Consider the following 55,026-nt stretch of genomic DNA (forward strand, 5'->3'; position numbering starts at 1 on the left):
GCCCCCGGTGCGCGAACCCCGCGACGTGCACGGCGGTCAGCGCGGTCAGCATGCCCACCGCGACGCGCTCCAGCGCGTCACCGCTCAGCGGCCCGTCCGCCGCGACGGCCTCGGCCAGCGAGCGGCCCTCGACGTACTCCCTGACCACGTACGGCCGGCCGTCCTCGACGCCGGCGGCGATCGCGCGGGCCACGTAGGAGCTGGACACCCGGGTGACGTTCCGCAGCCGCTCGGCGAAGCCGGGGTCGGCCGCCGGGTCGGTGCTCAGCGTCTTGACCACGACCTGGGGCGCGTCCTCGGATTCCCGGCCCAGATGGACGGCACCGCGCGGGCCCTCGCCCAGGCGGCCGACGATCTCGTGGCCGCCGATCCGTTCAGGCTTCTGGGAGTCCTTCTCCGCCATGACCATCCTTCCGGCATTACGTCATGATCGGAGGACATTTAATCAAATATGCCCCATACGCATCAGGGGTTTCGGTTAGGCGCTCTGACTATTAACCGTCAATTAGCGCTGGAGCCGCCCGAGGAGCCCGCCCGCCAGCCGCGCCGCCGTCCCATCGGCACGAAGATCCAGGCCATGATCGTCACTCCGGCCAGCGACAGCCCTCCCGCCGCGACCGCGGTGGCCACCTCGATGGAGCGCTGGTCGGGCGGCACGACCTTGCGCACCGCCGAGGCGGGCAGCGGCTCCGGCACCGGCGGGGCCACCGCCACCTGCTCCGACGGCAGCACCGCGGTGACCGCCAGCAGCGGGTTGACCATGCCCGCGCCCGTGCCCTTGCCGGAGGCGCCGTCCGCGGTCAGCGTGATGCGGCGGCGTACCCGGAGCTGGTCGAGCTGGGGGTGGCGGGAGCGGACGAGCGCGGCCACGCCCGCCACGTACGGCGCCGCGTAGCTCGTGCCCTCCAGGTTGCTCCGGTAGCCCTTGCCCGTCCACGTGGAGCTGAGGCCCTCGCCGGGGCCGAGCACCGCGACGGCGTTCGGGTTGGAGAACGTCGAGCGCCCGCCGTTCGGGGTCGCCGAGCCCACCGACAGCACGCCGTCGTAGGCCGCCGGGTAGGCCGGGCCGGTGGAGCCGTCGTTCTTCTCCACGTTGCCCGCCGCGGCGACGATCACGATGTCCCGGCCCAGGGCGTAGTCGACGGCGGACTTGAGCTCCGGCTGGTCGTGCGCCTGGATGGAGACGTTGATGACGTCGGCGTTCTCGTCCGCGGCCGTCCTGATGGCCTTGGCCAGCAGCGCCACGTCGCCCAGCGAGGTGGTCGTCTGCTTGATCGACAGCAGCCTGACGGCCGGGGCGACGCCGTGGAAGGGGAGGTCGGAGCGGGGCTGACCGGCGATGATGCCGGCCACCGCGGTGCCGTGGCCGACGCAGTCGCGGAAGCTGGTGTTGGTCAGGTCGGCCTTGCCCGCCAGGCGGATCTGAGGGTGCGTCTCGTCCACGCCGCTGTCGATGACGGCGACCGTCACGCCCTGCCCCATGGTCAGGGGCCAGACGCGCTTGACGTCCAGCCGCCGCTGGGCCCAGCTCTCCGCCACGGACGGGCTGGCCTTCTCGGGCTCGCACCGCTCGGGGGCCGCCTGCGCGGATACGGTTGCGAACTGCAGGGCGAGCGCGCCGGCCAGGAGAACGCGACCAATCATGACGAAAGAGCGTATCCCGCCCGCGTGAAGGCGCGGACAGGCCCCTCAACGGGAAGAAGCCCCAGCAGCCTTCCCGCCAGGGCCTCTCCCGTTGCTCATTGCGTGGCGGTGTCGATGTTCTGGCGGTACGTCGTGATGACCCGCGAAGCCTCACCCAGTTCCTCGGCCATCCGCTGGAACGCCGTCCGGTAGTTCTGCCACGACTGCTGGAAGCGCTGCGCGCCCTGCCCCGTCCACGCGGTGCCGACCTTGGCGGCCTCGCGGTCGAGAGCGGTCATCGTGGCGCGGACCGCCTCGGCCTGCTGCGTGAACTGGTTGGACATCTGCTGCATTTCCTGCAGGTTTCCGCCGACCATGCTGTGGCTCATGCATACCTCCTGGCACCTGTCAAAGCGCCATCACCCTAAGGAAGCACGCACGGACATCGCCGCCGTTATGCCGAGCGGCTATGGTCTACCCGAGGAATGTTCGGATCGCGTGGGGGGCTCATGCGCGAGGTCGTGGTCACCGGGGGCGGCACCGGAATCGGATACGCGATCGCCGCCGCCTTCGCCTCGCTGGGCGACCGCGTCACCATCACCGGCCGCCGCGAGGACGTGCTCGGCAAGGCCGCCGGCAGCATCGGGGCGCGGTTCCTGCCGTTCGACGCCTCCAGCCCCGCCGAGGTGCAGGCCGCGCTCGCCGACCTGCCCGAGCGGGTGGACGTCCTGGTCAACAACGCCGGCGGCAACACCAACCTGGGCCGCAGGCAGCCGCGCGAGCTGATCGACGTGGCCGAGGCGTGGTGGGCCAACCTCAACGCCAACCTCATGTCCGCCGTGCTCGTCACGACCGCGCTCGCCCCGCGCATGGCCGAGGGCGGCCGGATCGTCTCGATCGGCTCGATCGCCGCCAGGGGCACCGGCTCCGGCTCGTACGGCGCCGCCAAGGCCGCCATGGAGTCGTGGACCGCCGACCTGGCCGCCGAGCTGGGCCCCCGGGGCATCACCGCGAACGTCGTCTCCCCCGGCCTCGTCCTCGACACCGAGTTCTTCAGGGGCCGCCTGACGGAGGAAGGCATCAAGGCCCGGGTGGAGAACACCCGCAACGGCCGCCCTGGCAGCCCCGCCGACGTGGCCGATACCGTGCTCTTCCTGGCCTCCCCGGGTGCCCGGCACGTCACGGGGCAGGTGCTTCACGTGAACGGCGGCGCGTACCTGGGCCGCTGACCCTAGGAGGAAGGACAACGCAGGTGCGGAAGGTTCTGATCGCCAACCGCGGCGAGATAGCCGTACGTGTGGCCCGGGCTTGTGCGGACTCCGGGATCGGCAGCGTCGCGGTCTACGCCGACCAGGACCTCGACGCCCTGCACGTCAAGGTCGCCGACGAGGCGTACGCGCTGGGCGGGCAGACCCCGGCCGAGACCTATCTCGACATCGGCAAGCTGATCGACGTCGCGCGCCGCTCCGGCGCGGACGCCGTGCACCCCGGCTACGGCTTCCTGGCCGAGAACGCCGGCTTCGCCCAGGCCGTCATCGACGCGGGCCTGACCTGGATCGGCCCGCCGCCCGCCGCCATCGCCGCGCTCGGCGACAAGGTGCAGGCCAGGCACATCGCCCAGAAGGTCGGCGCGCCGCTGGTCGCGGGCACCAAGGACCCGGTGGCCGACGTGGCCGAGGTGGTGGCGTTCGCCGAGGAGCACGGGCTGCCGATCGCGATCAAGGCCGCGTACGGCGGTGGCGGGCGCGGCATCAAGGTGGCGCGCCGCATCGAGGAGGTCGCCGAGCTGTACGAGTCGGCCGTACGCGAGGCGGTCGTCTCCTTCGGGCGCGGCGAATGCTTCGTCGAGCGCTACCTCGACCGGCCCCGCCACGTCGAGACCCAGTGCCTGGCCGACCGGACGGGCAACGTCGTCGTGGTCAGCACCCGCGACTGCTCCCTCCAGCGCCGCCACCAGAAGCTGGTGGAGGAGGCGCCGGCGCCGTTCCTGACCCCCGCGCAGGTGGAGATCCTCTACTCCAGCTCCAAGGCCATCCTCAAGGAGGCCGGCTACGTCGGGGCCGGCACCTGCGAGTTCCTCGTCGGGCAGGACGGCACGATCTCCTTCCTGGAGGTCAACACCCGCCTGCAGGTCGAGCACCCCGTCTCCGAGGAGGTGTCGGGCATCGACCTGGTGCGCGAGATGTTCAGGATCGCCGACGGCGAGCCGCTGGGCTACGACGACCCCGCCCTGCGCGGCCACTCGATCGAGTTCCGGATCAACGCCGAGGACGCCGGCCGCAACTTCCTGCCCGCCCCCGGCACGCTGACCACCATGCGCGCCCCCTCCGGGCCCGGGGTGCGCCTCGACTCCGGCTACGAGGCGGGCATGACGGTGCCCGGGACGTTCGACTCGCTGGTGGCCAAGCTGATCGTGACCGGGCGGACCCGGCAGGAGGCGCTGGAGCGGGCGCGGCGGGCGCTGGCGGAGTTCGAGATCACCGGCATGCCGACCGTGCTGCCCTTCCACCGGGCCGTCGTCGCCGATCCGGCGTTCACGTCCGCGCCGTTCTCCGTCCACACGCGGTGGATCGAGACGGAGTGGGACAACCCCGTGGCGCCGTACGACGGGGAGGTGGCCTCCTCCGGTGAGGCGCCCGGGCGGGAGACGGTGACGGTCGAGGTCGGCGGCAAGCGGCTGGAGGTCGTCCTGCCCGCCGGCCTGGGCGCCGCGCCCGCGCCCGCCGCGGCCGCGAAGACGGCGCGGCGGACGGGGAGCAAGGCCAGGAAGGGCTCGATGGCGGGCGGCGACGCGCTGGTCAGCCCGATGCAGGGGACGATCGTGAAGATCGTGGCGTCCGACGGCGACGTGGTGAACGAAGGGGACACGGTCGTCGTACTGGAGGCCATGAAGATGGAGCAGCCGCTGGCGGCGCACAAGTCCGGCACCGTCACGGGCCTGACGGCGGCGATCGGCCAGACGGTCACGGCGGGCGCCACGATCTGCGAGATCAAGAACACCTGAGAAGGGCGTGCGCGCCCGGGGGCGACGTCCCCTTGACCGTGAATCTCCCGCTCCTGCGCACAACCGGTGCCCGGCACTTCGGCCACGATGTGCGCCTGCATGTCCCCGGACGGGTAGCGTGCCATTGAGGAACTTTGCCGACCGCCCATTCGTCCTCAAGGGCGAAGGAGGCTTGCTGCCAATGACCCACTCGCTGCGCCGAGCAGGGGCCGCGATCGCGGCTCTGATCGCCGGTCTCATCGTCGTTCTTGCGCTGTCCCCTGCCGCCAACGCGGCGGCCCCTCCGGACGCGAACTCCGTGGTGTCCAACTGGAAGAAGGACCCGCTCTACGCGGTGTCCGGCTCCTCGTTGTCGTCTGACCAGCAGAGCGAGATCAGTGACGCGCTCAAGGGCGCCGACACCAAGATCTACGCCGTTGCGCTGCCCGACGGCACGGTGGACGGCACCACCGTTGCGCCCTACATGTCCCAGCTCAACACCGCGCTGAGCGCCGCCGGCCGCCCCAGCGCGACGTTCGTCGTGCTCGACGGCCAGACGATGTTCGCCGCCTCGAGCGCCCTTAAGCGGCAGGGTCTGGCAGCCCAGCTGTCCGACCTCTCGGTCACCGCCAACTCGGGCGACATCGTGGCCGGCATGAAGGACTTCGCCAACCGCGTGGACATGGCCGCCAAGGGTGACCGTTCGGCCCTGTCCTCCGGCAGCCAGGCCAACCCGGGCGCCGGCGGCACCGCCGCCCTGATCGGCCTGGGCGCGCTGGCGCTGGTCGGCGGTGGCGGCTACTTCCTCTACTCCAGCAACAAGAAGAAGAAGCGCGCCATCCAGGAGGCCAAGGACCTCGCCGCGGTCAAGCAGACCGTCGAGGAGGACGTCACGAAGCTCGGCGAGGAGATCACCGCCCTCGACACCGACGTCACGCTGGCCGGCCAGGGCGGCGCGCACATCGACGAGTGGCAGACGGCGCTCGACTCCTACGAGAAGGCCAAGACCCAGCTCAACACGGTCCAGCGGCCCGACCAGGTCCGTGAGGTCACCCAGACCCTCGAGGACGGCCGCTACGCGCTGGCCGTGGTGAAGGCCAAGGTCAACAACGAGCCGGTGCCCGAGCGCCGCGCCCCCTGCTTCTTCAACCCGCAGCACGGCCCGTCCGCCCGCGACGTGCGCTGGGCCCCGCCCGGCGGCGCGGTGCGCGACGTGCCCGCCTGCCGGATGGACGCGGAGGCCGTGGAGCGCGGCTTCGACCCGCAGATGCGCGAGGTCATGGTCGACGGCCAGCGCAGGCCGTACTACGACGCGGGCCCGGCGTACCAGCCGTACGCGTACGGCTACTACGGCGGCTTCGGCGACATCATGACCGGCATGTTCATCGGCACCATGATGGGCAGCATGCTCAGCGGCGGCTTCGGCTACGGCGGCTACGGCGCCGGCTACGCCGAGGGCTACTCCGACGCGGGCGCCGGAGACATGGGCGGCGGAGACGCCGGCGGCTGGGGCGACTTCGGCGGCGGCGGAGGCGACTTCGGCGGCGGAGACTTCGGCGGCGGCGACTGGTGACAGCCGCGGGCCTCCCGGCAGCCTGACCGGTTTCCGCAATCGGCAAGGCAGAGCCTCAGATCCCTTCGTGATCTGAGGCTCTTCGCTTGCCGTGCAGCGCGCAGACCGGGAGGAACGTGAGGTCGCCGAAGTTCGCAGGCCAGGCCGGGCAGCTTGCCGGCCCGCCCAGCCCCGGCAGCGTGCGCTAGCCGTGGAAGCTTCCTCCCAGGTCCCTGTCGACCTCGGCCCGGCGTTCGTGCACCCACGTGCCGTCGACGCACTTGTATCCGGCGTGGTCGACGTACCCCTCGGGGTAGAGACCCCCTCCGCCCTGCCCCGACGCGGGGTACTCCTCGTAGTCGGACCTGGTGACGCAGTCGGCCGCGGCCGGGGAGCCGATGGCCACGACGACGGCGGTGGCGGCGAGGACCGTGGCCGTGGCCGCGCGGGCTCGTTGCATGGTGTGATCGAGAATGGACACACCGTGATGATAGACGTGCGGCGCGGCCGGGTCCGGGTTACCCGCTTGCCCGTCCGGCCTGCCGTACACGCGCCAGGAGGGTCGCGAGCGACGCCTCCGGTGTCTGGCCCGCGGTGTCCACGGTGATGTGGTCACGGTCCCACGGCTCGTACGCGCGCTCCACCACCTCCCCCCACCCCGGCAGCCGCAGGTCCGGGATGTCGGTGGTGCGCGAGGTCACGCGGTGCCGGTGCTCGTCCTGGTCGGAGCAGGTCACCTCCACCTCGGCGACCGGCACCCCGGCCCGGACCCCCACCTCGCGCCAGGCGTCGCGGGTGACCGGCAGCGGGTTCACCGACTCCGCGATCACCGTGAGGCCCTGGCGGAGGTGGTCCTCGGCGAGGGCGTAGCCGACGGTGTACCCGGCCGGACCGAGGGGGTGGCGGGCCAGGCCCGAGCGGACGATCGCCTGTTCGATGGTGTCGATGCGGACGTGGACCGCGCCGGCCAGGTGCTTGGCGAGGAGGCGGGACAGCGTCGTCTTGCCCGTGCCCGGAAGGCCGCCGATGACGATGAGCATGCCTCTCATGCTGCCGCAATCCGGCCTGCGGATCCTGCGGCTGCGGGAGGGGCTCGTCGCGGCCCTGCTCGGCCGGTGAGCCGTGCCACCAGAATGGCTGGTGTGATCTACCTTGCCGAAGGGCCCAGAGTGGCCATCCGCTACATCAGCCTGCGGGACTTCGAGGAGCTCGCGGTCCTGCACGAGGAGAGCGCGCAGATGCTCGCCCGGTGGATGCCCGGCGGCCCCATCGTCACGTACGCGGACTTCGAGCGGTACATGGCCAGATTCGACGGGCCGCTGCACGAAGGTTTCCTGATCTGCCTGCGTGACACCGGCGCGATCGTGGGCCGGGTCAACGTCAACAACATCATCCGCGGCACCCAGCAGAGCGCGACCATCGGCTACTCCGCCTATGCCACCACCACCGGCCGCGGGTACATGACGGAGGGCCTCGGGCTGCTGGTCGGGCACGCGTTCGGCGAGATGGAGCTGCACCGCCTGGAGGCCAACATCCAGCCCGACAACGGCCCCTCCCTCAACCTGATCAAGCGCGTCGGCTTCCAGCGCGAGGGGTACTCGCCGAACTTCCAGTTCGTCGACGGCGCCTGGCGGGATCACGAGCGCTGGGCCATCACCGTCGAGATGACCCGCGCGTGACGTCCGCAGGCGCCCCTCAGGGGGTGAGGCCGGGCCGGTCCACGACCCCCGAGGCCAGCTCGGCGGTCGCGTAGTAGGTGCCCTTGCCGGCCGGCACCTCGCCGCCGAGCACGTCGTCCTGGAGGTTCTCCACGCGTCTGCCGAGCAACTCGAAGGTGGTGGGGTCGAGCACCAGGTACGAGCGGGAGACGAGCCGGCCCTCCGCGTCGCGCTGGGCGTCGAGGCCGTAGGCGATGCCGAGGCCCTGCCGGCCCACCGCGTCCGGCACGCCGTGGTGGATCCGGATGCCCGGGATCTCGGCGAGGGCGCGGTAGATCGCCGCCTCCAGCTCGGGCGGCATGGGCACCTGCTGTTCGAGGTAGACCGACAGCACGCGGAACGCCAGCGCGTCCGGGCGTTCCTCGCCCTTCTCCGCGGGCCTGGTCTGCCAGTGCCGGTCCGCCTGCACGTGGGCCAGCAGCTTGCCGGGATCGGTGGGCAGGGCGGCCAGCTTGGCGGCGATGCCGTACAGCCAGGGCCTGGCGTCGCGGTGTGCGGTGTCGTAGCGGCCCAGCCGCCGGAACGCGGCCAGGAACGTCTCGGCCACCACGTCGTCGGCCAGCTCGTCCCCCAGCCGCCGCGTCGCGTACCGGTGGAGGGCGGGGGCGAGTTCTCGCCGGAGCCGGCCGCCCGCCCGCCCGGAACACTTGACCTCAAGGAAGGTCGAGGTAGCACTCTGGAGGACATGACGAAGAACAGAGTGATCATCTACGAGGAGGCCGGGGCAGATCCCCAGGCCGACGTCCTGTCAGTGGAGAACCACCACGGGCGTACGCGAGTGCGTGCCGTGGCCGAGCCGGCCCAGCTGGTGCAGCTGGTGACGGAGCTGACCGGCAAGGGGGTCGATCGCATCGAGCTGTGCGGCGGGTTCGGCGCGGTGTGGCACGCGCGGGCGCGGCAGGCCGCGGGCGGGCAGGCGGAGGTCGGCGCGATCTACTACGGGTTCGAGTCGCTGCCGGGCGTGGCGTCGTACAAGGAACGCTTCGAGGCCGGGGAGACGCTGTCGGAGGCGTTCCTCATCGTGCACGAAGGGGCCGACCCCGAGGTGAACCGGGTCGTGCGGGAAAGGGACACGGGCAGCACGACGTTCGTGGCGGTGCCCGACGAGGCGTCGGCGGCCGCGGTGGCCGGGAAGATGGCCGGTGACCTGCAGCTCATCGAGCTGTACGGCGCTCCGGGGCCCGATTCGGCCGCGCCCGTCATCGCGGCCGTGGACGCGGGCGTGCCCGTGGGGGTCACTGCGTGGGCAGGAGCGTCCCCAGCGGGCCGAGGTCGAGGTTGAGGTCCTCGGGGGCGAGGTCGAACCGCTCGCACAGGTCGGTCATCGCCCCCTCCAGCCGCATCAGGGTGACGCCGAGCACCTCGATCTGCTCGTCCGTCAGGTTGCCCTGCTCCATCCGGCGCACGCACTGGCGCTCCACGAGCTGCCGTACCAGCTCGACGAGCGTGAGCACGAGGCGGCTCAGGTCACGCTCGACCGTGTCGGGGTCGGCGGTGACGCGCCAGCGCGGCGTGTCCATCTACAGGCTCCCTTCGAGCTCGTCGGCCGACACGAGCAGGGTGCGCAGCGAGATGTGCACGAGGTCGATGTCGGCGATCGACAGCACCAGGTCGCCGGTCACCACGACGCCGCCTGCCAGCAGCCGGTCCAGGAGGTCCACGAGGGCCACGCGCTCGGGCGGCAGCTGCTCGCAGGCGACCACGTCGCGTCTCATGCCGGCTCCATGACCGTGAACGAGTACGGTGCCCAGGGGCCGGTCAGCCTGATCTCCACCCCGTCGCCGCCGAGCTCGCCGGCCCGCGCGGCGAACTCCTCCTCCCTGGCCTCGTCCACCAGGTAGGCGCCGTTCAACAGCATCACGTCGTCGCGGCCCGACAGGCGCGGGTCCTGGGCGCGGTGCCGGTGCCCGGCGGCGGCGAGCGCGGTCAGCGCCCGGTGGATGTGGTCGGCACGCTGCAGCGCCTGCCTGCGGGCCTGCTCGCGCCCGCGCAGGGTGGCCCTGCGGTGCTGCAGGTACGCGGTCCCCGGCCGAGACGCCTGCCTGTCGCCCTCGCATGCCCGGCCGCCGCCGTGCCCCTCACCGGCGTTCACCGGCTCCTCCTGCGGGCTCGAGTACGCCTTGACACCCCACTCGCGGCGCCCCGTGACGTGCGCGAGCACCTCGGCGAAGGCGGCCGCGCGCCGCTCCAGCAGCTCCGCCACCTGGGCGTCGTCGCCGTACACCGTGACGAGCCTGACCGGTGCCGTCGTCGTGGCCGCCGCCACCGCGTCCACGACGCGGTGGTGCGCGCGGGCCGTCTCCGCCAGCCAGTCCAGGTCCTCCAGGGAGCGCCGCAGCGGCTCCTCGCCGAACTGCTCGAGCGGCACCGAGCTCACGTACGCCACCAGCCCGGAGCAGGTGACGGTCCGCACGGGAGCGCCGGCCACGCCGGGAGGGCAGGGCAGCGGCTCGCGGGCGACCGCGTACAGGTACGTCAGGTCAGGCATCGGCTTCCCCTCGGCCCTCGACGGCGGCCAGGCGGCGGCGCAGGCGGCGGTTCTCCGCCACCAGCTCCCGGTCCCGCCCCGACAGGTAAGGGTCGTGCTCCCACCAGTCGATGCCCAGTTCCCTGGCCGTGTCGACGGAGGCGATCAGGAGCCGTAGTTTGATCGTGAGCAGCTCGATGTCCAGCAGGTTCACCCGGATGTCCCCGGCGATCACCACGCCGCGGTCGAGCACGCGCTCCAGGATGTCTCCGAGGTTGGCCGGCTCCCGGTTCGCGGGGCCCGCGCCGTACGTGGGGCGGACCACTGGACCAGACGGTGAAATTCTGTCCATCTCACAACGCCTCGCCCGAGTCAGCGTTCGACCGCTTATATCGTCGTAGTCTCCGATAGGACAGCAATCTTCCCTCCTCATCGATCTGAGCCTGGTAAATGGCGAGAATGTCGCCAGACGAGGGGATACGCCGGTCCTCGACGATCTCGACGTTGACCAACCAGCCTTCTTCGGCCGGTTGCACCGAGGTGATGCCCTCGACCTCTTTCTCGGTGAGGTCGGCGATGTGCCGCAGACCGACCCCACCGGCCGTCACGGCGTTCAGCTCCTCCGTGGCGGTCTCTTCCCTGGTGGCCATGCTCACCTCCCTGTCGCCTGACGCAGAATGCTCTCGACTGCTTCGCGTTCTTCCTCTTCGGTGATCGTCCCGGCCTGTCTGGCCGCCTCGATCTCCTCCAGCCGCCTCCGCACGGCGGCGGGGTTTCTCAGCTCTCGGTCGATCTGCTCCTGGATCAGCTCGCCCAGCCGCATCAGACCGCGCACCGGTGCCAGCGGCCAGGTGAAGATGTTGCTCACCAGGCCCACGAGTGCTCACCTCCCTACGCCTGAGCGATGACGAAGTCGTACGGCGCCATCGGGCCGAGCAACCGCAGGTCCACGCGGCCCGTCCAGCGCTCGCCGAACTCCTGCAACGCCCGTTCCAGGCCCTTCTGGTCCTCGACCTCGGCGAGCAGGGCCACGTGCACGGCGTCCCACTCGTGGGTCGGCTCCCGCAGCGACGCCTGGGCGTAGTGCCCGGACAGGCCGTCGAGCAGCATGCGGGTGTCCATGTCGCGCTTGGCCTCGATCGAGGCCGTGATGATCTCGCCGAGCCTGATGCGCTCGTTCCTCGTGGCGTCCTCCGGCCGGCCCCTGAGGGTCTCGCGCAGGCTCTGCGCCTCCGGGCTCTCGGCGAGAATCTCGGTGAGCACGGCCTGCTCGGCGTAGCGGCCCTTGACGACGTACTCGGCCATGCCCCTGAGCTCGCCGAGGGCGGCGTGGAAGTCGTCGTGGTGCGGCTCGAGCAGCTCCTGCACCACGGCGTCGGCGTTGGTGAGCACCGCGCCGAACCGGAACGGGAGCACCGGCCCCCTGGCCACCACGGTGTCGAGCACCCCTTCGTGCGCCAGGAAGTCGCCGGGCCGGCCCAGGGGCTCCTCCACGTTGACGTCGCTCACGACGGCCGCGATCTCGCCGTGCTTGACGAGCTTGACCTTGCCTGCCGGGTCGCCCAGCCCTTGCTGGTCGGAGGCCAACCGGGTGTCGGCGGGCACGATGCCGTAGACGTAGCAACCCAGGTTCTGGCTCTTGCGCGTGCTCTGCTTGGGCACGGAGGCTCCGGAGACCTTCGTCGAGCGTCCCATGCTCACCCTTCCTCTCGCTTCGGCCGGATCTTCCGCTTGGGCGGCCCGGACTCGCGCTCCACCGTCATCTCGGGCTCGTCCGCGGCGCTCTCCGCCTCGGCCGCTGGATCACGCTGCTTCTGCGTGAGCTCCTGCAGCGCGTCGCCCGCGGTCTCGACCACGCCCTGGATGACGTCCTTGGTGGTGTCCTGGCTCGGGACGCCCTTCGTCTCCTTGAGGACGTCGGGCAGGCCCTTCTCGCTCTTGGACATGTCGAGCCGGTTGGCGGCCTCGGCGAAACGCAGGTAGGTGTCGACGCTGGCCACGACGACGCGGGCGTCGATGGTCAGGATCTCGATCCCGACGAGCGACACCCGGACGTAGGCGTCGATCACGAGGCCCTTGTCCAGGATCGAGTCGATCACATCGGCCAGGCCCGTGGGGCCGCCTCGGCCGCCCACTTGCCCGGCTGCTGCCGCCGGTTGCACAGATGTCATGTGGTTTTCCCCCTTACCCCAGCGAGCGTGCCCGGGAAAAAGGACAGGGAACCACATAGAGCTAAAAACCCGACAGATTTGACATACGTTGAGACACCGGTCGATGACGAGCCGTAATCTTGAGGCGCCGGAGGGTTTGGCTCAGGTGCTGGCGCGGACGGCCAGAAGGGGTGTCAGGAGGGTGGAGTCGGGCACCGTACGGCCCTCCAGCTTCTCCATCACCAGCCGGACCGCCTCCCTGCCCACCTCCTCGGCCGGGATCAGCACGGACGTGAGCGGCGGGCCGGCCCGCTCGGCCACGTCGTCGGGGCAGATCGCCACCACGGCCATGTCGTCCGGCACCCGGCGGCCGAGCTGGCGCAGCGCGGCCAGCACGTGGCTCACCGCGGCCTCGTTGTGCACGACGAGGCCGGACAGCCCCGGGCGGTCGAGCAGCAGGTCGCGCACGGTCTCGTACACCTCGTCGAACGTCTCCTCGCAGGGCAGCGCGACCCCCTTGAGCCCGTGGTCGTCCAGCGCCTCCACGAACCCCTCCCGGGTGCGGGTGGCGAAGCCGGTGCCCCGGTCGTACACCACCGAAGCGGCCCCGAGCAGCGCGATCTCCTCGTGCCCCCGTTCGGCCAGGTGCTCGACGCAGCGCGCGCCCGCGGCGGCGAAGTCGAGGTCCACGCAGGTCAGCCCGGCCGGCTCGGCGGGGAAGCCGATGAGCACGCTCGGCTCGGCCAGCTCGCGCAGCAGCGGCACCCGGCGGTCGTCCAGCTCCACGTCCATCAGCACCAGCGCGTCCACCAGCGCGCTCGCGGCCACCCGGCGGATGCCCTGCGTGCCCTCGTCGGCGGTCAGCAGCAGCACGTCGTGGTCGAAGCGGCGGGCGGCCGTGACGACCGCGCTGGCGAAGCGCATCAGCACGGGGACGTGCATGCCCGCGCGCAGCGGCAGCACCAGCGCGATCACGTTCGAGCGCTTGCTGGCCAGGGCGCGGGCACCGGCGTTGGGGTGGTAGCCGAGCGCGCTGATGCTGTCGAGCACGCGCCGCCTGGTGTCGGCCGAGATCGTCCGCTTGCCGCTGAGCACGTACGAGACCGTGCTCACGGCCACGCCGGCGTGCTTGGCCACCTGCGCGATCGTGACCGTGCGCCCGCTCAAGCCCCGGCTCCGAAGTCGACACCGGTCAGGGTCACGCCCTCGTTCTCGAACACCACGTACAGATCGTGCACCCCGTCCACACCCTGGAGCGATGCCGTGATGGCGTGATAGCCGTACCGCTCGGTCCTGGGCACCGGGAACGCTGCCACCGGCCTGCCGTAGAGCGGGTCGCCGAGCCGGATGGTGATCATGCCGCCCTCGGTGCTGCCCGCCGTGGCCACGCACGCCGTCGCGCCGGTCAGGTCCACCTGACGGAACAGGATCCAGGCGCCCTCGGCGTCGGAGCGCACCGCGTCGCCGTCCTGCCTGGTCTCGTCCACGAACGTGATCGCGTCGTACTCGTCGTGATCGGCCGCGCGCAGCAGCCCCGACTGGGGCGGGACGACCTCGCCCTCGACCTCGAAGCAGGCGCTCAGCCGCAGGTCGGTGGCGCTGCGGCCGACCATGAGCCGGTGCGGCGCGCGCTCCACCACGAACCTGCCCCTGGTGACGTCCCAGAACGCCAGGTCCGCCACGGGCAGGCGGAGCTCGACGGTACGGCTCTCGCCCGGCTCCAGGCGCACCTTCTCGAACCCGCGCAGGCGGCGCAGCGGCTGCTTGACCCGCGAGCGCTGCTGGTGGGTGTAGAACTGCACGACCTCGACGCCGGGGCGCGAGCCCGTGTTCGTCACCGTGACCCCGGCCTCCAGCACGTCGCCCGCCAGGCGGACGCGCAGGTCCGCGTAGTCGAACGTGGTGTAGCTGAGGCCGTGGCCGAAGGGGTGCAGGGGCACGCCGCGGAAGTACTGGTAGGTGGCGTCGGAGGCGATGATGTCGTAGTCGAGCAGGTCGGGCAGCTCCTGCTCGGAGCGGTACCACGTCTGGGTGAGGCGGCCCTCGGGGTCGGCGTCGCCGAACAGCACCTCCGCCAGGGCGTGGCCGTACTCCTGGCCGCCGTGCGCCGACCAGAGCACGGCGGGCAGCTCGCCCTCGGTCCAGGTGAGCGGGTAGCCACTGGTGATGACCATGACGGTACGCGGGTTCGCCTTGCGCACGGCGCGTACCACGGCGTCCTGGGCGGGGGCCAGGGCCAGCGTCATGCGGTCCTCGGTCTCGCGGCCGTTCACCAGCGGGTGGTCGCCGACCACCACGACCGCCACGTCGGCCTCGGCGGCCAGGCGGGCGGCCTCGTCGGTGCCGCTCCTGACCACGTCCATGGCCAGCCACGCGGCCTGGTCGGCGTCGTCCACCAGGCGCAGCACGCCGTCCTCGGCCACGCCGACGTAGCAGCCGGTCGAGATGTGGCGCAGCGCGAGCGTGCCGCGCGGGCGCTCCTCCATGCGGAACGTCTGGCGCACCTCCCACCCGTTCGGCCCCGGCTGGTCGTTGACCAGCGTCGTCCCGTCCACCGACACGAACCGGCCGGTGGTCACGGCACGCAGCGCGTACGCCCCGCCGCCCCAGTCGAACAGGTCGAACAGCCCCGGCTCCGCGGCCCCCGCGCGCAGCGGCCCGCCGGCGGGGTCGGCCGTGACGGGCCCCGCGTCGGCGGTCAGCGTCACCCGGTCCACGGCCTCGCAGAACGTGGTCGCGCACCTCTCGTCCAGCCCGGCGCGGGCGGTGACGGCGTACGGGAGGGTGCCGCTGTACCAGTCCTCCATCAGCGTGTCGCCGAGCTGCCCGATCACCACGATCCGCGACACGTCCCTGAGCGGGAGCAGGCCGTCGTTCTCCAGCAGCACGAACGAGCGCCGCGCCGCCTCCCTGGCCAGCGCCTGGTGCTCGGGGCAGTTGACCACGCCGTCGTGGATGTCGTCGTACGGCGTCGCCGGATCGAACTCGCCCAGCCGGAACCGGATCGACAACGTGTGCCGCACGGCCGCGTCGACGTCCTCCTCGGCCAGCAGGCCCTGCGCGAGCGCGTCCCGCAGGTGGCCGAGCGTGGCCTCGGAGCGGTCGTCGTCCTGGGTGAAGCTGTCGAGCCCCGCCTTGAGCGCGTGCGCGTACGCCTCGGGCGGCGAGTCGTGGTAGCCCTGCAGCGCGGTGAGGTTGCCGGGCGCGTACGCGTCGCTGACCACCATCAGGTCGTCCGGCGCCCAGGCGCGCAGCGCCCGCGCGATCAGCGGGCTGAGGTGCGCGGGGCGGCCGTTGACCAGGTTGTACGACGGCATCACGGCCACCGCCGCGCCCGACTCGATGGGCCCGCGGAAGGCCGGCAGCTCGTACTCGTGCAGCACCCGCGGCGGCAGGTTGCTGGAGGTGGTGCAGCGGTCGGTCTCGTGGTTGTAGGCCAGGAAGTGCTTGAGGGTCGGGGCCGTCTTCAGGATTTCGGGAGCGCTCCCACGAAGCCCAGAGGCGTAGGCGGTGGCCAGGACCGAGGTCAGCCACGGATCTTCGGAGTACCCCTCCGCGTTCCGTCCCCACCTCGGGTCGCGCAGCGGGTTCACCACGGGCGCCCACACGTTGAGCCCCGCCCCGGCGGGATCCTTGTGGTGGAAGGCCAGGACCTCGTCACCCGTCGCCTCGCCGACCCGGCGGACGAGGTCGCGGTCCCAGGTCGAGGCGAGCCCGATGGCCTGCGGGAAGACGGTGGCGGGGCCGAGCCAGGCCAGGCCGTGCAGCGCCTCGGTGCCCGTGCGGAACGCGCCGAGCCCCAGCCGCTCGACCGGCGCCTGGTACTGGTGCAGCAGGCCCACCTTCTCCTCGAGCGTGAGCCTGCTCATCAGGTCGTCGATCCGGTCTCGAAGCGGGGCCGCTGGGTCGCGGAAGGGGGGTTGGTGCATGATCATCCCTCTGAGAGTGTCGAAGCGCTTCGACGACCGGCCTGGGGAAGTTACGCGGACATTTCGGTGGGTTGACTGAAGGGTGCACGTCCCCGTGACCAAGGTCAAGGGATTCGCGACAATCCTCCCGGCAATCTTCCCGAATCGACGGAGTCGAGCACCCTGGCCGCACCCCCGAGCGCGGCCGCGTCGTACCCCAGCGTCGAGGCCACGACCTGCAGACCTCCGGCCTCGGCGGCGATCACGCGGGAGCCGACCTCCTCGTGCACGCCGGGCAGCAGCCACGGCGCCAGCGGCACGTAGTACCCGCCGAGGATCACCACCTCGGGGTTGAGCAGGTTCGCCAGGATGGACACGCCCCTGCCCAGGCTCCGGCCCACCTCGCCGAGCGTGCCGAGGGTGCCGGTGTCACCGGCGCGCGCCAGGCGCACGACCTCCTCGATCTCGATCTGGATCTCCGCCGGCGACGGGTCCCTGCGCAGCACGGCGCCGATGCCCGCCATGGCCTCCAGGCAGCCGCGCCGGCCGCAGCGGCAGACGGGGCCCTCGGGGTCGAGCTGCACGTGGCCGATCTCGCCGCTGTAGCCGCGCCCGCCGCGCCGCAGCCGCCCGTCGAGGATGATGCCGGCGCCCACGCCCAGCTCGCCGGTGAGATAGACCAGGTCGGACGCGCCCGCGTGCGCGCCGAAGCGCTGCTCGGCCAGGGCCCCGAGGTTGGCGTCGTTGTCGACCTGGACGGGGAAGCCGGGGTCGCGCAGCGCCTTGGCCAGGTCGCCCCCGATGTCGGCGTCATGCCAGCCGAGGTTGGGCGCGATGCGTACGGTGCCCTGCACGTCGATCAGCCCGGGCACGGCCACGGCCAGGCCGAGCACCTGGCGCTCCTCCTTGGCCATGCGGTTCACCACGCGCCTGATGATCGCGCCGACGGCCGCCACGCCCTGGTTGACCGACTCGCCCCCCGAGAACGCGCGCCGCCAGGTCAGCAGCCGCTCCCCCGCCAGGTCGGTGGCCACCGCCGACACGGTGTCGACGTTGATCTCGACGCCGATGGCGGCGTACGGGGAGCCGTCGAGCACGAGCATCGTGGCCGGCCTGCCGACGCGGTTCTCCGTGAGCCCGGTCTCGCGTACCAGCCGGCGGTCGATCAGGTCGGCGACCAGGCTGGAGACCGTCGCCTTGTTCAGCCCGGTGGAGGCCGCGATGTCGGCGCGCGAGCACGGCGCGTGCTCGCGTACGAACCGCAGCACGACCGCGAGATTGGTGGCCCGTACGTCGGCGAAGTCGGCCGGCTGAGGGCCGGTCGTAGAAGTGATCAATATCAGCCCCGTTCCCGCCAAGAAGTGATCCCAGCATGCCGCATCGCCGGCTCCCTTCACCAACCTGTGACCACCGCGCTCACTTGTGGGTGCGGTCACAGTCTACTAATTTGTTTGGCCGGAATACCAACTAATTTCTGTAGGCCATCCCCACTCGGAGAAGGGAGCGAGCCATGTCCATGTCCACGACTCGCCGCGGGTTCCTCGGCCTGGTCGGCGCGAGCGTTCTGGTGGCGGGCTGCGCCGAGAAGAGACAGGTGTCCAAGGGCACGGCCGTGGCGGCCGACAAGCTCAAGAGCCTGGCCCCCAACAGGATCCCGTTCGACATCCCCGGCCTCAAGCCCGACCTGGCCGGCAGCGAGTTCGTCCAGCCCGGCTTCCTGACCCGCCCCGCCCAGATGGTGCAGGCCGTCACCACCCCGCCGCTCACCAGCGGCAAGGAGGTGACCGCGATGACGCCGCTGTGGGGCACGGTGCCGCCCGGCATCGGCGACAACTCCTACTACGAGGAGGTCAACAAGCGCCTCGGTGGCGTCGTCCGCTTCAACATCTCCGACGGCAACACCTACGGGCAGAAGCTCAGCACCGTCCTGGCCAGCGGTGACGTGCCCGAGATGGTGATGGTGCCGCAGTGGGAGCTGATCAAGATCGGCCACTTCACGGAGGCCGCCAACAAGCTCTTCGCCGACCTGTCCCCCTACCTGGCCGGGGACAAGGCCAAGGAGTTCCCGCTGCTGGCCAACTACGACACCGCCGCCTGGCAGTACGGCGTCTTCGGCGGCATCCTGCAGGGCATCCCCTGGCAGAACGACCCGTACCCGTTCGCCACCTTCGTCCGCCAGGACATCCTGCAGGAGCTCGGCCTGGAGCATCCCAAGAGCGCCGACGACCTGGTCGCGCTGGGCAAGGCGATCACCGACGCCAAGAAGAAGCGCTGGGCGTTCGGCGGCGGCCTGGAGCAGGAGCTCCAGCGGGCCTTCGGCGCGCCGCGCGAGTGGCGCAAGAAGAGCGACGGCACGCTCATCTACAAGTACGAGACCGAGGAGTGGGCCGCCCACATCGAGTTTCTCACCAAGCTCTTCGAGGCCGGCTACGTGCATCCGGACATCGTGGCCAACAAGGACGCCGACAACAAGGCCATCTTCGGCAGCGGCGAGATGGTCGTCTACCGCGACGGCCTCGGCGCCTGGCACGAGGCGCTGGGCCGCTTCCAGGCCGACAACCCGAAGTTCGACATGAAGATCGTCGACCCGTACCCGGCGCACGCCGGCGGCACGCCCATCATGTGGCGCAACGAGCCCGCCAGCATGTTCGTCTTCATCAAGAAGGGTCTCGGCGACGCCCGCACCCGCGAGCTGCTCGCGCTGTCGAACTGGGCCTCCGCGCCGTTCGGCACCCAGGAGTACGAGCTGTGCAACAACGGCGTCGAGGGCAAGCACTACACGGTCGAGGACGGCAAGGTCAAGCAGACCGCGCTCGGCCGCAAGGAGGTCGCGCCCACCTACCTGTTCCTGTCGGGCCGGCCCAACGCCAACTCGATGAGCCAGTACGAGGGCCTGGTCCAGGCTATGTGGGACTGGCAGACCAAGGCGTCCAAGATCCTGGAGAACGACCCGTTCGTGGGCATCCGCGTGGAGACGCCGTCCAAGATGGCCGGCCTGACCACCCCCATCGAGGACAAGATGCAGGAGATCTTCCGCGGCAAGCGCCCCGTCTCAGAGTGGCCCAAGATCGTCAAGGAGTGGCAGGAGCAGGGCGGGAACGAGGCGCGCGAGTTCTACATGAAGGTCGCGCGTGAGAACGGCAGGCTTTGAGGAGCTCTTCATGAACGCGATGAGGGGCCTGTCATGGGCCACGGCGCAGGGCTTGCGACGCCGCGCGAAGAAGGGCATGCCGTGGGCGTCGTGACCACCCGGCGGCACTCCCCCGGACGCACCACACCCCCATCGACCAGCACCAAGCCCAACGACCTGACCTGGCGGGCCAAGCTCCGCCGGGACTGGCCGCTGCTGGTGATGAACCTGCCGATGTTGCTGGTCGTCGTGGCCTTCTGGTGGGTCCCGGCGCTCGGCAACGTGATCGCCTTCCAGGACTACAACCCGTACACCGACGGCATCCTCGGCAGCCCGATCATCGGCTTCACCAACTTCGCGCTGCTCTTCCAGGACCCGCAGTTCATCCGCGCCATCACCAACACCCTGTCGATCACCGCCTTCCAGCTCGTCTTCTACTTCCCCGTGCCGATCATGCTGGCGCTGCTGCTGAACAGCATCGTCTCGGCCAGGCTGAGGGCGTTCGTGCAAGGCGTGGTCTACATGCCGTTCTTCTTCTCCTGGGTGCTGGTCATCGCCATCTTCCAGCAGATGTTCGGCGGCGCGGGCCTGCTGGCGCAGACCCTGCGGCAGAACGGCTACGAGGGCGTCGACCTGATGACGAACTCCGACACGTTCATCCTGCTGCTCACCTCCCAGACCATCTGGAAGGACGCCGGCTGGGGCGCCATCATCTTCCTGGCCGCCCTCAGCACCATCGACCCCAACCTGTACGAGGCCGCCGCCGTGGACGGCGCCCGCAGGTGGCGGCGCATGTGGCACATCACGCTGCCCGGCCTGCGCCCGGTGATCGTCCTGCTGCTGATCCTGCGCCTGGGCGACGCCCTGAACGTCGGCTTCGAACAGTTCATGCTGCAACGCAGCGCCGTCGGCAGCGAGGCGTCCGAGGTCTTCGACACGTTCGTCTACTGGTCGGGCATCCGCACCGGGGACCTCGGGTACGGGGCGGCGGCCGGGCTGTTCAAGGGCGTCGTGGGGCTGCTGCTCATCATCGCGGCCAACCGGGTGGCGCACGCGTTCGGCGAACGAGGGGTGTATTCGAGATCATGACCACGCTGACATCGCGGAAGCCCTCCCGGCTGGCGCCGTGGGAGGAACGCCCTTCACCGGTCGGCCAGCTCGGCAAGGGCGCCCTGATCACCCTGATCCTCGTCGCCGTGCTGGGACCGCTCTACACGATCGTGCTGACCAGCCTCAGCTCCTCGGCCACCGTCACCCGCGCGGGCGGGCTCGTGCTGGTGCCCGACGGGATCACGTTCGAGGCCTACCGGCAGATCTTCTCCGACACCGTCGTCAGCCGGGCCGTGCTCGTCAGCACCGGCGTCACCGTCGTCGGCACGCTGATCAGCGCAGGGGTGAGCATCCTGGGGGCGTACTCGCTGTCGCGGCCCGGCTCGTTCCTGCACCGGCCGCTGCTGTTCAGCGTGTTGCTGATGTTCGTGTTCTTCCCCGGGATCATCCCCGTGTACCTGATGGTGAGCGGGCTGGGGCTGAAGGACAGCTACTGGTCGCTGATCCTGCCGACGGCCGTGTCGGCGTTCAACGTGGTGGTGCTGCGCTCGTTCTTCATGAACATCCCGCAGGAGATCCTGGACAGCGCCCGGATCGACGGGGCCGGCGAGTTCCGCATCCTGTTCCGCATCGTGCTGCCCATGTCGAAGGCGGTCACGGCCGTGGTGGCGATGTTCTACGCGGTCGGGTACTGGAACGCCTGGTTCAACGCGATGCTCTACATGGACGACACCCGGAAATGGCCCCTGGCGCTGATCCTCCGCCAGTACGTCGTGGACTCCAACCCGCTACCGGCGGCCACGGCCGGCGTCACGGGAGACGCCCCGCCCACCCTGGCGATCAAAATGGCCATCGTGGTGATCGCCGTCATCCCCGCCCTCATCATGTACCCGCTGGTCCAGCGCCACTTCACCAAGGGCGTCATCGTGGGCGCCATCAAGGGCTGAACCTCACGCTCCCACCCGTTGCCCGTGGGGGTGGTTGCCCGTTGGAGCCCGCCCCGGGCGGCCCTCGCCTTCGGCTCGGGCTGTGTTCGTCCGGGTCTCGTGGCTGCGCCCCGAGACCCCTGTCATGACCGCAGCAGCTCATAGGCCACGTACGCGGTGATCCCGTATGCCAGATGCGGGACGGCGTCCGAGATCCAGGCCGAGGCCGGCCACTCGCGCGGGTTCGTGGTGCCGAGTGCGGTCAGCGGAGCGTTCGAGCCGGTCATGGCGAGAGCCGTCAGCGCCGACACCCCCACCGGCCACGGCAGGCGCCGGCCCGGCGGCGCGAGCAGGCCGTAGCAGAGGGCCGCGCCCGCGCCCGTGGCGTAGCCGAGGAGCGAGCCGAGGGCCTCCTTGCGGTTCTCGGCCTGCTCGCCGTCGCCGAGGCTGACGTCCGCCAGGTCGGTCAGCTTCTCCACGGCCTGCTGCGGGGTGCTGCTGGCGCCGCGGGCCCGGATCGCCATGTCGAGATAAGTGGCGATATTGAGCGCGCTGGTGCCTGCCGCTCCCGCGATCAGGCTTTTGACGACTGTGTGCATGTGGGGCTGCTACCCGCGCGGCCGCTACGCAGGCCCCCAGGTCCGCAGGAACTGCGGCCGCTGCGGGAGAACACGATGCGGTACCGCCAGGTGCCCAACGTGCCGTCGTGTACCTCGTTCCAGGCCAGGCCGGTGGTCCGGGTGAGGTCGCGCATGGCGCGCGATGTCCGGTACGACTCGGATGGCGTCGCCGGGGAGGCGGTCTCGTGTCAGTGGCCGCGTCAGGGCGGCGACGGTCCCGCATCAGAGCGGCCGGCGAGAGTGAACGCCATGAACCGAACGGTTCAGCGATCACCAGCCGCGAAGGAGCACACCACCATGTCCGTCACCCTCGCCCTCACCGACCAGGACCAGCTCACCCTGCGGATGGCCGCGTGGGGCGCCGTCTTCCTGATGTCGGCCGCCGGCGCCGCCGGCTCGGCCCACAAGGCCGGCACCGAGGGCTCCATCGCCCTGACCTCCGCGACCGGCCTGGTCGGGCACGTGCTCGCCAAGGCGCCGAAGGGCGTGAGGTACGGCAGGACCGTGGCCGAGCTCGCCGACCAGGTGCTGCCCGCCCTGACCGCGTCCATGAACCTGCTCAGGCAGCAGGACCCGGCCGAGGTGGAGAACTTCCGCCGCACCGTCATCGTCGCCGTCGAAGCCGCCACCCGGTCGCAGAAGGGTGAGCCCAGCCCTGCCATGGCCGAGATGGCCCGGAAGATCACCGAGGCTCTCGATGTCGCCTGATGGGAGGCCGGCCTGCGCAGCCGGGGATCGTTACGGAGGTCCCCGCCGGGCCGCATGACGATCTGGCGGCCCGGGGGCGGGCAGCCGGCGCGAGGGCAAGGGGGGTGTCCAGCCCACGGCGTCCGAAGCGATCAGGCGGGCGAGGCGAGGCGCCGCTCGCAGCTTCCGATGCTGCGAGCGGCGCCGAGCCCTCAAGCCGGGGTGCAGGTGAGGGTGCCGGGTGGGGTGTTGGTGCCGGTGTAGCTGCCGTTGAAGCCGAACGACGTCGTGGCGCCGGCCGCCAGGTTGCCGTTGTAGCCGGCGTTCGCGGCCGTCACGTTCGCTCCCGACTGCGTCTGGGTGGCGCTCCAGATCGTGGTGATCTTCTGGTCACCGGACCAGGTCCAGGTCACCTTCCAGCCGGTGATGGCGGACGTGCCGGTGTTCTGGACGGAGACCTCGGCCTGGAACCCGCCCGGCCAGGAGTTGCCCGGCTTGTAGGTGGCCGTGCAGCCGGTCCCGGTGGTCGGGGTCACGGTGGGCGTGACGGTCGGGGTGACGGTGGGCGTGACGGTCGGGGTCACGGTGGGGGTGACGGTGACGGGCGGGCCGGTGCGGTCGCCGTAGATGATGCCGCGGCCGTTCGTGCCCAGGTAGACGCGGCCGTACACCCGTGGGTCCCCCGTCAGCGCCTCGCCCATGTTCCCCCACTGGTGCTTGTCGTCGTTGATGCGCACCCAGCCGGACCCGCCGTCGTCGGAGCGGTAGAGGCCGGTGGTGCCGTCCACGGTGGCGACAGCGTAGATCGCCAGGTACGTCGCGCCGGGCGCCGCCTTGCCGAAGCCGACGTTCACGGAGTTCGTCACCCCGGACACCTTGGTGAACGAGGCGCCGCTGTTCGTCGAGTGCCACAGGCCGCCCTCGCCGGCCAGCCACAGGTCGCCCTCGATCCCGGGCACGGCCTTGAACTTGGTGGCGGTCGCGGGCAGGCCCGTGGCGGCGGTGGCGGTGAAGGTGGCGCCGCCGTTGGTGCTGACGTAGAGGCGGCCGCCGCTGAGGCCGTAGAACTTCATCGGGTTGACCCGGTCCGACTCCACGGTGGCGCCGGTGGGCAGGCCGGAGGCGGTCTGCCAGGAGTTGCCGTACCCGACGGAGTAGACGGGCGTGACGCCCTTGGGCGCCCAGACGAAGCGGGAGCCGTCGGCCGCCGCCGCGACCGTGCCGCCCTCGTTGACGCCGCCGGGCTCGGTGCCCTGGAACCAGTTCGCGCCGCCGTCGGTGGAGAAGGCCACGTGGCTGTCGTTCGGCCGGTCGGCGTCGGTGAAGTTGCCGGCCCTGACCATGATCGAGGGCGACTTCTCGGCGTAGTCGAGGCTGGTGGTGGAGGTGAAGTTCGGCTGGGTGAACATCATGGACGGTACGGCGTCCAGGCTCGTGTGGCGGAAACCGGCGATGTCGCCGAGCCCGCTGACCAGGGGCGCGCCGCTGGGCGGGCTGATCAGGTCGAGCACGGCCGTCTCCTCCAGGCCCTTGGCCATGGGCTTGATGGTGAACTGGCCGCCGGAGTCCCACAGGCCCAGGTCCTCGGTGCCGTAGATGGTGGCGCCGGTGCCGTACATCATCCGGTCGGAGTCGAACGGGTCGATCTCCAGCGACTCGGTCATCCAGCCGAGCTTGGGCGTGACCTCGGGCGGCTGCGGGTTGGTGCCGAAGGTCAGCCACGGGTTCGCGGAGACGTCCATCTTGTAGCGGAACGAGCGGTTGGGGTAGGAGGTCCAGTCCCACACGCGGGTCCACGTCGCGCCGGAGTCGGTGGAGCGGAAGAAGATGACGTCCGGCCACCAGGAGATCTGCGTGGCCACCATGATCGTGGCCGGGTCCTGCCGGTCGATGGTCAGGCCGCTGTAGCCGAAGTAGTCGTCGGCGCTGGAGGACGGGATGGGGCTGATCTGGGTCCAGGTGCCGGTGGCGGTGGCGTAGCGCCACACGTCGCCCTTGGCCCCGTCGTACGGCCCGCCGGTGTCGCTGGTGGCGAGGTAGAGGTAGCCGTTGACGGTGTCCAGCACGCCCTTGTGCGCGATGTAGCCGGTGGGCTGCCCGGCCAGCCGGGACCAGGTCGCGCCGCCGTCGGTGGTCCGGTAGACGGTGTTCTCCTTGTCGGCGACGCCGACGTAGATGGTCCTGGTGGCGCTGCCGGCGGTGGACGAGCGCTTGTCGTAGGTCACCCAGACCACGCCGGGCCGGTGGCTGAGGTAGCCGTTGGGGTCGCTGGGGTCCTGGGCGTAGTCTCCGGCGTTGGGGAAGCTCGTCACCTTCGACCAGGTGGCGCCGTAGTCGGTGCTGCGCCACAGGCCGTTGCCGTTGGGCGCGCCGAAGTAGAGGACGCGGTTGTCGTTCGGGTCCACCGACAGGGCCTCGCCCATGCCGCGGCCCGGCATGTTGCCGCCCAGTTTGAACGGCAGCGCCGTGACCTGCCAGGTGTCGCCCTTGTCGGTCGAGCGCAGGATGGCGCCGTTGTTCGGGTCCCAGGAGTTGGTGTACATGCCGACGGCGGCGTACACGCGGTTGGTCTGGACGGGGTCGGTGGCCATGCTGATCACACCGTTGTAGCCCCATTTGTCCCAGCCGACCCAGTCGAGGAGCGGGGTCCAGGACCTGGTGGACTGGTTCCACCGGTACGCGCCGCCGATGTCGGTGCGGGCGTAGATGAGGTTGCGCTCGGTCGGGTTGAAGATGATCCCGGGCACGAAGCCGCCGCCGTCGATGCGCACGTTCTTGTACGCGTACGGATCCGAGGCGACCGCCGAGACCGGCGACATCCGCACCACGGCCGCCACGAGCAGGACGGCGGCGGTCGTGAGCATGACGAATAATCTTCTTCGCATGCGCGGCTCTTCCTTTCCAGGCACGCCAAGAGGCGCCCCAAAGGCGTCAGATGACCGCCATGCACGAGCAGAGTGCACCGACCCTGACCGTCGCCGCGCCTTCGCGCATGAGCTTTCACACAGAAGGCTCACACACGGGCACAACACAGGTCAATAGTTTGGACATACAACCAATTAAGGCGCTCCTCCGACAGGCTTTTCCCGAGTGCCGGTGGACGAGAAGGCCGAGAGGATCGCGGCGCCGCACCGCATCGGCGAGCCGATGGCGTCGCGGGCGCCGCGCCCTTCCTGGCCTCACCGGCCGCTTCCCTGATCGCTGGCCACACGCTGGTCATCGACGGCGGCCGGACGGTTCGCCGAGCGTGTGAACAGCCCCGCGCCCCAGAGCGCGATCCCGATGTAGAGGACCTGCTCGGGGATCCGCTGCCACAGCGGCGACCCGACGTCCTCCAGTGCGAGCTGGGCCGCGTTCACGTTCGCCGGCAGCAACGCCACGAACAGCAGCGCCAGGCAGATCCCCGCGGCCTTGCGGGTCCGCTCCAGCACCAGCCCCACGGCCCCGGCCAGCTCCAGCACCCCGCTCAGGTACACCATGACGCCCGGGAACGGCACGAAGGACGGCACCATGGCCACCATGTCGTCGTAGTTCGGCATGAACGTCACGTCGCCCGGGACGAAGTGGGCGCTCGCGGTCATGACGAGCATGACCGCGAGCCCGTGGGCCGCGCTCACCCGCCACGTGTCGAAGCGGCGCACGCCGGCCAGCCCGAGCAGCCGGAACGCCACGGTGGCGACCAGCAGGACGATCACAGTCACGAGAACCCCCATTGGATAGCAGCACTACCTAGCAAGGTATTAGATAACACCGCTATCCAGCAAAGTCAAGCGATCTCGCTCTTCGGCGGCGCCGAGATGCTCACCTTCGAGCCCCAGGCCGTGTAGGTGGTCTCGACGCGGAACCGGCCGTCCCCGACCTCGATGCCGCCGGACACGTGGCTGGCGGCGAGATGCGAGGTGACGAGCTTGCGAGGGAGGCTGTCGGGCCCGAGCGTGAGCTCGTACCGCAGCACCGTCCGGTCGCCCCGGTTGAACGGGAACGACGCCCGGAACCACGGCGACACCTTCTCCAGCACGGCGGAGGTGAGCCTGCCCGTATACGTGCGGCCCTGCTTCTCGCCCTTGAGCAGGACCTTCAGCGTGGCGGGCTCGGCCGGGTTCACGAGCTGGGAGTAGGTGCCGACGTGGCCGCCGGTCATGCCCAGGAAGTCCTCCTCGTACTTCTTGCCCTCGGGCACCTCACCGACCGGGTGCGTGGTCCAGCTTCTGCCGTTGACCCAGATCGTGCGCCCGCCCTTGAGACCCCGCATGTAGTCGAACATGGCCCCGCCGTACTGCTTGTACTCGGCGGTGATGTCGGACGCGACGACGCCCTTCTTGCCGAACTGCCACTTCCCGGTGCGCCACAGGAACGTGATCTTGTCGTTGTTGTGCAGCAACGACGTGACGTCGCGGAACTTCACCCCCTTGCCCGCCTTCAGCTTGGCCTGTAACGCCCTGACCGGGTCCGCCGGTGCGGCGGCCCGGGCGGGGGTGGCGGCCATGAACACGGCCATGGCCGCCACGGCGGCACCTGCGATCATCCGCTTCATCGCTTCCCCTTCGCGAACGGAGTGGATCGCAGATTCTGCCGCCCCTTGATCACGACCTGGTGAACGCGAAGTCCTTGATCCGCAGGTCACCCTTGAACACCAGGTACACGCTCCCGGTTCCCGCCTTCACCGCAGCGTTCACCGTCCCGTACTGGTAGATCCCGCCGGTGGCGGGCACCTGCACGGTGGCGAGCAACTGGCCGGTCGGCGAGCCGCGCCGCACCTCGAACGAGCCACCGCCCACCGAAGCCACCGCGGCCGTGAGGCGCGAGCCCCAGGTGGCGCCGGTGAAGGAGACCCAGTCGCCCGCCGAGCCCTCGACGACCTCGCCGCTCACCTTGCTCTCGTCGGCGAAGGCGACGCCCGAGTAGTCGTCGAAGTCCATCGCCCGGGTCGCCCTGGTCAGGTCGCGCACGGGGACGGTCTCGCCGGACACGCGCAGCGTCGTGGACTGGCGGATCCGGTCGGAGGCGGAGCCGACGAGGATGTCGTGGGTGGCGTTCTCGACGGTCCACTTGTTCCTGGTGTGGTCCCAGACGGCCAGGTCCGACTTCTTCAGGGGGAAGGTGACGGTACGCGACTGGCCCGGGTTCAGCGAGACCCGCTGGAAGCCGCGCAACTGCTTGACCGGCTGCTCGAAGCGGGAGTCGCGCTGGTGGGTGTAGAGCTGGACGACCTCGTCGCCCCTCGCCTTGCCGGTGTTGGTGACCTTCACGCTGACGCGGTCGCCCTGCACGCGAAGGCCCTGGTAGGCGAAGGTGGTGTAGCTCAGGCCGTGACCGAAGGCGTAGAGCGGCTTGTCGTTCCCGTACAGGTACGTCATCCCGGTCTTGGTCAGGTCGTAGTCCAGGAGGCTCGGCAGCTCGTCGGTCGCCGGCCAGGTCTGGGTGAGCCGGCCGGCCGGGTTGACGTCGCCGAAGAGCACGTCGGCGATGGCGTGCCCGGTCTCCGCGCCCGCGTGCGTGGTCCACAGCAGCGTCGGCGCGTCCACGATGACGGGGTAGCTGGTCTCCAGCACGACGACCGTGCGCGGGTTGGCCTTGCGCACGGCCTCGATCAGCCGCCGCTGGCCCTCGCCGAGCTGCAGGTTGTCGCGGTCGTGGAACTCGCGCCCGGCCACGAACGGGTGGCTGCCCACCACCACGACCGCCACCTCGGCCTCGGCGGCCTGCGCGGCTGCCGCGGTGACGCCGTCGGAGACGACCTCCTTGGCGAACTTCGCCGCCTGCGCCTTGGGCACCAGGCCGAGCGTGCCCTCGGCGGTGATCCCGACGTACGCGTCGGGCAGGGCGAACCAGCTCTCGACGGTCTCGAACCCGGCGTAGCGGATGAGGTGGCTGCCGTCAGGCTGCTTCTCCAGCGCGAACTGCTGGGAGACGTACCAGCCGTCGGGCTCGGCGTCGTCGGTGTCGAGCGAGCGCCAGTCGCCGCCGAGCAGCCTGCCGTTGCCCGCGTTGCGCAGCGTGGACACGCCGCCGGTCCAGTCGGTGAGGTCCCACTGCGAGGCCGCGGTGGGCGCGGTGTCGGTGAGCGCGGCGTTGTCGTCCGGGCCTGTGCCGGTGGCAGTGACGTACTTGCCGGAGTCGAGGTGCTTGAGCGCGATGCGCTCCAGCCCCTCGCCGGTGGTGACGTCGGAGACCCGCTCCTTGATCCCGTCCAGCGGCGTCACCTGGTACGGGAGCTGCCCCGAGTACCAGTCACGGTAGAGCTTGGCCGACAGCGGGCCGACCACGGCCGCGGACTTCGGCCGGGCCAGCGGCAGCACGCCGGAGTTCTTCAGCAGCACCGCCGCCTTCCCGGCGGTCTCGCGGTTGAGCTGCTTGTGCGCCGCGCTGTTGATCACATCGGCGGTGATCCGCTTGTACGGCCCGCCGTCCGGGTCGAAGTGCCCCAGCCGCGTACGGATCGACAACACGCTGCGCACCGACTTGTCCACGTCCGACACCGTGAGTCGGCCCTGGTCGAGGGCGGCCTTGAGGTTCGTGACCATCACGCTGATGTCGCTGTTGTCGATCGTGAAGCTGTCGAGCCCGGCCTTGAGCACCGCGGCGAACGCCTCGGGCTTGTTGTCGTAGTACTTCTCCAGGTCGGTCAGCGCGTGCGGCCCCCAGGCGTCGCTGGGGTTGTAGAGCGTCTTGTCGGTCCACGACCGCACCACGTCGTCCAGGTCGGGGTTGACGTGGTTGGGCCGCCCGTTGACGAGGTTGTACGAGGCCATCACGCCGGTCGCGGCGTCGGCCGAGATCGCGGCCTTGAACGCCGGCTCGTAGTACTCGTGCTTCAGCTTGGGCGTCAGGTTGGAGGAGGTCAGGCTGCGGTTGGTCTCGTTGTTGTAGGCCAGGTAGTGCTTCAGCACGGGCGCGGTCTTCAGGTAGAAGGGGTCGTCACCCTGCAGGCCCTTGCCGTACGCGGTCGAGATGGCCCCGGTCAGCAGCGGGTCCTCGGAGTAGCCCTCCTCGTTGCGGCCCGCCCGCGGGTCGCGCAGCAGGTCCACCACGGGCGCCCACACCTGAAGGCCCCACAGCACGGGGTCCGCGGCGTTGTAGCCGCGGGTCTCGTCACCCACGGCGGAGCCGACCTTCTTGATCAGCTCCGGGTCCCAGGTGCTGGCCAGCCCGACCGCCTGCGGGAACACGGTGCCGCTGGCGAACTTCTGGTTCCAGTTGTCGTTGAGGTGGTTGGACCAGGCGACGCCGTGCAGCGCCTCGGTGCCGTTCTTGTGGTAGGCGATGCCCAGGCGCGGGATCGCGGGCTGCGACTGGTGCAGCAGGCTCAGCTTCTCGTCCAGCGTGAGCCGGCCGAGCAGGTCGCTCACCCGCTGCTCCAGCGGCAGGGCGGGGTTCTGGAACGGGTACGCCTCGGCGTGCGCGGGGGGCGCGGCGAGCAGGGAGGCAGTGAGGGTTAAAGCCGCTAATAGGGGGATTTTTCGCATCGAAAGGGTTCTCCATCACTTGATGGCGCCGACCGTCACACCTCGGGTCAGCGTGCGCTGGAAGATCAGGAAGAAGGCGATCGCCGGCACGACGCCGAGCAGGGCCGAGGCGCTGGACATGGTGGCGTCCATGTACTTCTCGCCCTGCAGCACGCCGAGCGCGACGGGCACCGTCTGCGTGTCGTTCGAGATCAGGAAGATCAGCGGAAGGAAGAATTCGTTCCAGGTCCAGATGAAGAAGAAGATCAGCAGCACGTTGATCGTGGGCCGGCTGATCGGCACCACGATCCGCCAGAGCGAGCGCAGCCGCCCCGCGCCGTCGATCGCCGCCGCCTCCAGGATCTCCTTCGGGAACTGGCCCAGCACCGCGCTCAGCAGGTACGTGCCGAACGCCGCCTGGATCGCGGTCATCACGATGATCACCGCGAGCTGGGTGTCGTACAGATCGACGGCCTTGGCCAGGTAGTACAGCGGATAGGCCAGGGCCTCCTGCGGCAGCGTGTTGGCCACCAGGAACAGCGCGAGGATCCACAGCCGCCCCTTCACCCTGCCGATGCCCAGCGCGTACGCGTTGAGCACCGACAGCACGACCGCCAGCACCGACACCGACGCGCTGATGACGAAGCTGTTCCAGAGCTTCGTGCCGAACTCCACCCGGTTCCAGAAGTCGACGATCCCCTGCAGGTAGAGCCCGTCGGGCAGGCTCAGCGGCCCCTGCGAGCTGTACTCGGCCGGCGACTTGACCGCGTTCATCGCCACGACCAGGAACGGAAAGATCATCACAACGGCCAGCACGACCAGTGCGAACAGCACCGCCCAGCGTCCCGGGCCCCTCATGACTCACGCTCCTGGACGCGCAGGAACAGGAACGTCACCACGATGATGATCAGCGCCAGCACCGTGGCGATCGCGGAGCCGTACCCGACGTTGCTCTTCTGGAAGAAGTTCAGGTACGAGAAGTACGACGGCACCATCGTCGCGTTCCCGGGCCCTCCGCGGGTCAGCACGAAGATCGGCCCGAACACCTTCAGCGCGGCGATCGTGCACGTCAGCAGCACCACGAAGATCTCCGGCCGGATCTGCGGGATCGTGATGTGCCAGAACTTGCGCCACCACGAGGCCCCGTCGATCTCGGCGGCCTCGTAGTAGGACGGGTCCACCCGCTGCAGCCCGGCCATGAAGATCACGACCGGGTAGCCGAGCTGGAACCAGACCATGACGCCCATGACGGTGGCCAGCGCCAGGTCGGGGTCGCCGAGCCAGTCGAGGTCCAGCCCGAAGATCTGGTTGACCGCCCCGTACGACGGGTGCAGCATCCACCCCCACACCACGCCGGCCACCGCCACCGGCAGCACCTGCGGCAGGTAGTACATCGCGCGCAGCGCCGAGGCCGTGCGCGGGCCGAAGCGCTTGCCGATGTAGTCGAACAGCGCGGCCGCCAGCACGAGGCCGATCATGGTCGGCACGACGGCCATGGCCACGATCAGCCCCACGTTGTGCTGGAACGACTCCCAGAACCGCTCGTCCGCCAGCAGCCTGGTGTAGTTGTCGAACCCGATCCACCTCGGCGTGCCCACCCCCGACCAGCGGGTGAAGCTGGCGCCCACGTTCATCAGGAACGGCACGACGATGACGGCGAGGAACAGCAGCAGGCTGGGGATCAGGTAGAGCCAGTATCCCCGTCTGCTGCTCGTGCGAACTCTCATCTAGTTACCAAGGTCGGCGAGGTTGTCCTCGTACGGCTTGGCGAGCTCGTCCAGCACCTGGGCGGAGGTCTTGCTGCCGTTGATGAGCTCCTGGACCCCCGCCACGAGCACGTCGTAGTAGCCGGGCGCGGGCCAGTCGGGGTAGAACGCCAGGCCGTCGGCGGCGGTCAGCTTGTTGAAGGTCTCGATCAGCTCCTTGCTCCTGGCGTCGGTGATCGCGGCCGGGTCGGCGGCCACGGGGACGCCGCCGGAGTTGCCGAGCAGGTTCTGGATCTCCTTGCTCATCGTGATGTCGATGAAGTCGTAGGCCAGGTCCTTGTTCTCCGACTTCTCGGGCACCACCCAGAGGTTGCCGCTCGATCCGGGCGACATCGTGGCGCCGGGGAACAGGAAGTGGCCCCACTCGAAGTCCTTGATCTCGGAGGCGAAGCGGCCGTACCACCAGCTTCCGCTGATCACGACGGGGAACTTGCCGTTCATGAACGCCACGCCCATGTCCTCGGCCTTGAGCCCGGCCGAGTTCTTGGCGATGTACCCCTTCTTCACCCAGTCGGCGAACGTGTCGGCGCCGTAGGTGAACTCGGGGCCGCGGAAGTCGACCTTGCCCTTGTAGGACTGGAACGCCTCCAGCCACGGCTTCTGCGCCTTGGTCAGCGCGAGCTGGTAGAAGATCTGCTGCGCCGGGTACTCGGCGCCGGCGTTGGCGATGGGCGTCACACCGGCCTTGACGAACGTGTCCAGCGCGGCGGTGAACTCCTCGAACGTGGCCGGCACGGCGACCTTGTGCTTGTCGAAGAGATCCTTGTTGTAGTAGACCATCACGAACTCGCCGTAGTTCGGCACGCCGAACCACTTGCCGGAGCCCATCACGCCGCGGTCGTCGTACTTGGCGGTGGTCTGCAGGCCGCCGGGCAGCAGCTTGTCCCAGCCCCGCTTCGCGGCCTCCTCGCTCAGGTCGGTGAGCAGGCCCTGCTTGGACAGCAGCCCGGCCGTGGCGTTGCCCTTGTTGTACTCCATGATGTCGGGCGCCTCGTCGGAGTTCAGCACCATGCTGGCCGTCTTCTGGATCTGTTCGAAGCCCTTCTCCTCGAACTTGACGGTCACGTTCGGGTGCGACGCCTCGAACTTCTTGATCGCCTCGGCCCACGCCTTGCCCATGGCGCTGTCGGCGGTCTCGTAGTGCCACAGTTTCAGCACGCGCGGCTCGGTGCCTGCTGGGCTGGGAGTCCCCGAGTCTCCTCCCGAGCCGCAGGCCGACAGGGCGAGCGCGGCGGCGGCCAGCACCGCGGCGCCTCTCAATCTGACCATGATCCCTCCAGGGGGTGTTACGAGATGACGGCCCGGACGGGAGCTCCGGCCACCGGGGCGATCTCGACCCCGGTGACGCGCTTCGGGCCGGTGACGGCGACACGCAGCTCCTCGCCGTCCCTGGTGGCGACGGCGACCGTCACGCCGTCCGAGTCGTGGATTTCGGCTGTCCCGTCGCCGCCCCCGAAGGCGACGAGGGCGATCTCGGCCGGCACGTCCACCGTGTCCCGCTGCTCCTGGACGGGGATGAGCGCGCCGTGCCGGACGAAGAGGGGGATCTGGTCGAGCGGCTTGCTGACCGTGACGTAACGGGCGCCCTCCAGCACCTCGTTCGTCCAGTAGTCCACCCACAGGCCGCGCGGCAGGTACACCCGGCGGGTGCCCTCCGGCACGGTCATGGGCGCGACGAGCAGGTCGCGGCCGAGCAGGTACTGCAGGTCGGCCTGCCAGGCCACCGGGTCGTCCGGGTGGTCCACGCACAGCGCCCGCATCATCGGCGCGCCGGTGCGGGCGGCCTCGACGGCGGCCGAGTAGAGGTAGGGCATCAGCCGGTAGCGCAGCTTGAGCGCCTGCACGGCCTCGGCCTCGACCTCCGGGAACTCCCACGGCTCCCGGGTCGTGGTGCCGTGCAGCCGCAGCAGCGGGGACAGCGCGCCGAACTGGCTCCAGCGCACGTACAGGTCGTCGGTGGGGCGCCCGGTGAAGCCGCCGGCGTCGTGGCTCCAGAACGGCACGCCGGACAGGCCGTGCGCGAGCCCGCCCCTGATCGTGCTGCCCATGGCGGCGTAGCTGGTGTAGGTGTCGCCGCCCCACTGGGCGCTGTGGCGCTGGCCGCCCAGGTACGACGAGCGCGCCCAGACCAGGTCGTGCCCGTTGACCTCGCGGGTGACCCCGGCGACCACGTCGTTGAACAGCAGCGTGTAGACGTTGTGCAGGTCGGCGCCGGTCATCCCGTTGCAGGCCACGGCGTCGCTCGGCACGCCCTCGGCGAAGTCGGTCTTGAAGGCGGCCACGCCCTGGCGCAGCAGCGGGCGCAGCAGGCCCTGGAACCACTCGACGGCGGCCGGGTTGGTGAAGTCCACGATCCCGCATGCGGGGAACGAGCCGTGCCAGCAGTCGGCGACGTACACCTGCCCCGCCTGATTTTTCAGGAAATATCCGGCCTCGGCGGCCTCGCGGAACGTCGGGCTGAGGTGCGAGATGTAGGGGTTCATCCACAGGCAGACCTTGAACCCCATCCCGTCCAGCTCGGCCAGCATGCCGTCCGGGTCGGGGAAGTTCACGGCGTCCCACTTCAGCTCCGACCAGTGCCCGTCGGCCTGCCAGTAGGTGTCCAGGTGCAGCACGTCGCACGGGATGCCGCGCTCCCTGATCGTGCGCGCCCTGGCCAGCACCCGCTCCTGGCTGTCCACGCAGAACCCGGAGGAGATCCACGTCCCGAACGCCCACTTCGGCGGCAACGAGGGCCGGCAGGTCAGCAGGTCGTAACGGTCCAGGATCTCAGGCGGCGTCGGCCCGGCGATCACGTAGTAGTCGAGCACGTCGTCGGGCACCACGATCTGCACCACGCTGTGCGTGGACTGGCACACGTCGAACTCCGTGGGCGCGCCGCTGTCCACGAGCACGCCGTAGCCCCTGCTGGACAGGTAGAGCGGCACGTTCTTGTACGCCCGCTGCGACTCGGCCCCGAAGGCGTCGAAGTTCCACATGACCGGGCGCTGGCCGCGCTTGTCCAGCCGGGTGAACGACTCGCCGAACCCGGAGAACGCCTCGTCGGGGGCGGCGGCGAAGCTCTCGTGATAGGCCACGGGCGTACCGGCGGAGTTGGAGCGCCCGAACGGCAGCGTACGCAGGCGTCCGCTGATGTCGATGTGGCCGCGATCCTGCTCGACCAGCGTCTCCCCCGCCGCGTCGGTGAAACGCAGATGCCAGGGGTGCAGGCTGATCTCGGCACGCAGCGGGCCGGCGTCGATCACGATCGGCGCGCCGGGCGCCGCCTCGACACGTGCCCCTGAGTACGTGCCGGGCGACACCAGCCCGATGGCCTGCTCGGAGCGCGGCCTGGCGGTCGCGTCCTGCGACAGCCGGACCCTGATGACGCCCTCGCCCGCGGCGCCCACCTGCACGACCAGCGTCTCCTCCGCCGAGGTGACCGCCTTCAGCATCACCTCGGCGCCGTCGGCCGCGACCAGCTCGGCGGAGATGAGCGCGGACAGGCCGCCCTCGCCCCGCTCACGAACCGGCAACTCGGGCGGGTCCGCGACGAAGTACTCGTGCGCGACCAGCGGCGGGCGATAGGGCATGGAAGCTCCTTCGGAACGGCTGCGCCAACTCGTGAGTTAGTTTGCTGTCCATACCAACAAACGTCAACGGGTTAACCGCCCGCGGGCCTACACTGTTCACCTCGGGGATCACCACGCTGGGAGGACGCCTTCGATGAGCGAGATCGCCGACCGCTACCGCAGGCGGGCCGCCGCGTTCGAGCACAAGGTCGCCGCCGTGCGGCCGGACCAGTGGTCGAACCCGTCGCCGTGCGCGAAGTGGAGCGCGCGCGACGTCGTCAGGCACATCGTCGACATGCATGAGGTGATGCTGCGCCCGCTCGGCCTCGCGCTCGGCCCGGCGCCGTCGGTGGACGACGACCCGCTCGCCGCCTTCCGCGCCGCCCGCGCGGACGTCCAGGCGATCCTCGACGATCCCGCCCGCGCCGGGCAGGAGTGCGACACCCCCGCGGGGCGCGTGACGGCGGAGCGGAACATCGACCAGGTGGTCAGCGACGACCTGCCGCTGCACGGCTGGGACCTGGCCCGCGCCACCTCCCAGGACGACACGATCGACCCCGAGGACGTCGAGCGCGGCTGGGCGGCCATGGGCGCGCTGCCGCCCGATCTGCTGGAGAAGTTCAGGACCCCGGGCGCGTTCGCGCCCGGCGTGGAGGTCTTCGGCCCCGAGGTGGAGGTCGGCGAGGACGCCTCGCCCCAGGACAGGCTGCTCGCCTTCATCGGGCGCGACCCCCGATGGCGGCACCAGGGCTAGCTCGGCCTCCGGGCCGCGATGGCGGCTAGATCGACACCCCGGGCTGCATGAGCCGTCGCGCCGCCTCCGTGATCGAGCCCGACAACGACGGGTACACCGCGAACGTGTGCGCGAGCTGATCGACGGTCAGCCGCTGCTGCACCGCCACCGACACGGCCAGGATGAGCTCGGAGGCCCGCGGCGCCACCACCACGCCGCCCAGCACGATCCCGGTGTGCGGGCGGCAGAACAGCTTCACGAACCCGTCGTTGAACCCCTGCATCTTGGCCCGCGCGTTGGTGGCCAGCGGCAGCTTGACCACGTTCGCCTCGATCTCGCCGGCCTCGATGGCCCGCTGGGCGACGCCGACGGCCGCGATCTCGGGGTCGGTGAAGATGTTGGAGGCCACCGTGGCCAGCCGCAGCGGCTGCACGGCCTCGCCCAGGGCGTGCCACACCGCGATCCGGCCCTGCATGGCCGCGACGGAGGCCAGCATCAGCACGCCCGTGCAGTCGCCTGCCGCGTACACGCCGGGCGCCGACGTGCGCGAGACCTTGTCGACCTTGACGAACCCGCCCCGGTCGAGCTGCACCCCGGCCTCCTCCAGCCCGATGCCGGAGGTGTTGGGGATCATGCCGACCGTCATCAGCGCGTGCGAGCCCTCGGCCGTACGCCCGTCCTCCAGCGTCACGACCACCCCGTCGGGCGTGCGCTTGACGGACGCGGCCCGCGAGCGGCCCATGACGTTCATCCCGCGCCGCCGGTAGACCTCCTCCAGCACCTCGGCGCCGTCGGCGTCCTCGTTGGGCATCATCCGGTCCCGGCTGGACACCAGCGTCACCTCGGCCCCGAGCGACCGGTAGGCGCCCGCGAACTCGGCCCCGGTCACCCCCGACCCGACCACGATCAGGTGCTCGGGCAGCTCTTCCAGGTCGTAGAGCTGCCGCCAGGTGAGGATGCGCTCCCCGTCGGGCTCGGCCCCCGGCAGCACCCGCGGCGTCGCCCCGGTCGCCACCAGCACCACGTCGGCCCTGATCGTCCGGTCGCCGGCCTTGACCACCTGCGGGTCGACCAGGCGCCCGCGCGCCTTGATGATCTCCACGCCCTCGGCCTCGACCCGCGTCGCGATGTCGGCCGACTGCGCCTGCGCCAGCTCCTTGACCCGCTTGTTGACCAGCGGCAGATCGACCCCGACCACTCCGGCGTCGCCGTCGGACCCGCCGGAGAACGACACGCCCAGGGACGCCGCGTCGAGCAGCGCCTGCTTGCGCACGGAGGTCGCGATCAGCGTCTTGGACGGCACGCAGTCGGTCAGCACGCACGCGCCACCCGGGCCGTCCTGCTCGACCATCGTGACTTGCGCGCCTAGCTGAGCGGCCACCAGCGCCGCCTCGTAGCCGCCTGGTCCGCCACCGATGATCACGATCCTCGTCACGTGTCCTATTCTCCCGCATGCTCCGAGCTGCCGACGAACGGGGCAGGGCCTCAGGCGCTAGTCTTGTCTGCTGTGCCTGTATACGCCGCCTACGGCAGCAACATGGACCCTGAGCAGATGGCCATGCGTGCCCCGCACTCCCCGATCCGGGGTGTGGGATGGCTGCCGGGCTGGCGCCTGACGTTCGGCGGCATGGATCTCGCCTGGGAGGGCGCGATCGCCACGATCGTCGAAGACCCTGACGAGCACGTGTTCGTGGTGCTCTACGACGTGCCCGAGTGGGAGGAGACCTCGCTCGACCAGTGGGAGGGCGCCGTGCGCGGCGCCTACCACAAGGTGCGGCTGCGGGTGCAGACGCTGGAGGGCGAGGTCGTGGCCTGGTTCTACGTGCTCGACGGCTACGAGGGCGGCCTGCCGTCGGCCCGCTACCTGGGCAGCCTGGCCGAGGCGGCCGAGCGGGCGGGCGCCCCCGACGAGTACGTCAAGGAGTTGCGGGAGCGCCCCTGCACCTCGTTCGGGGGTTAGCGCAGCGGCTGGTCCTTGGTCTCCTTCAGGACGAAGAGGTAGACCAGCGTCGAGACCAGCGCCAGCGCCGACATGTACCACGGGAAGAGCCCCGGGTTCTCGGCCTCCTGCAGCGCCGTGCCGATCAGCGGCGCGGTGCCGCCGAAGAGGGCCACGGTCAGCGAGTACGGGAACCCGGCCCCCGCCGCCCGCACCCGGGTCGGGAACAGCTCGGAGTTCACCGCGGCCGAGATCGAGGTGAAGCAGCCGAGGAAGACCATGCCGACGAGCTGCACGATCAGCAGGCTGGCGTAGGAGTCGGTGAGCAGGCCGAGCAGCGGCACGGGCAGGATGAGGAACCCGAGGCCGAACGTGATCAGCATCGGCTTGCGCCCCACCCGGTCCGACAGCATGCCGAGCAGCGGCTGCAGGATCATGAAGAAGACCAGCGAGATCGTGCCGATCTGCAGCGAGTCCGCCTTGTCGAAGCCCACGGTGATCTGCGCGTACGTGGGCAGGAAGCTGGTCCACGTGTAGTACGCGACGGTGCCGGCGATCGTGATGCCCACGATCGTGGCCGCCGACCTCGGGTAGTGCTTGAGGAAGTCGAACAGCTTGGGCCGCTCGGCCTCGCCCCGCCGGATCTCCTCCGCCACGGCCGAGGTCTCGTCGGCGCCCTTGCGGATCCACAGGCCGACGAGGCTCAGCACGGCGCCCACGAAGAAGGGGATGCGCCAGCCCCAGGAGTTCATGTCGGCCTCGATGAGGCTGGTGGCCAGCAGCGCCGCCAGGCCCGAGGCGATGAGCTGGCCGATGGTGGTGCTGACGTACTGGAAGCTGGAGAACAGGCCGCGGCGGCCGTGCGGGGCCGACTCCACGAGGAACGTGGTGGCGGCGGCGAACTCGCCGCCCACCGACAGGCCCTGGATGAGCCTGGCCAGGGTGAGGATGATCGGCGCGAGCAGCCCGACGGCCGCGTACGTCGGGGTCAGGCCCACGAGCAGCGAGCCGGCGCCCATCAGCACGATGGTGAACGTCATGGCGTTCTTGCGGCCGTACCTGTCGGCGAAGGCGCCGACGAGCAGGCCGCCGAGGGGGCGCATGAAGAAGCCCACGGCGAAGACGGCGAACGAGCTCAGCAGCGGCACCAGGCTGTTGGCCGAGCCCTTGGGGAAGACCTGTTCGGAGAAGTAGACAGCGAGGAAGGTGTAGGCGTACCAGTCGTACCACTCGACGACGTTGCCGATGCTGGCCGCCATGAGCTGGCGGACACGGCTCTTGGGGATGCCGAGTGGTGATGGCGCGAGGGGGGAGGTCGCCACGTGGGCTCCTTTGCTGACAAGTGCGGTGATGGCCTACTGTGCATTCGGGCGACCGAAACAGTCAAATATTCCTCGAAATATTTAACTTCCCGACAATGAAACGGGTGCAGGTGGACGTTCTCGACCGGCGGCTCGTGGCCGCGCTGCAAGTCAGCCCCCGGGCCTCCTGGGGTGAGATCGGGCGCGCCGTGGGCGAGCACGAGCGCACGGTCGCCCGCCGGCTGCAGCGGCTGATCGCCGAGGGCGTCGTGCAGGTCACCGCCATCTACGACGACCTGCGCACCGGGCACGGGCGGCCGGTGCACCTGCACGTCCAGGTGCGGCCCGGGACGGCGGCGCAGGTCGCCAAGGCGCTGGCCGACCGCCCCGACACCCGCTCGGTCTACTCGCTGACCGGGGCCGCCGACATCGGCTGCGAGCTGGTCTCGCCGTCCAGGGAGGACCTGCACCGCATCCTGTCCTCGCAGATCTCCGACATCGACGGCGTGCTGCAGACGCAGACCCAGGTCGTGCTGCACACGTTCAGGACCGTCGCCGAGTGGCACGCCCCGTACCTGACCGAGCGGGAGGTGGCCGAGCTGCGGCCGGGCCCGCCGGCCGAGTGCCTGCCCGACGAGGAGGGGCTGTCACCCCTGGAGCAGGAGATCGCCGAGCTGCTCGCCGCCGACGGCCGCATCGCGTTCACCGCCGTCGCCGAGCGGCTCGACATCTCCGTGCCGACCGCGCGCAGGCGGGTCACCTCGCTGATCGAGCGGCGGCTGCTGCTGCCCAGGGCCGAGGTGGAGCCGGCGCTGCTCGGCCTGGAGGTGGAGGCCATGCTCTGGCTGAAGGTCCGCCCCCACGGGCTCGACCTGGTCGGCCAGGAACTGGCCGCGCACCCCAGCGTCCGTTACTGCGCCGCCACGACGGGCACGCATTCCCTCATCGTGCAGGTCGTGGCGGCGCACGAGGCGGCGCTCTACCGTTTCATGACCGGCGTCGTCGGCCGGTACGACGAGATCACCGACGTCGACCTCACGCTCATCACCCGCGCCTACAAGCGCGGCCACCTCCACAAGTCCGGACTGCTCACACTGGAGAGAACACCATGACCCCTGCTGAGTCCCCTGCTGAGAAGGAAGTCGCCGACCTGTGCGTGGAGCTGATCCGCGTCGACAGCAGCAACTACGGCGACGGCAGCGGCCCCGGCGAGCGGGCCGCGGCCGAGGTCGTCATGTCCAGGCTGGCCGAGGTCGGGATCGAGGCCACGTACGTCGAGAGCGCGCCGGGCCGCGGCAACGTGATCACCCGGATCGAGGGCACCAACCCGTCGCTGCCCGCCCTGCTCGTCCACGGCCACCTGGACGTCGTGCCGGCCAACGCCGCCGACTGGTCGGTCGACCCGTTCGCGGGCGAGGTGCGCGACGGCTACATCTGGGGCCGCGGCGCCGTGGACATGAAGGACATGGACGCGATGATGCTGGCCGTGCTGCGCCAGATCAAGCGCGAGGGCCGCAGGCCGCGCCGTGACCTCGTCTTCGCCTGGGTGGCCGACGAGGAGGCCGGCGGCGTGTACGGCGCCAAGTACCTCACGGCCCACCACCCCGAGCTGTTCGAGGGCGTGACCGAGGCGATCAGCGAGGTCGGCGGCTACTCGCTGGAGGTGGACCCGTCGCTGCGGCTCTACCTGATCGAGACGGCCCAGAAGGGGCTGGCCTGGATGAAGCTGATCGCCGACGGCACGGCGGGCCACGGCTCGATGCTGAACGGCGACAACGCCGTCACCGAGGTCGCCAAGGCCGTCGCCAGGATCGGCGAGCACGACTGGCCGCTCACCTACACGCCGACGGTCCGCCGCTTCCTCACCGAGGTCGCGGACGCGTTCGGGCTCCCGTTCGACGAGGAGAACCCGCAGCCGATCCTGGACAGGATCGGGCCGCTGGTGCGCTTCGTGGGCGCGACGCTGCGCCACACCACCAACCCCACCCAGCTCGGCGCCGGCTACAAGTCGAACGTCATCCCCGGCCAGGCCACGGCCGTGGTGGACGGGCGGTTCCTGCCGGGGTTCGAGGAGGAGTTCTTCAAGACCGTGGACGGGCTGCTCGGGCCGAAGGTGCGGCGCGAGTTCATCCACCACGACATCGCGCTGGAGACCTCGTTCGACGGGGCGCTGGTGGAGTCGATGATCGCGGCGCTGAAGGAGGAGGACCCGGCCGCGCGGGCGATCCCGTACTGCATGTCGGGCGGCACCGACAACAAGACGTTCTTCGCGGACCTGGGGGTGCGCGGGTTCGGGTTCGTGCCGCTGCGGCTGCCGGCCGACATGGACTTCGCGGCGATGTTCCACGGCGTGGACGAGCGGGTGCCGGTGGACGCGCTGCAGTTCGGGGTGCGGGTTCTGGACAGGCTGCTCCTAAACTACTGAGGTGTGACCAAAGACGCATACACCCTGGCCAGCGAGGCCGCGACGGCGCTGCGGAGCGCCGCCGGCCTCGACACCTCCGACGCCGGCTTTGACACTGCCCTCGTCATGGGGTCGGGGTGGGTGCCCGCCGCCGACGCGATCGGTGAGACGGTGCGCGAGATCCCGTTCACGGACCTGCCCGGCTTCCGGGCACCCGCCGTCGCGGGCCACGGCGGGAAGATCCGCGTCGTCCGCACCCCGTCAGGGCGGCACGCGCTGATCTTCCTCGGTCGCACCCACCTGTACGAGGGGCTCGGCGTGGACGCGGTGGTGCACGGCGTACGCACGGCGGCGGCGGCCGGCGTACGCACGCTCGTGCTCACCAACGCCGCCGGCGGCCTGCGGCCCGAGACGCAGAACGTCGGCGACCCCGTCCTGATCAGCGACCACATCAACCTGACCGGGGCCAACCCGATCACCGGCACCACGTTCATCGACCTCACCGAGGTCTACTCGCGCCGCCTGCGCGCGCTGGTCCGCGAGGTCGACCCGACCCTGGCCGAGGGCGTCTACGTGGCCTTCCGCGGCCCCACGTACGAGACGCCCGCCGAGATCCGCATGCTGCGCACGCTGGGCGGCGACATGGTCGGCATGTCCACCGTCCTGGAGGCCATCGCCGGCCGCGAGGCGAACCTGGAGGTGCTCGGCATCTCGCTGGTCACCAACCCCGGCGCGGGCCTGTCCGGCGAGCCGCTCGACCACGAGGAGGTCCTGGAGGTGGGCCGCGCCACGGCCGCGCGCATGGGCGTGCTGCTGGCCAAGGTGGTGGACCGGCTGTGACTCTCGTGGAAACGGCCCGCGCCTGGCTGGCGCAGGACCCCGACCCCGACACCCGGGCCGAGCTCTCCGCCCTGATCGACGCCGAGGACCTGCCGGCCCTGGAGGAGCGCTTCGGGGCCAAGCTGGAGTTCGGCACCGCGGGCCTGCGCGGCGAGCTGGGCGCGGGCCCCAACCGGATGAACCGCGTCACCGTCATGCGCGCCGCCGCCGGCCTGGCCGCGGTGCTCGGGCCGGGCAAGCACGTGGTCATCGGCTACGACGCCCGGCACAAGTCCGACGTGTTCGCCCGCGACACGGCGGCCGTGCTGACGGGCGCCGGCCTGCACGCCTCGCTCCTGCCGTGCCCGCTGCCCACGCCCGTGCTGGCCTTCGCCGTGCGCCACCTCGGCGCCGACGCCGGCGTGACGGTCACCGCCAGCCACAACCCGCCGCGCGACAACGGCTACAAGGTCTACTGGGGTGACGGCTCGCAGATCACGCCGCCGATCGACGCCGAGATCTCGGCCGCCATCGACGCCGTGGGCCGCGTGGACGAGCTGCCGCTGCACGGCCCCGGCACGCTGACCGAACTGGGCGAGGGCATCGTCGACGACTACCTCTCCGCCGTGACCGCCCTGCCGCTCGGCGACGCCCGCGACCTGCGCGTGGCGTACACGCCGCTGCACGGGGTCGGCGCGGCCACCCTCACCGACGCCTTCCTGCGCGCCGGCTTCGAGAGCCCGATGGCGGTCGAGGAGCAGCGCAACCCCGACCCCGACTTCCCCACGGTGGCCTTCCCCAACCCGGAGGAGCCGGGCGCGATGGACCTGGCCGTCGCCCTGGCCGCCAAGCTGGACGCCGACCTGGTGCTGGCCAACGACCCCGACGCCGACAGGTGCGCGGTGGGCGTGCCGCTGCCCGGGGGCGGCGTACGGATGCTGACCGGCGACGAGGTCGGCGGCCTGCTGGCCGAGCACGTGATCACGCACACCAGCGGCGACCGCATGGTGGCCACCACCATCGTCTCCTCCTCCCTGCTCGGCAAGCTCGCCCGCGAGCACGGCGTGCGGTACGGCGAGACGCTCACCGGCTTCAAGTGGATCATCAAGGCGGGCCCCGGCCTGGTCTTCGGCTACGAGGAGGCCCTCGGCTACAGCATCGGCTCCGACGCGGGCCTGCCGGTCAGGGACAAGGACGGCATCGGCGCGGCCCTGACGGTCGCGGCGATCGCGGCGGCGGCCAAGCGCGACGGCCGCACGCTGCTGGACCTCCTCGACGACCAGGCCCGCCGCTACGGCCTGCACGCCACGGCGCAGCTCTCGTTCCGCGTGGCCGACCTCTCGCTGATCGCCGCCGCCATGACCCGCCTGCGCGCCGACCCCGCGCCGGCGCTGGGCGGCCTGGCGGTGGAGCGGGTGGACGACCTGGCGCGCGGCGACGGCGGCCTGCCGCCCACCGACGGCCTGCGTTACCGCCTGTCGGACGGCGCCCGCGTGGTGGTACGCCCGTCCGGGACCGAGCCCAAGCTGAAGTGTTACCTGGAGGTCGTCGTCCCCGTCACGGGCACCCCGGCGGCGGCCAGGGCGGCGGCTGGGCAGCGGCTCGGCGCCCTGAAGTCGGACCTCGCCGCGCGCCTGGGCCTGTGAACGCCGGCGCCTTCCGGGCGCGCCGAGCCGCTGCCCAGCGCCGGAGCGCGCCCGGTCAGGCCAGGCGGAACTGCAGGTCGGTGTCCCAGTTGCGCATGTCAGGCTCCACCCGCGGGTCCGTCTGGAACAGCTCCAGGCGGCACCCCCAGTGCTCCGCCCCGTCCTTCTCCGTCATGTCCCACGCCAGCCCCTGCTCCTCGCCCCACTTCAGCAGCGACTCGATGACGCCGAAGAGCTGGTCGGGATGGCCGTGGTGGGTGACGGTGGCGTAGCGGCCGGCGGGCAGGGTGGCGGCGAAGAGGTCGCCCTCGCCCTCCACCGGCGCGGACACCGGCACCCCCGCCTGCACCACCAGCCGGTCGGCGGCCATGTCGATGCTCTCGTAGCGCAGGAACGGCGCCCCCGCCGGGTACGCGCCGCGCTCGGCGAGCCAGCCGATGATCTCCCCGATGCGATCGGCGACCAGCCCGAAGGTGGTCATGGTGATGGTACGGCGCACCCCGATGTACGGGCGTTCGGGAAATTCGATGATCTGTGGCATGTTTCCTCCTTCACCCCTCAGTACGGAGCGCGGCGTCGAAACTCATCGGCAACCCGAAGAACGGGAACAGCCCGGGATCGAGGTACGTGGTCTCGCCCGCGATCAACCCGCCGGAGACCTCCAGCACGACCAGCGCGAACGCCTCCCCGTTCGCGTCGTACTGGCCGAAGGCGGGGCAGCCGTTGGCCCGCGTCGGCAGCAGGCGGGAGCCGGCGCACGGCGCGCCTGAGGCGAGCAGGACCGCGCGGACGGCCTCCCGGCCCCGCAGCCACCACGTGAACGGCGGCATGGACGAGGTGGCGTCCTCGTGCAGCAGCGAGACCAGCGCGTTCACGTCGTAGCGCTCGAAGGCCGTCACGTACCGGGCCAGCAGGGCCTCGTCCACCTCGTCGTCGAGCGGCGCCACCGCGGGGAGCCTGGTCCTGGCGCGCTGGAGGGCGCTGTTGACCGAGGTGACCGTGGTGGCGAGCAGGGCGGCCGTCTCGGCGGCGCTCCACTGAAGCACGTCGCGCAGGATGAGCACGGCCCGCTGGCGGGGCGGCAGGTGTTGCAGGGCCGCCACGAACGCCAGCCGTACCGTCTCGCGCGTGACGGCCAGGTCGGCGGGGTCGAGGACGCGGGCGTCGGGGACGGGCTGGACCCAGCGGCTCTCCGGGAGCGGCTCGCCCAGGGCGGCACCCAGGGTCGCGGCGGGGCCCAGGTCCATGGCGCGGGCGCGGCGCTGCGGGCCTCTGAGCATGTCGAGGCAGACGTTCGTGGCCAGATGGAACAGCCAGGAGCGCAGCGGGCCGCGCGCGGGGTCGTAGGTCCGCCACGCCCGGACGAACGCCTCCTGCACGGCGTCCTCGGCCTCGAAGCCGGAGCCGAGCATGCGGTAGCAGTAGCCGGTCAGCTCGGCGCGGTGCCGCTCCAGGTCCGTCTCCAGGCCACCGCCTCCCGGACCCCGGCCCTCCAGGGCCGTCTCCAGGCCTGCGGGTTCCAAGTCCTGGCGGTCCAGGTCCGGGCTCAGCACGGGATCACCTCGATCTGCAGCTCTGTCACCCATTCGTTTCTGTCGCAGGGTACGTGCAGGCTGATCTCCCTGGCCAGGGCGCGGGAGCGGTAGCCGTTCTCCTCGATCCAGTGCGCCAGCGCCTGGAACGTCGACCACGCCTCCTCCATCGCCCCGTGGTGGATGATCGTGGCGGCCGTCTTGATGGCCGGCAGGTCCACCACGTCGAAGCCGTACGCGCCGGGCGGCACGTTCACCGGCAGGCAGGCGTGCACCATGATCGAGCCGTCGTCCTCCTGGAGGTAGTGGGCGATCCCGGGGCCGGCGGTCCGGACACCGGCGCCCTCCATCCGCCGGCACAGCTCGTCGAACAGCGGCGTGATGACCGGCCCGACGTGCTCCGGCTCGTAGCCGCCCGCCCTGGCGGCGAGCTGGGCGACGCGCGTGCGGGGCACGCTCTTGAGCAGGACCTCCGCCGTCCGCATCTGCCCCTCGGTCTCGATCGTCCGCAGCCGTGCCTCGACGTTGCGCAGCCTGGCCAGGTCGGCGCTGATCCTGGACTCCAGCTCGGCGCGGCGCAGGCGCACCATGCCGTGCAGCTCCTCCGTGCTGACCTTCTCGTCGAGGATGACCCTGACCTGCTCCAGCGTGAAGCCGAGGTCCTTGATCGCGACGATCCGGTTGAGCCTGGCGAGCTGGTCGGCCTGGTAGGACCGGTAGCCGGAGACCGGGTCCACGTGCGCGGGCCGCAGCAGGCCGATGGCGTCGTAGTGGCGGAGCATGCGTACGGACACCAGCCCCAGCCTGGCGAACTCTCCGATGCTGAACATGTCCTCTCCAGGTGTAGGGCCTGACACGGTGTCACAGTCAACTATGGCGATTTTTCGGGCCCTGGGGTAACGTCCGAACAAAACGGGCGACCGAACGTTCGGTAGGAGCATGATCCAGGACCTCACCGACCGCGACACCGATGCCGGCGAGCGGATCAGGACGGCGGCGGTGCTGCTGTTCGCGCGGCAGGGTTACGCGGCCACCAGCATCAGAGACCTCGGCAAAGCGGTCAACATGACCAACGCCGGCATCTACCACCACGTCACCAGCAAGGAAGCCCTGCTGGCCGACCTCATGCGCGTCGCCCAGCGCGGCCTCATCGACTCCACCGAACGCATGCTCGCCCCGTACCGGCGGCCCGCCGACCGCCTGTCCCTGCTCATCGGCTCGCTCACCGCCGTCCACGCCCGCAACCCCATGACCACCCGCGTCATGGACGGCGAGCTGCGCTCGCTCACCGCCGGCTCCGCCGCCCGCGACGAGATCATCGGCCTGCGCGACGCGTACGAGGCCCACTGGAAGGGCGCGCTGGCCGACGGCGTGGCCGAAGGCGTGTTCCGCGTCGCCGACGAGAGGCTGACCAGGCTCGCCCTGATGTCCATGTGCACCGGCACCAGCGAGTGGTACCGCCCCGACGGGCGCTCCACGCTGGAGCAGGTGTGCGCCGAGTTCGTCGCGATCGGCCTGGCCGCCGTCCGCGCCCCCGCCGTCGAGCCCCTCGCGACCGCCGACTTCTCCCTGCTGCCCGAGTATCCGTGGGAGCCGCTGGATGACCGAGACGATCCCCGACCTGATGAGGCACGCCGCTAGCACGTACGGCGCGCGCGAGTTCCTCCGCTTCCCCGACACCTCGATCACCTTCGCCGAGGCCGACGAGCGTTCCGACCGGCTGGCCGGCGCCCTGATCGACAAGGGCGTACGCCCCGGCGACCGCGTGGCGATCATGATGGACAACGTGCCCGGCTGGCCGCTGAGCTGGCTGGCCCTGCTCAAGGCGGGCGCGGTCACCGTGCCGGTCAACGTCCGCTACCGGGCCGCCGACCTGGAGCACGTCCTGCGGGACTCGGGCGCCGTGGCCACGATCACCACCGGCGAGCACGCCCCGCACGTCCCCGGCATCGTGCACCTCCTCGACGCGTTACGGGACGGCACGCCCCGACCCGCCCGGCAGGCCGACCCCGACGATGTCACGAATTTTCAGTACACGTCGGGCACCACGGGCTTTCCCAAGGCCTGCATGCTCACCCACGACTACTGGCTCAGGACCGCCCGCATCGCCGCCGACCAGGTCGCGCTCCGCGACGACGACGTCATGATGATCGCGCAGGCGTACTCGTACATGGACCCCCAGTGGGTCACCCTCCTGTGCTTGATGGGCGGCATCCCCCTGGTGGTGCTCCCCCGCTTCTCCGCCTCCGGGTTCTGGGCCTCGGCCAGGGAGCACGGCGCGACGCTCACGTACGTGCTGGGCACCATGCCCCTCCTGCTGCACAAGCAGCCGCCCCACCCGCACGACCGCGACAACCGCATGCGCGTGGTGCTCTGCTCGGGCATCCAGCCCGGCCTGCACGCCGCGTTCGAGGAGCGCTGGGGCGCGCCGTGGCGCGAGCTGTACGGCTCCACGGAGAGCGGCCCCGACCTGGTCTCGCCCCTCGACGCCGGCGACACGGTCGGCACCGGCGCGCTGGGCGTCGCGCCGCCGGGCAAGGAGGTCACGCTGGACGAGGAGACCGGCGAGATCCTGGTCAGAGGCGTCCCCATGATGAAGGGCTACTGGAACCATCCGGAAGCCACCGCCCACGCCTTCAGAGGCGGCTGGTACCACACGGGCGACCTGGGCGTCCGCGACGAGCACGGCCGCCTGCGCCACGCCGGGCGGATCAAGGACATGGTCCGCAGGGGTGGCGAGAACATCTCCTGCGCCGAGGTGGAGCACGTGCTCGCCCAGCACCCGGCGGTCCTGTCCGCGGCCCTCGTGCCCATCGCCGACGACCTGTGGGGCGAGGTCCCGAAGGCGTTCATCCAGCTCCGTCCCGGCCACGCGGCCACCCGGGACACCGCCATGAGCGTGATCGGGCACGCCAGGGAGCGCCTGGCCCGGTTCAAGATCCCGGTGTACGTGGAGTTCGTCGAGGAGTTCGCGCTGACCCCGTCGGCCCGCATCGAGAAGCGCCACCTCCTCCGCCCCGGGCGCGACCAGCGTGCCGCCCCCGCCATCCCGGTTTCCCAGCCCGACAAGGAGCAGCGATGATCGACGTGACCGTACGCGACGAGGTGGCCCTCATCACGCTCGCCCGCCCGGACAAGCTCAACGCCCTCACCGCCGCCATGCGCGCGGACCTGGCGGCGGCCGTCCGCGAGCACGGCACCGGCACCAGAGGCGTCGTGGTCACCGGCACCGGCCGGGCGTTCTCGGCCGGCGAGGACATCCACCAGGCCGTCGGCCGGTCGCTGGTCGAGGAGGTGGAGCTGTTCCACGACATGACCAGGGCCGTGCTGGAGACGCGCGTCCCGGTGGTGGCGGCGGTCAACGGGCTGGCCGTGGGCGGGGCCGCCGAATGGACCCTCTGCTTCGACGCCCGCATCGGCACCGCGGCGGCCGAGTACTTCTTCCCGGAGAACCACATCGGCCTGTCGATCTCCAACGCCGCCAGTTACCTGCTCCCCCGCCTCGCCGGCGGCAGGGCGTTGCGGCTGGTGCTCGACTCGACCCGGATGAGCGCGGACGACGCCCTGGCCGCGGGCCTGCTCGACGAGATCGTGCCCGCCGGAACGCTGGTGGAGGCGGCGATCGCCCGCGTACGCCGCTGGAGCGCCCCCGGCACCGCCACCGCCGTGCACCTGGCCCTGCTGCGGCCGTCGGCGGCGGAGGTGGAGCGGGCCTTCCAGGCGGAGACGGAGGCGGCCAAGCAGGTGGAGGCGTCGGGCATCGCCCAGGCCGGCATGGCCGCGTTCGTCAGCAGGAGCAGGAGCCAGGACCGGCGCTAGGGGATGACGATGGCGGCGATCACCAGCACGACCGCGGCCACCAGCACCCCGATCGAGTCGTAGGACCAGCTCACCCGGGCCGGCGCGGCCTCCTCGCCGCGCCGCCTGGCCGACTCGGCGCGCTCGCGGATCTGGTCGCCCACCCAGTCGGCGTGCGTCTTGCCGGCGAACGCCTCCACCGCCGCCTGCTCGGCCCTGGGCAGCGTGGGCTCGGTCTTGAACCGCCCCCGCTGCTCGCCGGCGGTGCCGCGGCGCTGTGCCTTGGCGCGCTCGCGGGCGCTGCTCATCGGCGTCCACAGCCGCAGCACGCGCTCGTCGCCGTGCTGCACGGTGATGGCGTGCGACACCGTGACGTCCTCGATGGCGGCCCACGGCAGGAACGTGGTGCGGAACGGGTTGCGCCCCACCAGCCCCTCCTCCGTGAAGACGGTGGCGGGGCGCAGCGCGACGGCGTAGACGAGCGCCGTCAGCACTCCGAGCACGGCCAGCGCGACGAGCGACGGCTTGCCGTTGAACCGGACGATCAGGTCCCAGACGTTGAACGCGACGAACGCCAGCCACACCCACGCCAGCACGAACGCGGTCCTGGAACGGTAGGTCTGCTTCACGGCTGCCACTTGATCTGCTGGAAGCCGGGCTTGATCACGCCGTTGATCAGCGCCAGCCGCTCGTCGAACGGGATGAACGCCGACTTCATCGCGTTCACCGCGAACCACTGCAGGTCGTCCCAGCCGTAGCCGAACGCCTGCACCAGCTTGTGGAACTCCAGCGACACGCTCGTCGAGCTCATCAGCCGGTTGTCGGTGTTGACCGTGACCCGGAAGTGCAGCCGCCGCAGCAGCCCGATCGGGTGGTCGGCGATCGAGGCGGCGGCCCCGGTCTGCAGGTTGGACGTGGGGCACATCTCCAGCGGGATGCGCTTGTCGCGGACGTAGGCCGCCAGCCGCCCCAGCTTCGCGCTCCCGTCCTCGGCCACGGAGATGTCGTCGATGATGCGCACGCCGTGCCCGAGCCGGTCGGCGCCGCACCACTGGATGGCCTGCCAGATCGACGGCAGGCCGAACGCCTCGCCGGCGTGGATCGTGAAGTGGGCGTTCTCCCGCTGGAGGTACTCGAACGCGTCGAGATGCCGGGTGGGCGGGTAGCCGGCCTCGGCCCCCGCGATGTCGAACCCCACCACGCCGCCGTCGCGGTACCGCACGGCCAGCTCGGCGATCTCCCGGGAGCGCGCCTGGTGCCGCATCGCGGTCAGCAGGGTGCCCACCCGGACGCGGCGGCCTCGCGAGCCCTGCTCGAACCCCTCCAGCACCGCCTCCACCACCTGGTCCAGGCTCAGGCCCCTGGTGGTGTGCTGCTCGGGCGCGAAGCGCACCTCGGCGTAGACGACCCCGTCGTCGGCCAGGTCCTGGGCGCACTCGGCGGCCACCCGGACGAGCGACTCGCGGGTCTGCATGACGGCGACCGTGTGGTCGAACGTCTCCAGGTAACGTTCGAGCGATCCGGAGTCCGACGCCTCCTCGAACCACTGGCGGAGGTTGTCGGGATCGGTGGTGGGCAGCCGGGCGTAGTCGCTCTCCCTGGCCAGGTCGACGATCGTCTCGGCGCGGAGCCCGCCGTCGAGGTGATCGTGCAGCAAGACCTTGGGAGCGCGCCGGATCTCGTCATGCGTGGGGCTCATCTGGCCATGATATGAGCACCACCCGCCCCCGCGCCCAGGTGCGGCTCGCCCGCCACGCGCTCACCCTCGGTGGCAGGTCGTCGCGGCCCGCCGTCCCCGGCGGTCAGTCGTCGCGGCCCGCCGTCTCCGGTGTGAATGCGGGCAGGCACACCGCGATGTACTCGGCCCCGTCCGGCCCCACGCTGTAGCGCACCTTCTCCCCCGGCGACGTCACCACCGACTGCCCGGCCTCCACCCGGGTCGTGCCCCCGGCGTGCTCCACGATCACCGTCCCCCGCAGGACGACGGTGTACTCGGTGAACGACGGCGTCTGCGCCGGCTCCTCCCACCCGGGCGGAGCGGTCATGTGGGCGATGGAGACCGCCTCGTCGCCACTGCTGACGCGGCCGATGTGCTCGTCGATGAGCTTGCCGCCGGGTACGGGGATGCGGGCCGGGCCCTCGATCTTTCTCACCACGGACGTCAGTGTGCCACGTCGAGGATCAGCCGGCTGGGCGAGCCCTGCTCGGTGAGCCGGAACGGGGCCCGCTTGCTCAGCACCAGCCCGATGCCGACGCGAGCCTCGAAGTCCCCGGTCCTGACGACGTCGGCGAGGGTGCCGAGGCGGGCCGGGTAGACGGGCCCGCCGCTCCAGGTGGGCTTTCCCTCCTCGTCGTGGGCGTTGGCGGGGAAGAGCGTGAGCTGGAGGTAGGCGCCACCGTGCACGTCGATGGGCTTTCCTGAGCCGTCCTGGACGAGCTCGTCCACCCATTTCACGCTGTATCCGGGAATGTCGCCCTTGAGGTCCACGACGAGCCGGTCGTACGTGTCGTGCGCGGCGTACCGCACGCCCGTCACCTCGGCGGGCTCCATCCCGGACCGGTCGACGTCCACCTCGGCGGTGCTGGTCGGCGCGGCGGATCCGGTGGAGGTCTGCCGCGGCAGTGTGGCGGTCTGCTGGGCGGTGCCGCACGCGGCGAGCAGGACGGCGAGGCAGGCGAGCGGAGCGGCCACGCGGGCGCCGCGCGGCATCGGGCCACGGGGCGGGGTTGACGAGCGCATGCCCGGTAGATGCCCAGCGTGCGGGCCTGCAAGCGGCGTCGCGGCGGATCGGCGCCATGCCCACCGGCCATTCCCGGACATCTCCCATGGAAAAGGGCCCCACCCGTGCCGGCGGGGCCCTCTCAGAGGTGGCTCAGACGGTCTCGTACACCTTCACGTCCTCCGCCACGGCGGGCACGTTCTTGCGGGCGCGCAGCCCCGTGGCCGAGATCGCCAGCCCGACCAGGGCCAGCACCAGCGACACCACGATCGCCGCGCGCAGCGAGCCGATGGAGAGCGTCTCGCCGCCGCCCGAGGTGAGCACGGCGGTCACCACGGCCAGCACGATCGCGCCGCCGACCTGGCCGGAGGTGTTCAGCAGGCCGGAGGCCAGGCCCTGCTCGTCGTCGTCCACGCCGTTGGTGGCCTGGATGTTGAGCGAGGGGAACGACAGCGCGAACGCGATGCCCAGCAGGATCATGCCGGGGATCACCATGCCGCCCAGGCTGGGGGTGCGGTCGATGCCGAGGAAGATGGCGTACCCGCCGGCCAGCGCGGCGGCGCCGATCACGATCAGCTTGCCGGTGCCGAACCGGTCGGCGAAGTCGCCCATCTTCGTCGAGGTGACGGCGACGAGCAGGCCGGCGGGCAGGAACGCCATGGCGGTGCCCAGTGCCGACCAGCCGAGCAGGTTCTGGAAGTACTGCATGGCCACGAACTGGAAGGAGACGTACGAGCCCATGAGGATGAGCAGCCCCAGGTTGGCCCGCACGATGTGCCCGGAGCGCAGGATGCCCAGCCGCACCAGCGGGTGGCGCGTCCGCAGCTCGGCGAAGACGAACAGGCCGAGCAGCGCGGCCACGCCCACGAGCGAGCCGATCGTCTGGAACGAGGCCCAGCCGGCCTCGGGCGCCTGCACGACCGTGAACACCAGCAGGAGCATCGACGCGGTGATCGTCACGGCGCCGACCAGGTCGTGACCGCCCTCGGCCCGCTCCTCCCTGCCCTTCGGCAGCACCTTCAACGCGGCCACCAGCGCGATCACCGCGACGGGCACCGGCATGAGCAGCGTCCACCGCCAGCCGATCTCGGTCAGCAAGCCGGACAGCACCAGGCCGAGCGAGTAACCGCTCGCGCCGCAGGCGGTGAAGATGCTCAACGCCCTGTTGCGCTCCGGGCCTTCGGGAAAGGTCGTCGTGATGATCGACAAAGCGGCGGGCGCGGTGAAGGCGGCGGCCACACCCTTGACGAACCTGGCCGCGATCAGCAGCGCCCCGTCGTCCACGACACCACCGAGCAACGACGCCACAGCGAAGACGCCGAGCGCGGCCAGGAACACCCTGCGCCGCCCCAGCAGGTCGGCGGTCCTGCCCCCGAGCAGCAGAAGACCGCCGTAGCCGAGCACGTAGCCGCTGACCACCCATTGCAAGGACGACGTCGTCAGGCCCAGGTCGTGCTGGATGGCGGGGAGGGCCACACCGACCATCGAGACGTCGAGGGCATCAAGAAAGATCACAGCGCAGAGCACGGCGAGCGCGCCCCAACGGGATGAGGAAGAGGACATGGGTCAGAACAATACATGCACACACATCTAATGCAAGTGCATTTAATGTCGTTGCATGAGTTTTCTCGAAGTGGTAACCTCCGCGACATGGACGAGCGGTTCGTGGTGGACACCTGGCACTACGTCCTGGCGAAACATGCCAAGGCCATGTGCCAGCTGGAGCGCGAGCTGGGCGACCGGCACGGGCTGGGGCCCAGCGAGTTCGAGGTGCTGGATCGGATCGTGCACCACGACAGGAAGCTCCGCATCCAGGAGCTGTGCGAGGAAGTCCATCTGAGCCAGAGCGCGCTGTCGCGGGTGGTGGCTCGCCTGGAGAAGGCCGCGCTCGTGACGCGCGGGGTGTGCGACAGCGATCGGCGCGGGGTGTTCGTGTGCATCACGGACGAGGGGCGCGCCCGCCACGCCGAAGCTCTGCCGACGCAGCGGGCGGTGCTGACCGAGGTCTTCGCCGACGCCCCGGTCTCGGTCCCCTGACCCGCGCTACGGGGCCGTGATGCGGTCGATCACCAGGGGAAGCTGCTCCACGGCCGCCTCTCCCACCGCGTAGCCGCCCTCCAGCGCCTCCAGTGCCCGCTCGAAGCGGGACGTCTCGTCGGCGTGCAGCGTCATCAGCGGCTGCCCGGCCCGCACCAGGTCGCCCGGCTTGGCGTGCAGCTCGATCCCGGCCCCTGACGAGACCGGGTCCTCCTTGCGTGCCCGCCCGGCCCCGAGCCGCCAGGCGGCCAGCCCCACGGCGTACGCGTCCAGCCGGGCCAGCACGCCGGACCCGGGCGCCTCCACGGTCATCGTCTCGGCGGCCCGGGGCAGCAGCGCGTCCGGGTCCCCGCCCTGGGCGGAGATCATGCGCCGCCACGCGTCCATGGCGGACCCGTCCTCCAGCGCCTTCTCCGGGTCCTTGCCAGAGATCCCGGCGGCCTCCAGCATCTCCCGCGCCAGCCGCACCGTCAGCTCGACCACGTCGGCGGGCCCGCCGCCGGCGAGCACCTCGACCGACT

The 55,026-nt window shown here is 70.8% G+C and carries 56 protein-coding genes (2 of these 56 running past the window's edge); 19 read left to right on the forward strand and 37 right to left on the reverse strand.

Going from position 1 to position 55,026, the window contains the following annotated elements; translation table 11 throughout:
• From AB0I79_RS44450 to AB0I79_RS44460, 3 genes are all read right to left on the reverse strand, one after another.
• On the reverse strand, window positions 1-403 hold the 5' portion of the coding sequence (locus AB0I79_RS44450; RefSeq protein ID WP_357886612.1) for a protein kinase. Its footprint begins 1,961 nt before the window's first position; only the first 403 of its 2,364 coding nucleotides appear in the window; the start codon lies at window positions 401-403; its stop codon lies off the left edge, out of view.
• Window positions 404-501: 98 nt separating this feature from the next.
• A complete protein-coding gene (locus tag AB0I79_RS44455; protein ID WP_357886615.1) occupies window positions 502-1,644 on the reverse strand; it encodes a S8 family serine peptidase in 1,143 nt (380 codons plus the stop codon).
• 95 nt (window positions 1,645-1,739) lie between these two features.
• Window positions 1,740-2,012: a WXG100 family type VII secretion target gene (locus AB0I79_RS44460; protein ID WP_168013589.1), complete on the reverse strand. Its 273-nt coding sequence runs from the start codon at window positions 2,010-2,012 to the stop codon at window positions 1,740-1,742.
• A gap of 120 nt (window positions 2,013-2,132) precedes the next feature.
• On the opposite strand from AB0I79_RS44460, the gene AB0I79_RS44465 reads away from it, so the two are divergent.
• The 3 genes from AB0I79_RS44465 to AB0I79_RS44475 all read left to right on the forward strand — a co-directional run bounded on the left by AB0I79_RS44465 (window position 2,133) and on the right by AB0I79_RS44475 (window position 6,179).
• Complete coding sequence (locus tag AB0I79_RS44465; protein WP_357886618.1) at window positions 2,133-2,852, forward strand: SDR family oxidoreductase; 720 nt, start codon at window positions 2,133-2,135, stop codon at window positions 2,850-2,852.
• A 23-nt stretch (window positions 2,853-2,875) separates the two neighbouring features.
• Window positions 2,876-4,627, forward strand: coding sequence for a biotin carboxylase N-terminal domain-containing protein (locus AB0I79_RS44470; protein ID WP_357886621.1), 1,752 nt, complete (start codon window positions 2,876-2,878; stop codon window positions 4,625-4,627).
• A 181-nt stretch (window positions 4,628-4,808) separates the two neighbouring features.
• Complete coding sequence (locus AB0I79_RS44475) at window positions 4,809-6,179, forward strand: hypothetical protein (protein WP_357886624.1); 1,371 nt, start codon at window positions 4,809-4,811, stop codon at window positions 6,177-6,179.
• 184 nt (window positions 6,180-6,363) lie between these two features.
• On the opposite strand, the gene AB0I79_RS44480 is transcribed toward AB0I79_RS44475, so the two are convergent.
• A complete protein-coding gene (locus tag AB0I79_RS44480; protein WP_357886627.1) occupies window positions 6,364-6,639 on the reverse strand; it encodes a hypothetical protein in 276 nt (91 codons plus the stop codon).
• Window positions 6,640-6,676: 37 nt separating this feature from the next.
• Window positions 6,677-7,198: an AAA family ATPase gene (locus tag AB0I79_RS44485; RefSeq protein WP_357886630.1), complete on the reverse strand. Its 522-nt coding sequence runs from the start codon at window positions 7,196-7,198 to the stop codon at window positions 6,677-6,679.
• Between the two features lie 102 nt (window positions 7,199-7,300).
• Between AB0I79_RS44485 and AB0I79_RS44490 the strand changes: the two genes are divergently transcribed.
• A complete protein-coding gene (locus AB0I79_RS44490; protein ID WP_357886633.1) occupies window positions 7,301-7,837 on the forward strand; it encodes a GNAT family protein in 537 nt (178 codons plus the stop codon).
• Window positions 7,838-7,853: 16 nt separating this feature from the next.
• On the opposite strand, the gene AB0I79_RS44495 is transcribed toward AB0I79_RS44490, so the two are convergent.
• The gene (locus tag AB0I79_RS44495) at window positions 7,854-8,612 is read right to left on the reverse strand and encodes a sigma factor (RefSeq protein ID WP_357886874.1); all 759 of its coding nucleotides are present in this window, start codon (window positions 8,610-8,612) and stop codon (window positions 7,854-7,856) included.
• On the opposite strand from AB0I79_RS44495, the gene AB0I79_RS44500 reads away from it, so the two are divergent.
• Window positions 8,562-9,158 carry a DUF6506 family protein gene (locus AB0I79_RS44500; RefSeq protein WP_357886636.1) on the forward strand — a complete coding sequence of 199 codons (597 nt, stop codon included), beginning with the start codon at window positions 8,562-8,564 and terminating at the stop codon, window positions 9,156-9,158. The genes AB0I79_RS44495 and AB0I79_RS44500 overlap by 51 nt on opposite strands.
• Here the strand turns inward: AB0I79_RS44500 and AB0I79_RS44505 are convergent.
• The 11 genes from AB0I79_RS44505 to AB0I79_RS44555 form a co-directional block, all read right to left on the reverse strand.
• Window positions 9,112-9,396: a gas vesicle protein K gene (locus AB0I79_RS44505; RefSeq protein ID WP_357886639.1), complete on the reverse strand. Its 285-nt coding sequence runs from the start codon at window positions 9,394-9,396 to the stop codon at window positions 9,112-9,114. The genes AB0I79_RS44500 and AB0I79_RS44505 overlap by 47 nt on opposite strands.
• A complete protein-coding gene (locus tag AB0I79_RS44510; RefSeq protein WP_357886642.1) occupies window positions 9,397-9,591 on the reverse strand; it encodes a gas vesicle protein in 195 nt (64 codons plus the stop codon).
• On the reverse strand, window positions 9,588-10,364 hold the full coding sequence (locus AB0I79_RS44515; RefSeq protein ID WP_357886645.1) for a GvpL/GvpF family gas vesicle protein: 777 nt from the start codon (window positions 10,362-10,364) through the stop codon (window positions 9,588-9,590). Before AB0I79_RS44515 ends, AB0I79_RS44510 begins: the two co-directional genes overlap by 4 nt.
• Window positions 10,357-10,695 (reverse strand): gas vesicle protein, encoded by a 339-nt coding sequence (locus AB0I79_RS44520; RefSeq protein ID WP_357886647.1) that lies wholly within the window; start codon window positions 10,693-10,695, stop codon window positions 10,357-10,359. Before AB0I79_RS44520 ends, AB0I79_RS44515 begins: the two co-directional genes overlap by 8 nt.
• A gap of 1 nt (window position 10,696) precedes the next feature.
• Entirely contained in the window at window positions 10,697-10,993 is a 297-nt protein-coding gene (gvpO, locus tag AB0I79_RS44525; RefSeq protein ID WP_357886650.1) for a gas vesicle protein GvpO, read from the reverse strand.
• A gap of 2 nt (window positions 10,994-10,995) precedes the next feature.
• Window positions 10,996-11,220: a gas vesicle protein GvpG gene (locus AB0I79_RS44530; protein ID WP_357886653.1), complete on the reverse strand. Its 225-nt coding sequence runs from the start codon at window positions 11,218-11,220 to the stop codon at window positions 10,996-10,998.
• Window positions 11,221-11,234: 14 nt separating this feature from the next.
• Window positions 11,235-12,038, reverse strand: a complete 804-nt coding sequence (locus tag AB0I79_RS44535) for a GvpL/GvpF family gas vesicle protein (RefSeq protein WP_357886656.1) — start codon at window positions 12,036-12,038, stop codon at window positions 11,235-11,237.
• Window positions 12,039-12,040: 2 nt separating this feature from the next.
• A complete protein-coding gene (gene gvpJ / locus AB0I79_RS44540) occupies window positions 12,041-12,514 on the reverse strand; it encodes a gas vesicle protein GvpJ (RefSeq protein WP_357886659.1) in 474 nt (157 codons plus the stop codon).
• Between the two features lie 141 nt (window positions 12,515-12,655).
• A complete protein-coding gene (locus tag AB0I79_RS44545; protein ID WP_357886662.1) occupies window positions 12,656-13,660 on the reverse strand; it encodes a LacI family DNA-binding transcriptional regulator in 1,005 nt (334 codons plus the stop codon).
• Window positions 13,657-16,422, reverse strand: a complete 2,766-nt coding sequence (locus tag AB0I79_RS44550) for a glycoside hydrolase family 3 C-terminal domain-containing protein (protein ID WP_357886665.1) — start codon at window positions 16,420-16,422, stop codon at window positions 13,657-13,659. The genes AB0I79_RS44545 and AB0I79_RS44550 overlap by 4 nt, the downstream gene beginning before the upstream one ends.
• Window positions 16,423-16,526: 104 nt before the next feature.
• Window positions 16,527-17,738 carry an ROK family transcriptional regulator gene (locus tag AB0I79_RS44555; RefSeq protein ID WP_357886668.1) on the reverse strand — a complete coding sequence of 404 codons (1,212 nt, stop codon included), beginning with the start codon at window positions 17,736-17,738 and terminating at the stop codon, window positions 16,527-16,529.
• Between the two features lie 179 nt (window positions 17,739-17,917).
• Here AB0I79_RS44555 and AB0I79_RS44560 point away from each other — a divergent pair, with 179 nt between their 5' ends.
• From AB0I79_RS44560 to AB0I79_RS44570, 3 genes are all read left to right on the forward strand, one after another.
• Entirely contained in the window at window positions 17,918-19,552 is a 1,635-nt protein-coding gene (locus AB0I79_RS44560) for an extracellular solute-binding protein (protein ID WP_357886671.1), read from the forward strand.
• A gap of 81 nt (window positions 19,553-19,633) precedes the next feature.
• Window positions 19,634-20,620 (forward strand): ABC transporter permease subunit, encoded by a 987-nt coding sequence (locus AB0I79_RS44565; protein WP_357886674.1) that lies wholly within the window; start codon window positions 19,634-19,636, stop codon window positions 20,618-20,620.
• Entirely contained in the window at window positions 20,617-21,528 is a 912-nt protein-coding gene (locus tag AB0I79_RS44570; protein ID WP_357886677.1) for a carbohydrate ABC transporter permease, read from the forward strand. The genes AB0I79_RS44565 and AB0I79_RS44570 overlap by 4 nt, the downstream gene beginning before the upstream one ends.
• A gap of 122 nt (window positions 21,529-21,650) precedes the next feature.
• On the opposite strand, the gene AB0I79_RS44575 is transcribed toward AB0I79_RS44570, so the two are convergent.
• Complete coding sequence (locus tag AB0I79_RS44575) at window positions 21,651-22,106, reverse strand: hypothetical protein (protein ID WP_357886680.1); 456 nt, start codon at window positions 22,104-22,106, stop codon at window positions 21,651-21,653.
• Between the two features lie 318 nt (window positions 22,107-22,424).
• On the opposite strand from AB0I79_RS44575, the gene AB0I79_RS44580 reads away from it, so the two are divergent.
• Complete coding sequence (locus tag AB0I79_RS44580; RefSeq protein ID WP_357886683.1) at window positions 22,425-22,835, forward strand: hypothetical protein; 411 nt, start codon at window positions 22,425-22,427, stop codon at window positions 22,833-22,835.
• A gap of 191 nt (window positions 22,836-23,026) precedes the next feature.
• On the opposite strand, the gene AB0I79_RS44585 is transcribed toward AB0I79_RS44580, so the two are convergent.
• From AB0I79_RS44585 to AB0I79_RS44620, 8 genes are all read right to left on the reverse strand, one after another.
• Window positions 23,027-25,699 (reverse strand): cellulose binding domain-containing protein, encoded by a 2,673-nt coding sequence (locus tag AB0I79_RS44585; protein ID WP_357886686.1) that lies wholly within the window; start codon window positions 25,697-25,699, stop codon window positions 23,027-23,029.
• Between the two features lie 294 nt (window positions 25,700-25,993).
• Window positions 25,994-26,515, reverse strand: coding sequence for a hypothetical protein (locus AB0I79_RS44590; protein WP_357886689.1), 522 nt, complete (start codon window positions 26,513-26,515; stop codon window positions 25,994-25,996).
• A gap of 65 nt (window positions 26,516-26,580) precedes the next feature.
• Window positions 26,581-27,348, reverse strand: coding sequence for a hypothetical protein (locus AB0I79_RS44595; protein WP_357886692.1), 768 nt, complete (start codon window positions 27,346-27,348; stop codon window positions 26,581-26,583).
• A 49-nt stretch (window positions 27,349-27,397) separates the two neighbouring features.
• A complete protein-coding gene (locus tag AB0I79_RS44600) occupies window positions 27,398-30,280 on the reverse strand; it encodes a glycoside hydrolase family 3 C-terminal domain-containing protein (RefSeq protein WP_357886695.1) in 2,883 nt (960 codons plus the stop codon).
• 15 nt (window positions 30,281-30,295) lie between these two features.
• Complete coding sequence (locus tag AB0I79_RS44605; protein WP_357886698.1) at window positions 30,296-31,117, reverse strand: carbohydrate ABC transporter permease; 822 nt, start codon at window positions 31,115-31,117, stop codon at window positions 30,296-30,298.
• Window positions 31,114-31,986, reverse strand: coding sequence for a sugar ABC transporter permease (locus tag AB0I79_RS44610; protein WP_357886701.1), 873 nt, complete (start codon window positions 31,984-31,986; stop codon window positions 31,114-31,116). Before AB0I79_RS44610 ends, AB0I79_RS44605 begins: the two co-directional genes overlap by 4 nt.
• Window positions 31,987-33,294 (reverse strand): extracellular solute-binding protein, encoded by a 1,308-nt coding sequence (locus AB0I79_RS44615; RefSeq protein ID WP_357886704.1) that lies wholly within the window; start codon window positions 33,292-33,294, stop codon window positions 31,987-31,989. It lies immediately after the preceding gene.
• Between the two features lie 17 nt (window positions 33,295-33,311).
• Window positions 33,312-35,597: a TIM-barrel domain-containing protein gene (locus AB0I79_RS44620; RefSeq protein WP_357886707.1), complete on the reverse strand. Its 2,286-nt coding sequence runs from the start codon at window positions 35,595-35,597 to the stop codon at window positions 33,312-33,314.
• A gap of 133 nt (window positions 35,598-35,730) precedes the next feature.
• On the opposite strand from AB0I79_RS44620, the gene AB0I79_RS44625 reads away from it, so the two are divergent.
• A complete protein-coding gene (locus AB0I79_RS44625; RefSeq protein ID WP_357886710.1) occupies window positions 35,731-36,330 on the forward strand; it encodes a TIGR03086 family metal-binding protein in 600 nt (199 codons plus the stop codon).
• Window positions 36,331-36,355: 25 nt separating this feature from the next.
• Here the strand turns inward: AB0I79_RS44625 and AB0I79_RS44630 are convergent, their stop codons facing one another.
• Entirely contained in the window at window positions 36,356-37,744 is a 1,389-nt protein-coding gene (locus AB0I79_RS44630; RefSeq protein ID WP_357886713.1) for an NAD(P)H-quinone dehydrogenase, read from the reverse strand.
• A gap of 72 nt (window positions 37,745-37,816) precedes the next feature.
• Between AB0I79_RS44630 and AB0I79_RS44635 the strand changes: the two genes are divergently transcribed.
• Complete coding sequence (locus AB0I79_RS44635) at window positions 37,817-38,269, forward strand: gamma-glutamylcyclotransferase (RefSeq protein WP_357886716.1); 453 nt, start codon at window positions 37,817-37,819, stop codon at window positions 38,267-38,269.
• On the opposite strand, the gene AB0I79_RS44640 is transcribed toward AB0I79_RS44635, so the two are convergent.
• Window positions 38,266-39,570: an MFS transporter gene (locus AB0I79_RS44640; RefSeq protein WP_357886719.1), complete on the reverse strand. Its 1,305-nt coding sequence runs from the start codon at window positions 39,568-39,570 to the stop codon at window positions 38,266-38,268. The two genes, AB0I79_RS44635 and AB0I79_RS44640, sit on opposite strands and share 4 nt — an antisense overlap.
• A gap of 95 nt (window positions 39,571-39,665) precedes the next feature.
• Here AB0I79_RS44640 and AB0I79_RS44645 point away from each other — a divergent pair, with 95 nt between their 5' ends.
• From AB0I79_RS44645 to AB0I79_RS44660, 4 genes are read left to right on the forward strand one after another with little or no spacing between them, the layout of a single operon-like run.
• Window positions 39,666-40,661 (forward strand): Lrp/AsnC family transcriptional regulator, encoded by a 996-nt coding sequence (locus AB0I79_RS44645; protein WP_357886722.1) that lies wholly within the window; start codon window positions 39,666-39,668, stop codon window positions 40,659-40,661.
• A complete protein-coding gene (locus AB0I79_RS44650) occupies window positions 40,658-41,974 on the forward strand; it encodes a M20/M25/M40 family metallo-hydrolase (protein WP_357886725.1) in 1,317 nt (438 codons plus the stop codon). The genes AB0I79_RS44645 and AB0I79_RS44650 overlap by 4 nt, the downstream gene beginning before the upstream one ends.
• 3 nt (window positions 41,975-41,977) lie before the next feature.
• Window positions 41,978-42,793 carry a purine-nucleoside phosphorylase gene (locus AB0I79_RS44655; RefSeq protein WP_357886728.1) on the forward strand — a complete coding sequence of 272 codons (816 nt, stop codon included), beginning with the start codon at window positions 41,978-41,980 and terminating at the stop codon, window positions 42,791-42,793.
• Window positions 42,790-44,418 carry a phospho-sugar mutase gene (locus AB0I79_RS44660; protein WP_357886731.1) on the forward strand — a complete coding sequence of 543 codons (1,629 nt, stop codon included), beginning with the start codon at window positions 42,790-42,792 and terminating at the stop codon, window positions 44,416-44,418. Before AB0I79_RS44655 ends, AB0I79_RS44660 begins: the two co-directional genes overlap by 4 nt.
• A 55-nt stretch (window positions 44,419-44,473) precedes the next feature.
• Here AB0I79_RS44660 and AB0I79_RS44665 read toward each other — a convergent pair whose 3' ends face one another.
• From AB0I79_RS44665 to AB0I79_RS44675, 3 genes are read right to left on the reverse strand one after another with little or no spacing between them, the layout of a single operon-like run.
• Window positions 44,474-44,959, reverse strand: coding sequence for a GyrI-like domain-containing protein (locus AB0I79_RS44665; protein WP_357886734.1), 486 nt, complete (start codon window positions 44,957-44,959; stop codon window positions 44,474-44,476).
• A 10-nt stretch (window positions 44,960-44,969) separates the two neighbouring features.
• Complete coding sequence (locus tag AB0I79_RS44670; protein WP_357886737.1) at window positions 44,970-45,971, reverse strand: RNA polymerase subunit sigma-70; 1,002 nt, start codon at window positions 45,969-45,971, stop codon at window positions 44,970-44,972.
• Window positions 45,965-46,780, reverse strand: coding sequence for a MerR family transcriptional regulator (locus AB0I79_RS44675; RefSeq protein WP_357886740.1), 816 nt, complete (start codon window positions 46,778-46,780; stop codon window positions 45,965-45,967). The genes AB0I79_RS44670 and AB0I79_RS44675 overlap by 7 nt, the downstream gene beginning before the upstream one ends.
• Before the next feature lie 109 nt (window positions 46,781-46,889).
• Here AB0I79_RS44675 and AB0I79_RS44680 point away from each other — a divergent pair, with 109 nt between their 5' ends.
• The 3 genes from AB0I79_RS44680 to AB0I79_RS44690 are packed head-to-tail and all read left to right on the forward strand — an operon-like array spanning window position 46,890 to window position 49,769.
• Window positions 46,890-47,591: a TetR/AcrR family transcriptional regulator gene (locus AB0I79_RS44680; protein WP_357886743.1), complete on the forward strand. Its 702-nt coding sequence runs from the start codon at window positions 46,890-46,892 to the stop codon at window positions 47,589-47,591.
• On the forward strand, window positions 47,551-49,032 hold the full coding sequence (locus tag AB0I79_RS44685; protein ID WP_357886746.1) for an AMP-binding protein: 1,482 nt from the start codon (window positions 47,551-47,553) through the stop codon (window positions 49,030-49,032). Before AB0I79_RS44680 ends, AB0I79_RS44685 begins: the two co-directional genes overlap by 41 nt.
• Window positions 49,029-49,769: an enoyl-CoA hydratase/isomerase family protein gene (locus AB0I79_RS44690; protein WP_357886749.1), complete on the forward strand. Its 741-nt coding sequence runs from the start codon at window positions 49,029-49,031 to the stop codon at window positions 49,767-49,769. The genes AB0I79_RS44685 and AB0I79_RS44690 overlap by 4 nt, the downstream gene beginning before the upstream one ends.
• Here the strand turns inward: AB0I79_RS44690 and AB0I79_RS44695 are convergent.
• From AB0I79_RS44695 to AB0I79_RS44715, 5 genes are all read right to left on the reverse strand, one after another.
• Window positions 49,766-50,377: a PH domain-containing protein gene (locus AB0I79_RS44695; RefSeq protein ID WP_357886752.1), complete on the reverse strand. Its 612-nt coding sequence runs from the start codon at window positions 50,375-50,377 to the stop codon at window positions 49,766-49,768. The two genes, AB0I79_RS44690 and AB0I79_RS44695, sit on opposite strands and share 4 nt — an antisense overlap.
• A complete protein-coding gene (locus AB0I79_RS44700; RefSeq protein ID WP_357886755.1) occupies window positions 50,374-51,447 on the reverse strand; it encodes an adenosine deaminase in 1,074 nt (357 codons plus the stop codon). The genes AB0I79_RS44695 and AB0I79_RS44700 overlap by 4 nt, the downstream gene beginning before the upstream one ends.
• Before the next feature lie 103 nt (window positions 51,448-51,550).
• Complete coding sequence (locus tag AB0I79_RS44705; protein WP_357886758.1) at window positions 51,551-51,904, reverse strand: cupin domain-containing protein; 354 nt, start codon at window positions 51,902-51,904, stop codon at window positions 51,551-51,553.
• Window positions 51,905-51,909: 5 nt separating this feature from the next.
• Window positions 51,910-52,488, reverse strand: coding sequence for a hypothetical protein (locus AB0I79_RS44710; protein ID WP_357886761.1), 579 nt, complete (start codon window positions 52,486-52,488; stop codon window positions 51,910-51,912).
• 133 nt (window positions 52,489-52,621) lie between these two features.
• Window positions 52,622-53,983: an MFS transporter gene (locus AB0I79_RS44715; protein WP_357886764.1), complete on the reverse strand. Its 1,362-nt coding sequence runs from the start codon at window positions 53,981-53,983 to the stop codon at window positions 52,622-52,624.
• 135 nt (window positions 53,984-54,118) lie between these two features.
• Here AB0I79_RS44715 and AB0I79_RS44720 point away from each other — a divergent pair, with 135 nt between their 5' ends.
• Window positions 54,119-54,505 (forward strand): MarR family transcriptional regulator, encoded by a 387-nt coding sequence (locus tag AB0I79_RS44720; RefSeq protein WP_357886766.1) that lies wholly within the window; start codon window positions 54,119-54,121, stop codon window positions 54,503-54,505.
• Between the two features lie 6 nt (window positions 54,506-54,511).
• On the opposite strand, the gene AB0I79_RS44725 is transcribed toward AB0I79_RS44720, so the two are convergent.
• Window positions 54,512-55,026, reverse strand: partial view of a thymidine phosphorylase gene (locus AB0I79_RS44725; RefSeq protein WP_357886769.1) — the 3' end only. Its footprint extends 763 nt past the window's final position; only the last 515 of its 1,278 coding nucleotides appear in the window; its start codon lies off the right edge, out of view; the stop codon is at window positions 54,512-54,514.

The organism is Nonomuraea sp. NPDC050202, assembly GCF_040656115.1.
In the GTDB taxonomy this organism is placed as follows: domain Bacteria; phylum Actinomycetota; class Actinomycetes; order Streptosporangiales; family Streptosporangiaceae; genus Nonomuraea.

Excerpts from the sequence above, each read along its gene's own strand:
- AB0I79_RS44455 (WP_357886615.1), bottom strand. The coding sequence starts at position 1,644 with ATGATTGGTCGCGTTCTCCTGGCCGGCGCGCTCGCCCTGCAGTTCGCA.
- AB0I79_RS44460 (WP_168013589.1), bottom strand. The coding sequence starts at position 2,012 with ATGAGCCACAGCATGGTCGGCGGAAACCTGCAGGAAATGCAGCAGATG.
- AB0I79_RS44465 (WP_357886618.1), top strand. The coding sequence starts at position 2,133 with ATGCGCGAGGTCGTGGTCACCGGGGGCGGCACCGGAATCGGATACGCG.
- AB0I79_RS44475 (WP_357886624.1), top strand. The coding sequence starts at position 4,809 with ATGACCCACTCGCTGCGCCGAGCAGGGGCCGCGATCGCGGCTCTGATC.
- AB0I79_RS44485 (WP_357886630.1), bottom strand. The coding sequence starts at position 7,198 with ATGCTCATCGTCATCGGCGGCCTTCCGGGCACGGGCAAGACGACGCTG.
- AB0I79_RS44500 (WP_357886636.1), top strand. The coding sequence starts at position 8,562 with ATGACGAAGAACAGAGTGATCATCTACGAGGAGGCCGGGGCAGATCCC.
- AB0I79_RS44505 (WP_357886639.1), bottom strand. The coding sequence starts at position 9,396 with ATGGACACGCCGCGCTGGCGCGTCACCGCCGACCCCGACACGGTCGAG.
- AB0I79_RS44510 (WP_357886642.1), bottom strand. The coding sequence starts at position 9,591 with ATGAGACGCGACGTGGTCGCCTGCGAGCAGCTGCCGCCCGAGCGCGTG.
- AB0I79_RS44515 (WP_357886645.1), bottom strand. The coding sequence starts at position 10,364 with ATGCCTGACCTGACGTACCTGTACGCGGTCGCCCGCGAGCCGCTGCCC.
- AB0I79_RS44520 (WP_357886647.1), bottom strand. The coding sequence starts at position 10,695 with ATGGACAGAATTTCACCGTCTGGTCCAGTGGTCCGCCCCACGTACGGC.
- gvpO (WP_357886650.1), bottom strand. The coding sequence starts at position 10,993 with ATGGCCACCAGGGAAGAGACCGCCACGGAGGAGCTGAACGCCGTGACG.
- AB0I79_RS44535 (WP_357886656.1), bottom strand. The coding sequence starts at position 12,038 with ATGGGACGCTCGACGAAGGTCTCCGGAGCCTCCGTGCCCAAGCAGAGC.
- gvpJ (WP_357886659.1), bottom strand. The coding sequence starts at position 12,514 with ATGACATCTGTGCAACCGGCGGCAGCAGCCGGGCAAGTGGGCGGCCGA.
- AB0I79_RS44550 (WP_357886665.1), bottom strand. The coding sequence starts at position 16,422 with ATGCACCAACCCCCCTTCCGCGACCCAGCGGCCCCGCTTCGAGACCGG.
- AB0I79_RS44560 (WP_357886671.1), top strand. The coding sequence starts at position 17,918 with ATGTCCACGACTCGCCGCGGGTTCCTCGGCCTGGTCGGCGCGAGCGTT.
- AB0I79_RS44570 (WP_357886677.1), top strand. The coding sequence starts at position 20,617 with ATGACCACGCTGACATCGCGGAAGCCCTCCCGGCTGGCGCCGTGGGAG.
- AB0I79_RS44575 (WP_357886680.1), bottom strand. The coding sequence starts at position 22,106 with ATGCACACAGTCGTCAAAAGCCTGATCGCGGGAGCGGCAGGCACCAGC.
- AB0I79_RS44580 (WP_357886683.1), top strand. The coding sequence starts at position 22,425 with ATGTCCGTCACCCTCGCCCTCACCGACCAGGACCAGCTCACCCTGCGG.
- AB0I79_RS44585 (WP_357886686.1), bottom strand. The coding sequence starts at position 25,699 with ATGCGAAGAAGATTATTCGTCATGCTCACGACCGCCGCCGTCCTGCTC.
- AB0I79_RS44595 (WP_357886692.1), bottom strand. The coding sequence starts at position 27,348 with ATGAAGCGGATGATCGCAGGTGCCGCCGTGGCGGCCATGGCCGTGTTC.
- AB0I79_RS44600 (WP_357886695.1), bottom strand. The coding sequence starts at position 30,280 with ATGCGAAAAATCCCCCTATTAGCGGCTTTAACCCTCACTGCCTCCCTG.
- AB0I79_RS44605 (WP_357886698.1), bottom strand. The coding sequence starts at position 31,117 with ATGAGGGGCCCGGGACGCTGGGCGGTGCTGTTCGCACTGGTCGTGCTG.
- AB0I79_RS44610 (WP_357886701.1), bottom strand. The coding sequence starts at position 31,986 with ATGAGAGTTCGCACGAGCAGCAGACGGGGATACTGGCTCTACCTGATC.
- AB0I79_RS44615 (WP_357886704.1), bottom strand. The coding sequence starts at position 33,294 with ATGGTCAGATTGAGAGGCGCCGCGGTGCTGGCCGCCGCCGCGCTCGCC.
- AB0I79_RS44620 (WP_357886707.1), bottom strand. The coding sequence starts at position 35,597 with ATGCCCTATCGCCCGCCGCTGGTCGCGCACGAGTACTTCGTCGCGGAC.
- AB0I79_RS44625 (WP_357886710.1), top strand. The coding sequence starts at position 35,731 with ATGAGCGAGATCGCCGACCGCTACCGCAGGCGGGCCGCCGCGTTCGAG.
- AB0I79_RS44645 (WP_357886722.1), top strand. The coding sequence starts at position 39,666 with ATGAAACGGGTGCAGGTGGACGTTCTCGACCGGCGGCTCGTGGCCGCG.
- AB0I79_RS44650 (WP_357886725.1), top strand. The coding sequence starts at position 40,658 with ATGACCCCTGCTGAGTCCCCTGCTGAGAAGGAAGTCGCCGACCTGTGC.
- AB0I79_RS44665 (WP_357886734.1), bottom strand. The coding sequence starts at position 44,959 with ATGCCACAGATCATCGAATTTCCCGAACGCCCGTACATCGGGGTGCGC.
- AB0I79_RS44675 (WP_357886740.1), bottom strand. The coding sequence starts at position 46,780 with ATGTTCAGCATCGGAGAGTTCGCCAGGCTGGGGCTGGTGTCCGTACGC.
- AB0I79_RS44680 (WP_357886743.1), top strand. The coding sequence starts at position 46,890 with ATGATCCAGGACCTCACCGACCGCGACACCGATGCCGGCGAGCGGATC.
- AB0I79_RS44685 (WP_357886746.1), top strand. The coding sequence starts at position 47,551 with ATGACCGAGACGATCCCCGACCTGATGAGGCACGCCGCTAGCACGTAC.
- AB0I79_RS44690 (WP_357886749.1), top strand. The coding sequence starts at position 49,029 with ATGATCGACGTGACCGTACGCGACGAGGTGGCCCTCATCACGCTCGCC.
- AB0I79_RS44700 (WP_357886755.1), bottom strand. The coding sequence starts at position 51,447 with ATGAGCCCCACGCATGACGAGATCCGGCGCGCTCCCAAGGTCTTGCTG.
- AB0I79_RS44710 (WP_357886761.1), bottom strand. The coding sequence starts at position 52,488 with ATGCGCTCGTCAACCCCGCCCCGTGGCCCGATGCCGCGCGGCGCCCGC.
- AB0I79_RS44720 (WP_357886766.1), top strand. The coding sequence starts at position 54,119 with ATGGACGAGCGGTTCGTGGTGGACACCTGGCACTACGTCCTGGCGAAA.